This window comes from Nocardioides sp. ChNu-99 (assembly GCF_029493445.1).
Lineage (GTDB): Bacteria > Actinomycetota > Actinomycetes > Propionibacteriales > Nocardioidaceae > Nocardioides.
Genome location: NZ_JAHWBL010000029.1, coordinates 1 through 46,845, shown reverse-complemented (window position 1 = coordinate 46,845; position 46,845 = coordinate 1). Strand labels below are relative to the sequence as shown.

Here is a 46,845-nt window from a genome sequence, read left to right as displayed (position 1 = left end):
AGCCGGCGGGTCGGTACGGCGGCCGTCGCCCGCGCGCGCACCGCCGGGCTGCTCCAGGCCGCGTGCCTCGTCGCCGGCGGGGCCACCGCGGCGCTCGTCGTGGCCGTCGCCCGGGCCGACGACCTCCCCGCCGGGGTGGTCGCGACCGCGCTGACCGTCACGGGGGCGCTCGCCGCGCCGCTTGCCGGCGTCGGGCGGGTGGCGGAGCTGCGGCAGAACTTCCGCGCCGCGCGGCGGGTCGTCGCGCCGCACCTCGGCGAGCCCCCGGGGCCGGGCGGTCCGTCGGCTTCGGTCTCGCGGTCGTCGGCCCCGCGGTCGCCGGTCTCGCACGTGGCGGGCGACGCCGAGCGCGTGTTCGTGCCCGGGCTGCTCGACGCCCGGCCGGGCGACCGCGTGCGCGTCGTCGGCCCCGACGCCGCGACGACCACCGCGACGCTGCTCGGGCTCGTCGCGCCCGAGCCGGGCCACGAGGTCGTCGTGGACGGGTGGGACTGCGGCCGGGTCGCCCCCGCCGTGCGCCGGCGGCTCGTCGGGCTGGCGGCCCACGACGTACCGCTCGAGCGGGGGACGCTCGCGCGGGCCGTGCGCTACCGCCGCCCGGACGCCGACGACGACGCCGTCACCGCGGCCCTCACCGCCGCGGGGCTCGACCCCGTGCTCGCGCGGCTGCCCCGGGGGGCGCGCACCGAGCTGCGCCGCGGCGGCCACCCCCTGACCCCCGCCGAGGTCGCCCGGGTGAAGGTGGCGCGGGCGGCGCTCGGCGCCCCCGTGCTGCTGGTCCTCGACCGCATCGACGCCGCGCTCGACGCCGCGGGCCGCCGCCACCTGCGGGCCCTCGTCGCCGCGCACCCGGGCGTCGTCGTGTTCGTCTCGGACACCCCCGAGGAGGTCGCGCCGGGCTACCGCACCGTCGAGCTCGACGCGGAGGGGGGAAGCGTTCGCGCCGGGACCGCCAGGGTCGCCGGCGCCGCGCCCTGACCCTGCGCCGCCCCGGCGCGGTCGGCCGCGAGCAGCAGCAGGCCCACCGCGGCCAGGACGCCGTGGGCGACGCGCCCCCCGGGCGGCAGGAAGAACTGCGGGAGGTACGTCGCCAGCGCCACCGCCGTCAGCACCAGGCCGGCACCGGCGAGGGGGCCGGGGCTGCGCCGTACCGCGACGACGACCAGCCGCGCCCCCGCCACCGCCAGCGCCACCCAGCCCAGCGCGAAGAGCGTCACCGCGACGGGCTCGTAGCGGAACAGGTCGGCCGCACCGTCACCCGCGCTCAGCACCGCCGCGTCGCCGGTCTCGACGACCCGGCGACCGACCGCGTGCAGCCCGTAGGCCTCGGCGCCGTAGTAGGGCAGGAGCAGCGCCGTGGCGACGACCGTCGCCCGGTGCGCGGCCCGGTCGACGGCCGACAACCCGGCCGCGACGAGCACGAGACCCGCCATGGCGAGCACGTGGGCCCACAGCCAGGCCGGCCGGGCGTAGAGCTCCGCGGCCGCGAGGCCGTCCTCGACCGCAGAACCGCGCAACGCGGGGTACGCCGCGAGCGCGGCAGCGGCGAGGGCGAGGAGTGCTGCGGGGCCGGCGGATCGTGCGGGCAGCCCGGCGTTCGGTCCGGCAGTAGGCGGGTCGGGCTCCATGGGTCCTCCGGATGTGAGCGGTGCTCTCTGAATGCGTCCAGCGTGACGCAGACCCATCTCGATTGCAAGAGCGGCGCTCACATTTGTCACGGGCGCTCACTCCTGCCACGATGCGGCGGATGAGCGAGCGCCGCACCCCCCGCCAGATCGCCCGCGAGGAGACGCTGGTGCGGATCAAGACGATCGCCCTGGCCCAGCTGGCCGCCGAGGGGGCGCCAGGCCTGTCGCTGCGCGCGATCGCGCGGGAGCTCGAGGTCGTCTCGAGCGCGGTGTACCGCTACTTCTCGGGACGTGACGAGCTGTTGACCGCCCTCATCGTCGACGCGTACGGCGACCTCGCCGCCCGGCTGGAGGCGGCTGGCTCCGGGCGGGGGTCCGCCCGCGCGCGGTGGACGGCGACCTGCGACGGGCTGCGCGCGTGGGCCGTGGCGGAGCCCCACCGCTTCGCGCTCGTGTACGGCTCGGCCATCCCGGGCTACCGCGCGCCGGCGACCACGATCGAGCCGGCCGCGCGGGTGGTCCGGGCGTTCGCGGCCGCCGTACCCCCGTCGGCCCGGCGGGCCGCGAACGACGACCACGCGGTGTCGCGCACGCTGGCGCCCCAGCTCGCCGGCACCGCCGAGGTGCTCGACCTCGACCTGGAGCCGCCGGTGGTGCTGTGGCTCGTCGGGGCGTTCGCCCGGGTGCTCGGGGCGCTGACCCTGGAGCTGAACGGCCACCTGGTCGGGGGCTTCGAGCCCGCCGACGATCTCTTCGAGGCCCTCGTTGCGGCGGAGGCGGCCGCCCTCGCCTGGTGAGCCGGCGTCGGCGGCGGGCGTGGCAGGCTCGGGGGGTGAGCGGTACGACGGACGCGCTGCGGGCGGAGCGGGCCGCCGTGCTCGCGCGCATCGAGCGCCTGCGCGTCGACCACGCCGGGTTCGTCGCCGCCAGCCGCGACAGCAACGCCGACGACGAGCACGACCCCGAGGGCGCCACCATCGCCTTCGAGCGCGCCCAGGTCGAGGCGCTGCTGCGCGAGGCCGAGCGCCGCCTGGCCGACGTCGACGCGGCGCTCGAGCGTGCCGGCACCGGCGGCTACGGCACGTGCACCGTCTGCGGGCGCCCCATCGACCCCGCCCGCCTCGAGGTGCGGCCCTCCGCGACGACCTGCGTCGCCTGCGCCCCGGCGCGCCGGCGCTAGGTCCGCTTCCTCCCGCGCGGCGTCTCCACGGCCCAGACGTTGCCCCACGGGTCGATCTCGAGGCGCACCCGCCGCTCGGCGGGGGTCGAGAGCGTCGAGGCCAGCCAGACGATCGCCCACAGGCCGGCGGTGAGGAGCGTCAGGACCGCGTGCCACCCGTGCGAGACGCGGCCGGGATAGCCGAGGACCGCCCACAGGTGGTCCCGCTCGCGCACCACCGCGCCGGCGAGCACCTCCTCCGACACGGCCTGGCGCAGCAGCGCCTCGCGGCGGGACGGCTCGAGGGACGGGCCGGCGTCGGGGCGCTCCGAGCGGCGCAGGGCAGCAGGATCCCGCGCGTACACCGCCGGCACCCACGAGCGGCCCGACCACCGCGTCCACCGGCGTCGTCGTTGCTCCCAGCGGAGGTCGCCCACCGCCCGCGGCGCCGTCGTCGTGCTCATGGCGGCACGGTAGGGCCGGCGCCCGGCTCGCGTCCGGCATTCCGAGGACCCCGCTTGACCTTGACGCAACGTCAACCCCCGAAGGTGGCCCCATGACCACCAGCACCCCGCGGCCCGTCGCGGTGCCGTTGTACGTCGGTGGGGCGGCGCTGTCGCTCTTCGGCAACTCGGCGATCTCCATCGTCCTGCCGTGGCTCGTCATCAGCACGACGGGCGATCTCTCGTCGGCGGGCGTCGTGGCGGCCGCCTCGGGCATCGCGGCGGTCCCCGCCACCTTCCTCGCGGGCCAGCTCGTCGACCGCCTCGGGGCGCGGCGGGTCGCGGTGGTGGCCGACCTCGGCAGCGCGACGGCCGTGGCGTCCCTCGCGGTGGTCGACTGGCTCTGGGGCCTCGACCTGGTCTGGTTCATCGCGCTCGGCGTGGCCGGGGCGGTCTTCGACGTGCCGGGCATGGGCGCGCGGCAGGCCCTGCTCGCCGGCGTCGCGCAGGTCTCCGGGGTCCGCACCGACCGCGTCGCGGCGATCTACCAGGGCGCGTTCTCCCTGGCCTTCCTCGCCGGCCCGGCCCTCGCCGGCGTGCTGCTGGCCTGGTGGGACCCCGTCGACGTCGTCTGGTTCACCGCCGCCTGCTCGGCCGGCGCCGCCCTGCTCACCCGCCTCGTGCCCGTCGCCGCGGCGCCCCCGATCGCGGCGGAGGACGCCGGGCTCAGCGGCCTGGGTGTCCTCCTGCGCAGCCGCGCGCTCGTCGCCGCCGTGGTCATCGGCTTCGCCTCCGCCTTCGTCTTCTCGCCGCTGCTCGCCGTCGTGCTGCCGGGCCACTTCACGCGGCTCGACGCGCCGGGCCTGCTGGGGGCGAGCATGTCGGCGTACGCCGTGGGGTCGCTCGTGGGCGCGGCCGGCTACGCCCTGGTGACGCGGCGCTCCCGACGCCTCGCCTACGTGCTGGGCCTGGTCGTCATGAGCGCGGGCGCCTGGCTGGTCGCGCCGCTGGGCGCGGGCGGGTTCGTCATGGCCGGCATGGCCGCGATGGGCCTGGGCGGTGGGCTCTTCGGGCCCGTCTGGAACGTCTACATCGCCGAGAGCGTGCCGGCCCACGTGCGCGGCCGGGCCCTGTCGTGGCTCAACGCCACCAGCCTCGTCGCCGGGCCGCTCGGGCTCGGCGCGCTCGCCCTGCTCCTCGACGGCACGGGCGACCTCGGCCTCGCGGCCGTGCTCGTCGCAGCCACCTGGACGCTCGCCGCCACGTGGGCCGTGCTCAGCCGCGGTGGGCGGGAGCTCTCGGGCCCGGCGCCCGCCGTACCGGCCGACCAGCCCGGGCTCGAACGCGACTCGTGGTAGCAGCGCCACGGAATCCCTGGCGCTCCTCCCACGAACCGGGGCCGGGGACGGTCCGCTCCCGGCTCACGGCGCCGGCAGGTCGATCTCGAAGTAGTACGACGTGACGTCGGGCCCGCGCCGCTCGTGCCGGTCGAACCCGACCGACTCGTAGAGCGCGACGGCGGCCTCGTCGGCGCTGGTGGTGGTGAGGTCGAGGTACGTCGCGCCCCGCTCGTGCGCGTGGGCCATCGCCGCCCGCAGGAGCACCCGCCCGTGCCCGCGACCGCGCAGCGACGGCACCACGTAGAGCTCCGCCAGGTAGGCCTCGTCGGCGTCCTCCCACAGCGACGGCCGCAGCCGCAGCAGGGCCAGCCCGTGCGGGCCGGGCGGGCCGGGCGGGCCGGGCTCGTGCGCGTCTCCCGCCCCGGCGCCGTCCACCTCGAGCAGCACCACCGCCGTGTCGTCGCCCAGCAGCGCGCGGACGCGGTCGGCGAGCCAGTCCTGGGCGGGCGCGGGATCGTCGTACTCCGCGTTGAAGGCCCGCAGCAGCCGCGCGACGTCGGCGGCGTCGCCGGGGCCGGCCACCCGGGTGCGCGCGGCGCCCGGGCGCATCAGTCGACGGCCGCGGTGCGGCCGGGCGGCTCGGGGCTGTGGCGGTGCACGGGGCACGTCGGCGCGAAGGTGCCGAGGCGGTCGACGCGGAACCCGGCGGGGTAGCTGCGGCCCCGCGCCGTGCCGACCAGCGACCGCGGCCGTCGCCGGGCGGGCAGGAGCGCCACCGTCCGGGCCCGGGTGCGGAGCGCGGCGAGCGTCGCGCGGCGCACCCCCGGACCCGGGTCGGGGTAGCCGAGCGCCTCGCGCAGCGGCGCGTCCATCAGCGCCAGGGCGGCCGCGTGCACGAGGTGGTGGGTGCCGGCCGGGCCGAAGCCGGCGACGAGGTGGAGCAGCGCGTCGGCGACCTCCCGGGCGCCCGGGTCGTGGCCGAAGTGCTCCCGCTCGTGCTGGTCGACGAGGGCGGCGAGGTCGGCGTAGGTCGTCGGCAGGCCGCCCACGTGCATCCGCCGGGCCACGTCGCGGTGGTAGCGGATGCTGGCCTCGAGCTCCGCGCGGGTCAGGGCGCGCCAGCCGTGCCGGGCGATCCACCGGGCGGGCACGACGACCTGGGTGGCCAGCGCGTAGCGCAGGTCGTCGTCGGCGATGTCGTGCATCGCGTGCATCTCGTTGATCCGCCGGAAGGCCGTGCGTCCCCGCACGCTGTCGAGCCCCTCGACGAGCGGCACCTCCATGAGCAGGGCGGTGTCGTCGTACCGCTTCCGGGGCCGCTGCCGGAACTCGCCCGTGCGCGCCAGCAGCCCCCCGATGCGTGGCACGGCGAGCGTGCGCAGCTGGGCCGCGACGGCGGCGACCTCCATGTCCCACGGGAACTCGTGGAGCACCGTGTTGCGGTGGATCTCGGCGTAGTCCGTCGCCGGGTCCAGGCGCGCGACGCGGCGCCGCCGGCTCGACAACGCCACGACGACCACCTCCGGTGTGAGGTGGCTCACGGTACGGCGGACCCGCCGCCCCGGCAACGCCTCGCGCCGGGCCTGTGGACGGGCACGAGGCGGATGGCCGGACCGTCCCCGCCGGATGCGACGATGCGGGGCGTCAACGGGCGGGGAGGGCCGCCGTACCGAGGGGAGGAGGCCGGTCGTGAGCGACATCGTCGACGAGCTGGCACGCACCGGCGAGGCGTTCGAGCAGCCGACCCTGCGCCTGCTCCACCAGCGGCACGCGCCCCTCGTGCTCGCCGTCTTCCGCTCCTCGTTCGGGCGCGACAACGCGCCGATCCCGACCGGGCGCCTGCACGAGCAGGTCGAGACCTACCTCGCCGAGCTGCGCCTGGCGGGCACGGAGAACCTGCCGACCGGCAGCGGCCGCGACCTGTGCCTGCGGTGGATGCGGCGCAAGTGGCTCATCCGCGCGAACGACCCCGCGACCGACGGCGAGGTCTACACGCTGACCTCCTACGCGCAGGCGGCGCTCGAGCAGGCCCGCACGCTGTCGCGGGAGCGCTCCAGCCTGTCGGAGCACCGGGTGGCCAACATCGTCTCGGCCTTCCGGCGCTTCAACTCCGAGGCCAACCCCGACCGCACGACGCGCGTCACGATCCTCAACCAGGAGATCGCGCGGCTGCGGGCCGAGCGCGACCGCCTCGTCGACGGCAGCGAGCTGCCGGTGGCCGGCGAGGACTACATGCTCCAGGGCTTCACCGAGCTGCTGTCGCTGGTCGGCGGCCTGCCGAGCGACTTCGCGCGGGTGGAGGAGGCGTTCGTCCGCATCCGCCACGACATCCACGAGCAGTTCCGCGCCGACGAGCGGCCGGCCGGCGAGGTCGTCGACGACTACCTGGCGCGCATCGACCAGCTGACCACGGCGACGCCGGAGGGCCGCGCGTTCGAGGGCGCCTTCCCGCTGCTGCGCGACGAGGCGCTGCTGCAGCAGCTGCGCGAGGACATCGCGGACCTCCTCGACCACCCCGTCACCGGCACCGTCCTCGGCGACACCGAGCGCCGCGAGATCCGCGACACCGTCAAGCAGGTCCGCGCCGGCCTCGACCGCGTGCTCGCCCAGCGCAACCGCGCCACCGCGACGCTGCGCGGCAACATCGAGGCCCGCGACGTCAACCGCGACCGCGAGCTCGAGCGCGTGCTGCGCAACCTGGAGGGCGAGCTCGGGCGCTGGTACGCCGCGACCGGCCCCCGCACGCACGTCGGGCTCCCGCTCCTGCCCGAGCGTGCCGCGGTCGACCACCTGCGCGAGCGCACCTACGACCCGACCGAGGACAAGGCGCCGCCGCCGCTGCGCCGGGCCGACGCCGACGGCGCCGAGGCCGTGTCGTGGACCGCGCTGCGCGCCGCGGGCGGCCCGTCGATCGCCGAGCTCGACGCGCTGCTCGACGCCGCCCTCGCGGGCGGGGGCGGCGCCGCCACCGTCGGCGAGCTCTTCGCCTCGCTCGAGGACGACCTGCGCCGCCCCGTCGAGGTCTTCGGCCTGCTCCACCTCGCGGAGCGCCGGGCCCTCGCCGACGGCGAGGGCACCGAGGAGGTCGTCACCGTGCGCCCCGACGGCTCCCGCCGGGTGCTGCGCGTGCCGCGGGTGCGCACCGTGCCGCGGCCCCCCGCCGTACCCCCCGCCGTACCCCCCGCCGACCCGGCCACCACTCCCGCAGGAGACGACCGATGAGCACCACGACCGACGAGACCTGGGCCGACGCCCGGGACGGGTACGACGCGCGCGACGCCGACCTGGTCCCCGAGCTGGAGGGCTCGACCTTGCTGTCGCTCTTCGACGGCGACGAGGGCGGCCTGCCGCTGGCTCAGCGCCGGGCGCTGCTGGCGCTCGTGAAGCTGCGGTTCGTCACGGCGCGCACGCACCCGCGCGAGTGGGAGGCCCTGCTGGAGAACCCCCGTGCGGTGGCCTCGCGGCTCAACGACCTCTTCCTCGAGCTCGTGCTCGACCGGGAGCACGAGGTGGCCTACAAGCGGCAGGCGGTGCCCGAGGCCGGCGGCCGGTTCCCGACGCTGCTGCACGACACGGCGTGGAACCGCGAGGAGACGATCGCGCTCGTCTTCCTGCGCAACCGGCACTTCACCGACTCCGCGCGCGGCGACGACCGCGTCTGGGTCGACGTCACCGACGTGGTCGCCCACGTGATGGCCATGCGCCCGCCGCACTCCACCGACGCCGCCGGCGACGAGGGCCGCGCCCGCAACGCCGTCGCGAGCCTCTACAAGGCGGGCCTGCTGCTCGGCCCGGCCACCGGCGACCGCTTCGAGGTCAGCCCCGCGGTCGAGGCGCTGCTGCCGCTCGAGCGTCTCCAGGAGCTGCTGGAGTGGCTGCGCACCCCGCCGCCGGAGGACGACCGCGCCCCCGACGAGCCGGTGCCCGCCGACGAGCTGGGGGACGCGCCGTACGACGGAGCGCCCGCCGACGACGAGGTGGTCCCCGGCGCCGAGGCCGCGGAGCCGGAGGAGGACCTCGAGCCCGACACGGCGTTCGACGACCTCGACCTGGGGCCGGCCGCCACCGAGGACGCCACCGAGACCGCCACCGCACGCACCGACGACGAGGACCGGGCATGAGCGAGGAGACGACGACGGTCGACGACGCGGCCGAGGAGCTGGCAGCCCTGGACGCCGACCTCGAGACCGACCTCGAGACCGACCTCGACGACGAGGGCGCGCCGGACCCCGAGGACCGGCTGCTCGAGGCCGCCGACGAGGCGCTCTTCGGCATGCACGGCGCCACCGAGGGCAGCACGCAGTGGCGCATCGCGTCGATGCAGGTCGTCAACTGGGGCGGCTTCTCAGGCCACCACGAGGTCGCGTTCAGCCGCGACGCGACCCTGCTGACCGGGGCGTCGGGCGTGGGCAAGTCGTCGCTGCTCGACGCGTGGACGACGCTCGTCATGCCCTCCGACACCCGTCTCAACGGCGCGTCGAACGACATGACGACCGGCCGCGCCCGCTCGTCGGGGCAGCGCAACCCGCTCTCCTACCTGCGCGGCGTCGTCGACCAGACCGAGGACCGCGCGACCGCGCAGGCGCGCCAGGTCACGCTGCGCGGGTCGGGCGAGGACACGTGGGGCGCCGTGGCCGCGACCTTCGTCGACGACCGGGAGCGGCGCTTCACGGCGCTGCGCGTCTTCTACGTGCCGCGCCGCGTCACCCGGGCTCCCGACGTCGTGATGCGCCTGGCGACCCACGAGGGCCCGGTCGACCTCGGCCTGCTGCAGAAGGCCGTCGCGACCCGCTTCCAGCCGCGCGACCTACGTGCCCTCGTGCCGGGGCTGGCCGTGCACGAGACGTACGCCGCCTTCGCCGCCCGGCTCTACACGCGCCTCGGGATCGGCGCGAACGGCGACGGCGACAAGGCGCTGCGCCTGCTCGCGCGGATCCAGGCGTCGCAGCCGGTGCGCTCGGTGGACGAGCTCTACAAGGAGATGGTGCTGGAGCGGCCGGCCACGTTCGCCGCCGCCGACCGCGCCGTGGAGCACTTCGACGACCTCGAGGGCTCCTACGAGACGATGATCACCGAGCAGCAGAAGGCCGACCTGCTCGCCCCGATCACCGACCTGCACGACCGCGTCACCGGCGCGCAGGCGCGCATCGACGAGCTCGACGCCCACGGCGCCACCCGGAAGGGCCCGACGCCGCTGCGGCTGTGGGAGCTCACCCGGTACGGCGCGCTGCTCGACGCCGCGGTCGGCGCCAACCAGGCCGCCCGGGAGGCGAACCGCAACCGGCGCGCGACGCTGGGCCGGCGCAGTGCCGACCTCGAGGCCGAGCTGGTGGCGGCGCGCGAGGCGCACCGCGGCGCCGGCGGCGAGACGCTCGAGCTGCTGGCCGCCGAGCTCCGCAAGGAGCAGGCGCACGCCGACGAGCTGCGCGAGCGCCGCGAACGGCTGGCGCCCCGCGTCGCGGTGCTGGAGGTCGACCTGTCGTCCGCCGAGGACGTGGCCCGGGCGCAGGCCGCGGGCCGCAAGCACGCCGCCGAGCACGAGGCCGCCACGGCCCGTCTCGACGAGGCGGGCACGGCGCTGGCCCGGGCCCAGGGACCGCTGCTGGCCCGGAAGGCCGAGCTGACGAAGGACCGCGCGTCGCTCGCGGGCCGCCACGGCCGGGTGCCGCGCGACCTCGACGAGGTCCGCACGCTGCTGGCGCAGGCCGCCGGCCTCGACGAGCTGCCGTTCCTCGCCGAGCTCGTCGACGTGCGCACCGAGGAGGCGCGCTGGCGCCCCGCCGTCGAGACGGTGCTGGGTGGGGCGGCCCGGCAGCTCCTGGTCCCCCGCGAGCGGCTGCGGGAGTTCTCCGCTGCCATCGACCACCTCGACCTGCCGCGGCGCATCACGTTCGTCGGCGCCGACGTCGATGCCGACGCGCCCGACGCGCAGCCGGCGGACCGGCTCGCCGGGAAGCTGGAGTACCGCGCGGGCGCCTTCGAGGGCTGGGTGCGGTGGTACCTGGCCGACCCGTCCCGCAACGCCCTGTGCGTCGAGCGGGCCGAGGACCTCGACGGGCCCGGCCTGCGCGTCACCCTCGCCGGACAGACCCGGTCCGGCTCCCGCGGCTCGCACGGGCGCAGCGGCGGCGGCGACGTCGTCGGGTTCACCAACACCGAGGCGCTCGCCGCGCTCGACGCCGAGCTCGCCGCCGTCGAGTCCGAGCTGGAGCGCATCGACGCCGAGCGGCGCGAGCTGGACGAGCAGCGGCGGCGCGCGGCGGCGGTGCTGGCGGCGTACCAGGCCCTGGCCGACGTGCCCTTCGCCGACGTGGACGTCGAGACGAGCCTCGCGCGGTGCGCCGACCTGGAGGCCCAGCGCGAGCGCGTGCTGGCCGCGGACGACGGGCTGCGCCAGCTCGCCGACGTCGTCGCCGACCTCGAGCGCCAGGCCCGCGAGGCCGGCGTCGAGCTGGCGCGGGCGCGCGACGAGCACGAGGCGCTGCAGGCGGAGCAGGGACGCCTGGTCGAGCTGGAGGACGCGACGACCGACGAGCGGGAGGCGATCCTGGCGGCGGGCGAGGTCGTGCTCGGCCCGGAGCAGGCGGCGGCCCTCGACGCCGAGTTCGCCGAGGCCGTCGGGCCCGGCGACCCGACCGCGCTCGACCGGTTCGAGGAGCACCGCGCGCGGCTGCGCGACCGGCTCGGCGCCGCGTCGCGCGCCGCGTCCGAGCAGGTGGCGGCCGCGAGCGAGGAGCTGCGGCGGATCTTCACGCAGTTCCTCACGCGCTGGCCCGACCCGAACCTCGGCACGACGCTGCTGTCCTACCGCGACTACGCCGACATCCTCGACGACATCCGCCGCACCGGCCTGGCCGAGCGGCGCGAGGAGTGGCAGCGCCGCCTCACCGACTGGTCGGGGCAGGACCTGGTGCCGCTCCAGCAGGCCATGGCCGCCGCGGTCGAGGAGATCGAGGACCGGCTCGACCCGATCAACGACATCCTGCGGCGCCTGCCGTTCGGCGCGGGGAACGACCGGCTGCGCATCCGCATGCGCCGCCTCGCGCCCACCGAGCTGACGCTCTTCCTCTCCGACCTGCGGGCGCTGACCGCGGGCGCCGGTCCGGAGGAGACGAGCGGGGAGCTGGAGGACCGGTTCCGCCGGCTGCAGGGCTTCATGGCGCAGCTGCGCCGCCGCGACGACCCGCGCGCCGGCACCGAGAGCCGGCACCGTGACCTGCTCCTCGACGTACGCCGGCACGTCGAGATCTCCGCGGAGCGCTACGACCCGCGCACGGGGGCGCACCAGGCCTGGTACCGCACGCTCGGCGAGAAGTCGGGCGGCGAGTCGCAGGAGCTGGTGGCGTTCGTCATCGGCGCCGCGCTGCGGTTCCGCCTCGGCGACGAGCTGCGATCCCGGCCCCGCTTCGCGCCGGTCTTCCTCGACGAGGGGTTCGTCAAGGCCGACGCCGAGTTCGCCGGCCGCGCCGTGCAGGCGTGGCGCGGCCTGGGCTTCCAGCTCGTCGTGGGCGCGCCGTTCGACAAGGTCACGGGGCTGGAGCGGCACATGGACGAGTTCCTCGAGGTCGTGAAGAACCCCGTCACGCAGGAGGCCCGCGTGCGCCGCGTGGTCGACGCCGAGGAGCCCGCAGGCGCCTGACCCCGGGCGGCCTCAGGCCCCCAGCGAGACGGGGAGCGTGAGGTACCCCCGCAGGATGCGCGTCGTACGGCGCTGCGCACCGTCGCGCACCCGCAGCTGCGGGTGGCGCTCGTGGAGGCGCTGCAGCGCCACCCGTCCCTCCATCCGGGCGAGCGCAGCGCCGAGGCAGAAGTGCCGGCCTGCCGAGAACGCGACGTGCTCGCGTGCCTCCGGCCGCGTGATGTCGAAGCGGTGCGGGTCGGTGAACACGTCGGGGTCGCGGTTCGCCCCGGCGAGCAGCGTCGTGACGACCGACCCGGCGGGCACGTCGACGCCGGCGATGCGGGTGTCGCGCTCCGTGGTCCGCCCGGTCAGCAGCACGGGCGGGTCGAAGCGCAGCACCTCCTCGACGACGTTGCCCCACAGCGCGTCGTCGGCGACGGCGGCCGCGCGCTGGTCGGGGTGGGCGGCGAGGAGCGCGACGCCGTTGCCGATGAGGTTCACGGTGGTCTCGAACCCGGCGGCGAGCACGAGGCCGGCGGTGTTGCGCAGCTCGGACTCGGTCAGCGGCGTCCCGTCGTCGTCGCGGGCGGCGACGAGCTGGCTCAGCAGGTCCTCGCCGGGCTCGCGCCGTACCCGCTCGACGTGGCGACCGAGCCACGCGTCGAACTGCCGCAGGGAGCGCTCGACCGCGACGAACTCCCCCAGCGGCAGGCCGAGGTCGAGGCTGGGGGCGGCCCGGGTGCCGAAGCCCCGCACGAGCTCCTCCTCCTCGGTGGGCACGCCCAGCACCTCGCAGATGACGAGCACGGGCAGCCGGGCGCAGTAGCGCTCGACGAGGTCCACGGGGTCGCTCGTCTCGGCGGCGAGCTCGTCGAGGAGCGCGTCGGCGATCTCGACGGTGCGCTCCTCGAGGCGCTGCACGGCCTTGGCCGAGAAGACGCGCGTGACGAGCCGGCGCAGGCGGGTGTGGTCGGGCGGCTCGATCGCCAGCAGCGACGGCGGGCGCAGCGGGCCGAGCGGCGCGGAGCCCTGCGACCAGCCGCCGAGGCGACCGAGCGGGCCGTCGCCGCGCAGGTCGATGCCGGCGCGCACGTCGGGGCTGCCGAGCACCTCCTTGACGGTCTCCAGCCGCGCGGTGACGAACGACAGGCGGGAGCGGTAGAGCGGACCGGCCGCCCGGATGGCGTCGAACACCTCGACGGGCATGCCCGGGGTGCGGTTGGCCTCGAGCAGCGCGCGGGCGTGCAGGTCGCCGGAGCGCGCGCTGGCGGTGAGGGCGAGCCGCGGCAGGGCGTGGCCCACCCCCCAGCGGGCGGCGAGCTGGGCCGTGTCGCGGGCCCGGGTCCGGACGGACGGGCGTGCGGTGGTGGTCGTGCTCATGGGTCCTCGCCTCGGCTGGGGGTGGCGCGCGTGCGCCGTCGATACCGTTCGGTATCGGATACGTTCCGGTATCGTGCCGCGGGTGTCAACACCCCCGGCTCCCGAGCGCCCGCGGCGACCGGGCCGCAGCGAGGTGCGCGCCACCCTGCTGGCGGCGGCCACCCGCGTCTTCGCCCGGCGCGGGATCGACGCGGCGAGCGTGGACGACGTCGCAGCCGCAGCCGGCTACACCAAGGGCGCCGTCTACTCGAACTTCACCAGCAAGGACGGGCTGGTCGCCGCCATCGTCGAGGACCACACGGCCGCCTACCTCGAGCTGGGCCTCGCGGCCGCCGCCTCGGCGGAGGGGTCGCTCGCCGAGCGGGCCCGGGCCCTCGGCGACCGCCTCGACGCCGCCTCGGCTGACGAGCGCGACTGGCACCTGCTCTTCGTCGAGCTGTGGCAGCGCGCGGTGCGCGGCGACCCGGCGGTCGAGGGCTTCCGGCACCGCCGCACGGCGATGCGCGACGCCATCGCCGCCGCCGTGCGGGAGCACGCCGAGGCGTCGGGGGCCGAGCTCGTCGTGCCGGCGGAGCACGCGGCGGTGGCGATCATGGCGCTCGCGAACGGGATGGCCCTCGAGCGCCTCGTCGCCCCCGACGACGCGCCCGACGGGCTCACCGGCGAGCTGCTGGCGGGGCTGGCGGCGTCGTTCTCCCGGCCGGTCGCCGACTGACGGGGTCGCGGTAGCAGCGATAGTCCTCGACTACCGCTCCTACCGCGACCCGCCCTGGCTCCGCACGCGGCGGGGTACGTCGGCGCTCACCCGCCCGGCGCGCCCAGCCGCCGGGCCCCCGGCCCGTCGCCGCCGAGCACGTCGCCCGGGTTCGACACGGGGCAGGTGTCGAGCGACAGGCAGCCGCAGCCGATGCAGTCGCTGAAGCGGTCGCGCAGCGCGACGAGCCGCTCGATGCGCTCGTCGAGCTCGTCGCGCCAGGCCGAGGACAACCGGGCCCAGTCCTCGCGGGTGGGCGGCCGACCGTCGGGCAGCGTGGCGAGGGCGGCCCGGATCCGCTCGAGCGAGACGCCGACGCCCTGCGCGGCGCGCACGAACGCGATGACGCGCAGGGTCTCGCGGCGGTACTCCCGCCGGCCGCCCGCCGTACGCCGGCTGGCGATGATCCCCAGGCCCTCGTAGTAGTGCAGCGTCGAGACGGCCACGCCCGCGCGGCGCGCGAGCTGGCCCGGCCGCAGCCACACGGTGTCCGTGGCGGCCATCACGCCTCCTCCCGCCTTGACGTCAAGTGCACTTGACGTAGTCCTCTGGAGGCCCAGTGAACACGACGAGAGGCACCCCCGCATGAGTCGCCGCCCCCTGACCGACGTCGAGCGCCGCTTCCTGGCCCACCCGCAGGGACTCGCGCGGCTGGCGACCGTGGACGTGGCGGGGCTGCCGCACGTCGTACCGACCGTGTGGCGCTGGGACGCCGCCTCCGGGGACCTGCTGCTGACCGGGCGCGACCTCGCCCGCACCGTCCGCGCGCGCAACGTGGCCGCCCACCCGTTCGCCGCGGCGGTCGTCGACGGCGTCGCCGACGGGCCGGGCTGGCAGCCGTGGGCGCTGGCGGTGCGGGGGCCGGCGCGGTACGACGAGGGGGTCGCCGCCATCCGGCTCACCCCGCTCGACGTGACGTCGTGGGGGCTGGAGGCGTGGGAGGCGACCCTGCCCGCCGCCGGCTGAGCGGCCCCCCCGGCGGGCTAGCCCCCGAGCCCGTGGCGGTGCGCCCAGACGACGGTCTGCACGCGGTCGCGGGTGCCGATCTTCGTCATCGCGCGGCCGAGGTGGGATTTCACGGTGGTCGTCTCGACGACGAGCTCCGCGGCGATCTCGGCGTTGGACAGGCCCCGGGCGAGCAGGCGCACGACCTCGGTCTCGCGCTCGGTGAGCGCGTCGGCGAGGGCCGGCTCGAGCGCGGGCGCGCTGCGGCGCCGGGCGAACTCCTCGATGACCCGCCGTGTGATCCCGCCCTGCAGCAGCCCCTCGCCGGCGGCGAGCCGGCGTACCGCGTCGACCAGCTCCTCGGGCTCGCAGTCCTTGAGCACGAACCCGCTGGCCCCGGCCTCGAGCGCGCCGAACACGTAGTCGTCGAGGTCGAACGTCGTCACGACGAGCACCGGGGGCGCGGCGTCGCCGTGCTCGTCGCGGATCGCGCGGGTGGCGGCGAGGCCGTCGCCGCCGGGCATGCGCACGTCCATGCACACGACGTCGGGGCGGGTACGACGGACCGCGGCCACCGCCTCGGGGCCCGACGACGCCTCGCCGACGACCTCGAGGTCGGGGTGCTCGGAGAGGATCACCCGGAACCCGGCGCGCACCACGGCCTGGTCGTCGACGAGCAGCACCCGGATCACGCCGTCTCCCCCTCGGTCTCGTCGCCGTCGGTCCCGACCCCGGCGGGGAGCTCGGCGCGCACCCGCCATCCTCCGGCGGCCGTCGGACCGGTGTCGAGCCGGCCCCCGACGAGCTGCACGCGCTCGCGCATGCCGAGGAGCCCGACGCCGGGGGTGGTGCGGTCCCCCGCGGGGTCGCCGCCGCGCTCGGCGCCCGGCTCGTTCGTCACCGCCACGACCAGGCGGTCCTCCTGGCCGACGAGCTCGACGACGACGGGGGCGCCCGGAGCGTGCTGGCGGGCGTTGGTGAGCGCCTCCTGCACGAGCCGGTAGGCGGTGACGTCCGCGAGCGGGTCGAGCCCGGCGGCGCGGCCCTCCCGGCGCACCTCCACCTGCGTGCCGAGCGACCGGGCGTCGGCCACGAGCTCGTCCAGCACCGCCAGTCCGGGCACGGGGCCGCCGTCCTCGGCGGTCGCCGGGTCGCGCAGCACGCCGACGAGCATCCGCAGGTCCTCCAGCGTGCGGCGGCCCTGGGCGCGGATGGCGAGCAGGCCCTCCTTCACCGCGGCGGGGTCGCGGTCGACGAGGCGGGACGCGGCCGTCGCCTGCACCACCATGCCGGAGAGGTGGTGGGCGGCGATGTCGTGGATCTCGCGGGCCATCCGGGTCCGCACGCCGGCGACGGCGGAGCGCAGCCGCTCCTCCTGCGAGGCCTGGGCCTCCAGCGCGCGGCGCCGCACCACCTCGACGTACCGGCGCCGGGTGCGCACGTTCGAGCCCGCCAGCGCGGACGCCCCGTAGGCCAGCGCCCCGCCGACCACCCCGGCCAGGCCCAGGCCGAGGGCGCCGGCGGGGGCCGTCACCGCCACCGAGCCCACCAGCTCGACGAGCACCGCGAGCCCGACCGCGCCCGCCGCCGCCCGCCCGGGCAGCACCGTCGCCGCGGCGTAGGCCGCCAGCAGGGGGGCCGCGCCCCGCACCCCGGACTCCGCCGGGGTGACCGCGACGACGGCCACCTGCACCGCGGCGACGAGCAGCAGGCAGGTCACCGGGTGGGTACGCCGCAGCGCCAGCGGCAGGCACTGCCCGACGCTGAGGGCGGTCAGCGCGACGACGACGCCGGGCCCGACGCCGGCCCCGTCCCCCGCGGCGCCCAGCAGCAGCACCGGCGGGAGCACGACGGCCGTGGCGACCGCGACGAGCGCCGCGAGCAGCACGTCCCGCTGCGACGCCCGGGTGAGGCCACGCGCGGTCAGCCAGGCGTCGAGCCGTGCGACGCGGGTGGGCGGTGCCGGGACGGCGGGGCTGGTCATGGGTCCTCCGTGCTCGGGGTCGTCACGAACCTAGTGCTCGCGCCGGGTGCTCGTGCTGGGCGCTCGCGCCGGGTGCTCGCGCCGGGTGCTCAGTAGCTGATGTCGGGCGACAGGAGGCGCAGCGTGACCGCGGCCCACCCGGTGCCGGCGAGGGCGAGGGCCACGACCGCTGCGGCGACCACGCGGCGTACCCCCTCCCGGTGCCGCACGGCCAGCGCGACCCGCGCCACGGCCGGCACGACGGCGAGCAGGCCGACGACCTGGAGGGCCTGCAGCGACCGGATGACCAGCGGGGACGGGGTCTGGAAGGTCATGACGCCGGCGACGAGGAGCACCCAGCCGACGAGGGCGGCCACGGTCGCGGTCACGCCGACGCGCACCAGCGTCTGCAGCACGCGCGTCGTGCGGTCGGGGCGGACGGAGCGGTCGGCCCGGTCGGCCTCGGCCGGGTCGCGGCGCCGGCGCACCCACCGCACGGGCGCCAGCACGAGGCCGCCCAGCAGGGTCGCGACGAGGACGGCGGTCGAGGCGCCGACGACGGGCACCACGACGGCGGCCGAGCGGTGCGCCGGCACGGGCAGCAGCGTGAACGCCGAGTCGTAGCCGACGGCCTCGACCTCGCCGCCGACGGCGCGGGCCGCGATGGTGCTGCTGCCGCCGACCTCGCGCCACGTCCAGTCGCCGACCGGCTCGTAGCGCGCGGGCTCCGCCGCGTTGGGTCCCGGCGTGATGAGGACGCGCCCGTCGTCCTCGGCCTCGATCGTCGTCTGGCCGGTCGCGAACGCCGCGGCGAGGAAGTTGCTGCGGATGGTGCGCGAGGTCTCGTAGGTGCCCGCCAGCGCCGCCGCCTGGTCGTCGGCGTCGCCGGTGGCCGCGGCGGCCGGCTCGTCGCCCGGGTGGTAGCGGTCGGCGAACCCCTCCAGCAGCCCGTTGCGCAGGTCGACGGTCGACAGGGCGTCGCTGCCCGAGCCGTTCATCGTCACGAAGATGCCCGACCCCTCGTCGGGCCACAGGGCCAGGTCGGAGTGGAAGACGTTCGTGTCGCCGCCGTGCTCGACGACGCGGTGCCCGCCGCGGCTGCGGTCGAACCAGCCGAGCGTCATGCGGGGTCCGGCCGCGAGTCCGCCGAGGGCGTCCTCGTCGAGGCCGGGGGCGAACATCCGGTCGCGCGTCGCCGGGGCCAGCAGCGCGGGTTCCTCGCCGAGCTGGGCGAGCATGAAGCGCGCCATGTCGTCCGCCGAGCTCGTCAGCGCGCCGGCGGGCGGCGTGCCGACGGTCTCGAACTCCACGGGCGGCGCGGTGGCGTCGGCGTACCCCGCGGCCAGGCGGTCGGCCAGCGGCTCCGGCAGCGGCTGGGCGAAGGACGAGGAGGTCATCCCGGCCGGCGCGAGCACCTCGTCGGCGACGTACTGCTCGAAGGGCCGCCCGTCGACCTCCTCGACGACGAGGCCGGCCAGCGCGTTGCCGTAGTTGGAGTACGCCGGCACGGTGCCGGGCTCGTAGACCTGCTCGGGCGGGTCGGTCGTGAGGGTCTCGCGCAGGTCGACGGTCTCGCCGGGCCCGCGGATGAGGCCGGCGACCTTCTCCTCGAACCCGCCGGTGTGGGTCAGCAGGTGGCGCAGCGTGACGGGGCGCTCGAGGTCGACGTCGACGTACTCGCCGACGTCGGTGTCGAGGTCGACGGCCCCGTCCTCCACCAGCTGCATGACGGCGGTCGCGGTGAAGACCTTCGAGACCGAGCCGACGCGGAAGAGGGTGTCGGCCGGGTCGACGGGCTCCCCCGCCTCGCGGTCGGCCCAGCCGAAGCCGCGGGTGGTGACGACCTCCCCGTCGTGCACGACGGCGACGCTCGCGCCGGGGATGCCCTCGCGCTCGAGGGCCGCGGGCAGGTAGCCGTCGAGCCACGCGTCGACGTCGGCGGTGGTCAGGGGGTGGGGTACGGCGGCGCTCCCCGCCGCCGCGGAGGCGGCGGGTGCGCCGGGGGTGGCGGCGGGGGCGGTCGTGCCCCCGCACGCGGTGAGGGCCAGCAGCGTGCCGGCGGCGAACGTCGCGGCGAGGCCGCGGGGGATGCGGGGGATGCGGGAGGTGTCCATGCCCCCAGGCTCGGCCGCGGGCGGGGTCCGCCACATCGTGCGCGGGTGCGGACCCGCCCTCCTCCGGAGGTTGTAGACGCGGGTGGCCGCAGGTCGCGAGCGGGCCTCGGCCGGGGCGCTGGTTGCCGTGGCCGTGGGCGGGGAAGGAGCATCCGCCATGCGCAGAGCCCTCCCCTCCGCCTCCCTCGCCCTCCTGCTCCTCCTCGCCCCCGCCGGGCTGGCGGCACCCCCGCCCGCGGCGGCCGGGGGTACGGCGACCGCGGCCGCCGCGGAGCCCGACGACCCCGGGAGCCTGGCCCTCGTGCTGGACTCGTCGGGGTCGATGGCGGAGCCGGCGGGCGGTGGCGGCGGGTCGCGGATCGAGGCCGCACGCTCGGCGCTGACGACGGTGGTCGACGGGCTGCCCGACGACCAGGCGGTGTCGTTCCGGGTCTTCGGCGCGAGCGACGTGCCGGAGGGCGACCCGGCGGCGTGCACCGACTCGGAGCGGATCGTCGACCGGGGCACCGACAACCGGGACGACCTGCGGGCGGCGATCGCGGCGTACGAGCCCGTCGGGTGGACCCCGACGGGGTACGCACTGCAGCAGGCGGCCGACGACCTCGGCCCGGAGGGGCCGCGCACCATCCTGCTGGTCTCGGACGGCGAGTCCACCTGCGACCCCGACCCGTGCGTGGTGGCCGCCGAGCTCGCGGCCGACGGCATCGACCTGCGCATCGACGTGGTCGGGCTCGACGTCAGCGGCAGCGCGCGGGACCAGCTGGCCTGCGTCGCCGAGGCCGGCGGGGGCACCTACGTGGACGCCGACGACGCCGACAGCATCACCGAGGGCCTGCGCGACGCCGCGGTGCGCGCCAGCCGGCCGTTCGACCTGACGGGCGAGCCCGTCGAGGGCACGGTCGACGTCGCGGGGGCGCCGACCGTGGGGACGGGGCAGTACCTCGACCGCTTCCGTGGCGCCGGCGAGCAGTTCTACCTGCTGGAGCGCGCCGCACCGGGCACGACGTTCCACGTCGGACTGACGCTCGTCGGCGAGGGCGGGTCCAGCGGCTCGGGCGGCGGTCTGGCCCTGGCGCCGCTGCGGGAGGACGGCACGGCGGGGGTGCCGTGCGACACGGGGTCGGCGTTCGACTCGAGCATCGGGGAGCAGCGACCCGTCTTCTACGCCTCGGCCGACTCGGGCCGCGACCCCGACGCGGAGTGCGCGACGGCCGACCGGCTCGTGCTGACGGTGCGGGAGGCGCAGGCCAACGTCGGGCAGGGGGCGGCGTTCGAGCTGGCGGTCTACGAGGAGCCGCCGCTGGCCGACCCGGCGGAAGCGACCGGCGAGCCGCTGCCCGACCCCGCCTGGTCGCCGCTGGAGCCCGGCGCGGCCGACGACTCCGTCGTGCCGGGCACGAGCCTGTCGAGCGCGCCCGTGGTCGGCGACGGCAGCTACGCGCTGGACATCAACGCGGGCGAGACCCAGGTGCTCGCCGTTCCGCTGGACTGGGGCCAGCACGTGCAGGCGCAGCTCGACGCGACGCTGACGGGGCCGGTCATGGAGGCCGCCGCGATCGGCAGCCAGTTGCGGGTCTCCTTCATCGGGCCGCTGCGCGACGCCGCGTCGGCGGACCTCACCGGCTCCGACGCCCCGGCGGACTGGACGACCGGGGCGCTGGCCAACCTCACCGATCCGGCGTACCGCACCGGCGCCCTCAGCCGCACCGTCGCCTATCCGCAGCGGTTCGCGTTCGGCCCCGAGAAGGGGTCGTCGGTCGCGGGGCTGCGGTACGTCGCGGTGAACCTCGCCGTGCGCGGCGACGAGGCCAACCAGCCGTACACGTTGACCATCCGCACCGGCGGCACGGCGGGCGAGGGGACGCCGGAGTACGAGGAGGTCGACGGCCTCGAGCCGCCCGCCGCCGACTCGGCGCTCGTGTCCTCGGCCGTCGGGGAGTCGCAGCCGGAGGACGGCGAGGCCTCGGACGGGTCGGGCTCGTCGGGGTCGTCGGACGGGTCGTCCGCCGACGCTGGCGTGTCGGTGGTCGGGATCGGCGCGGGCGTGGCGGTGCTCGTGGTGCTCGCCGTGCTGGTCGTGGGCGGGCTGCTGCTGGTACGACGGCGCGCCCGCCGGTGAGCCGACCGGCGTCAGGCGGTCGCGCGGCGGCCGGCGGGCAGGGGGAGCACGCGGACCAGGACCGGTACGGCGACCGCCACCACGACGACGTGCATCACCATGAGGGCGGCCACCGCGCCCCAGCTCACGCCCGGCATGTCGCCGGCGACGCCGAGCAGCACGTCGGGGACCAGCGTGACGGCGAGGACGACCGGGACGAGCACCCGGAGCACGCGGCGCGGGTTGCGCGTCCGCGCCCGAACGAGCGCCCAGCCCACGGCGCTGACGACCACGCCGATAACGGACCAGGTGACGACGGGCCCCGCCTGCAGGGGGACGAAGTCGTCGGACGCGCCGAGCGCGCGGGCCACGGCGGCGACGGCGAGGTTCGCGAGCGCCGCGACGACAGCGGCGGACAGGATCCCGACGGCGACGCGGACGGGCGTGCCCGCGCCGGCAGCGGCGGGTGGGGCGACAGGTGAGGTCATCGAACGCTCCGGTGCTGGTGGGGGCCGTCGGGAGGCGGTCCCTCCCGCCCGGTCCACGCTAGGCCCCGCACGGCCGTTCGCGGCGCGTCGCGTGGCGGCGGGTTGACGCGGCGGTCGCCCGCGCCGTGGACCGCTCGCCTAGCCTCGGCGACGAGCACCTCGTCGACACCTCGACGACGGGCCACCAGCCGAGGAGCACCCCATGACCAGCCTGCCGCCGGACCTCGTCGAGATGCTGCGCGGCCGCGCCCTGTGCTTCGTGACGACCCTGATGCCCGACGGCTCGCCGGTCACCACCGAGACCTGGGTCGACACCGACGGTGAGCACGTCGTCGTCAACACGGTGACCACGCACCAGAAGTCGCGCAACATCGCCCGCGACCCGCGCGTCGCCGTCGCGATCGCCGACCCCGACCAGCCGGCGCGCTACTGGGGCGTCCGTGGCCGGGTGGTCGCCACGACCACCGAGGGCGGCGACGCGCACATCGACCAGCTGTCGCAGCGCTACCTCGGGCGGCCCTACCCCGGCTTCGGCGGCGCCGGCTCGCGGCTGATCGTCACCATCGCCGCCGACCGGGTGCACTCGCCGCAGCGCTGAGCACCACGGAGGCGCCCCCCGCGCTCACTGCGCCATGTCGACGAAGCGCGAGTAGTGGCCCTGGAACGCCACGACGATGTCGCGGGTGGGCCCGTTGCGGTGCTTGGCGATGATGAGGTCGGCCTCGCCGGGGCGGGTCGACTCCTTCTCGTAGACGTCGTCGCGGTGCAGCAGCACGACCATGTCGGCGTCCTGCTCGATCGAGCCCGACTCGCGCAGGTCGCTGACCATGGGGCGCTTGTCGGAGCGCTGCTCGGAACCACGGTTGAGCTGCGACAGCGCGATGACCGGCACCTCGAGCTCCTTGGCCAGCAGCTTGATCTGCCGGGAGAACTCCGAGACCTCGAGCTGGCGGCTCTCGACCTTCTTGCCCGAGCTCATCAGCTGCAGGTAGTCGATGACGACGAGGCGCAGGTCGTGCTTCTGCTTGAGCCGCCGCGCCTTCGCGCGGATCTCCATCATCGTCAGGTTCGGGCTGTCGTCGATGAAGATCGGCGCGCTCGACACCTCGCCCATCTTCTTCGCGAGCTTCGCCCAGTCGTCGTCGGTCATCTGGCCGTTGCGGATGTGGTTCAGCGGCACCCGCGCCTCGGCCGAGAGCAGGCGCATCGTGATCTCGGCCCGGTTCATCTCCAGGCTGAAGAAGACGCTGGTGAGGTTGTTGTGGATGGACGCGGCGCGGCAGAAGTCCAGCGCCAGCGTGGACTTACCCATGGCGGGTCGCGCGGCGATGATGATCATCTGCCCGGCGTGCAGGCCGTTGGTCAGCTCGTCGAAGTCCACGAAGCCGGTGGGCACGCCGTACACCCCGCCGTCGCGGTTGCCGATCGCCTCGATCTCGTCGAGGACGCCCTCCATGATGTCGGCCAACGGCGCGTAGTCCTCGCTCGCCCGCTTCTCCGTGATCTTGAAGATCTCGGCCTGCGCGGTGTCGACGATGTCGTCGACCTGGCCCTCGCCCGAGTACCCCAGCTGCACCACCTTGGTGCCGGCCTCGACGAGGCGCCGCAGGATCGCCTTCTCCCGCACGATCTCCGCGTAGTACCCCGCGTTCGCCGCGATCGGCACGTTCGCCGAGAGCGTGTGCAGGTACGGCGCGCCCCCCACCCGCTGCAGCTCGCCCTTGCGGTGCAGCTCGGCGGCGACGGTCACGGGGTCCGCGGGCTCGCCGCGGCCGTAGAGGTCGATGATCGCGTCGAAGACGATCTCGTGGGCCGGCCGGTAGAAGTCGGTGCCCTTGATGGACTCGACGACGTCGGCGATCGCGTCCTTGCTCAGCAGCATCGACCCGAGCACCGACTGCTCTGCGGCGTTGTCCTGCGGCGGGGTCCGGTCGCCGGGTCGCGAGGGGGCCTCGCCGGGGCTGTACGACGACGGCCCGTCGCCCCACTCCTCGGGCGGCGGGGCGCCGTAGTCCTGGTCTCGCTGCGTGACGCTCACGGCTCCCCTTCCTGGCGCGTTCCCCGTCGACGTCCGACCCCGAGACGAGGCTAGGACCGGCCATCGACAGTCTTGGCTGGCGACCGGGAGAGGCCCGACCGTACGCGCCCGGAGGGGGCTCGCGACACCACCTTCTCCACAGCCCCTGGGGATAACTGGGGAAAGTCCGTGGAGGACGCGGCGTGGCGGTCCTCCCCGCCTGGGGAGAACCCCGTGGAGAAGCGCGCCGCGGCTAGTTGCCAATGCTCTGACCTGGTGAAACGCAGTCTCAGACCTGTGGAGCAAAACTTGTGCCCTGTGGATTCGCGATCGCCGTCCCCCGGGCCCGGACCACCCGCCCACGAGGCCTCCCACACGGGGATATGCACAGGTTGTCCCCAATACAAGCACCGGGGCCGGGATGTCCACCGAACCGGCGAATCTTGTCCCAAGCACTAGAGTGCGGACGGTGCTCGGCCCCCGCGATCGCGAGATCCTCCGCCTCGCCGTCCCGGCCTTCCTGGCCCTCGTCGCCGAGCCCCTCTTCCTGCTCTCCGACGCCGCGATCGTCGGCCACGTCGGCACGGCCGAGCTCGCCGGCGTCGGCATCGCCTCCGTCGTCCTGCAGACCTTCGTCGGCGTGTGCGTCTTCCTCGCCTACGGCACCACCGCGGCCGTCGCGCGCCACCTCGGCGCCGGCGACCTGCGCCGCGCGCTGGCCCAGGGCATCGACGGCATCTGGCTCGCCGTCGCCATCGGCGTCGTCGTCACCGTCGTCGGCATCCCCCTGGCCGGCCCCCTCGTCGGGCTCTTCGGCGCCGGGGCGGAGGTCAGCGGCCACGCCACGACGTACCTCCGGATCTCCCTGCTCGGCGCCGCCCCCCTGCTCGTCATGCTCGCCGCGACCGGCGTGCTCCGCGGGCTGCAGGACGTGCGCACCCCGCTCGTCGTCGCCGTCCTCGGCAACGGGCTCAACATCGTGCTCAACCTGCTCCTCGTGTACGGCGCCGGCCCCGTCCCCGCGCTCGGCGTCGCCGGCTCCGCCACCGGGTCCGTCCTCGCCCAGCTCGCCAGCGCCGCCGTGCTCGCCGCCGTCGTGGCCCGGGGCGCCCGGCGCCACGGGGCGCCGCTGGGCCCCGACCTGCCGGGGATCCGCGCGGCCGGGCGGTCCGGCGTACCCCTCGTCGTGCGCACCCTCACCCTGCGCGCCGCGCTGCTCGTCACGACGTACGCCGCCACCCTCGCCGCGACCCAGGGCTCCGGCAGCGCCGTCACGCTCGCGACCCACCAGCTCGCCTTCACGCTGTGGACGTTCCTGGCCTTCGTGCTCGACGCCATCGCCATCGCCGCCCAGGCGCTCACCGGCCGGTCGCTGGGCGCCGGCGACCTCGAGGACACCCGCGCCACCACCCGGCGGATGGTGCAGTGGGGCATCGGCAGCGGGGTCGTCACCGGTGCGCTGCTCGCCGCCTCGAGCCCGTGGCTCGGCGCGCTGTTCACCCCCGACACCGGCGTGCACGACCTGCTGGTGCCCGTCCTGCTCGTCATCGCCGTCGGTCAGCCACTGGCCGGGGTGGTGTTCGTGCTCGACGGCGTCCTCATCGGCGCCGGCGACGGGCGCTACCTCGCGTGGGGTGGCGTCGTCGTGCTCGCGGTCTACGCCCCGGTCGTCCTCGTGCTCGCGCACGTGGCGAGCCACCTCGTCGTGATCTGGGCGGCCCTCGCGTTCGTGTTCATGGGCGCCCGCGGCGTCGTGCTGGTACGGCGCGCCCGCACCGACGCGTGGATGGTCACCGGCGCCCCCGCGCGCTGACCCCGACCGGCTCGCCCACCGCGCCGCCCCGTAGTCCCTGACGTTCTCGACGCGACATGCCGGTCCAGGGCGTCGGAAAGGGTCCGGGACCAACCGGCCGCGGCGACACCCCGCCGTACCCCGGCGGCGCCGGGCGTCTCCTGCGGTGCTGATGTCTCCTGCGGTGCTGGAGCGTCTGGATGCACCGCAGACCGCGTGTGCAGTAGACCGGACACCGCGTTACACGGGGCGGGCCGCCACATCCCCCGGGCGCGGGCGGCCGGCGACCACGCCCCGGAGAACGCGGAACGGGCCGCCCTCCCGCAGGAGGACGGCCCGTCCGGAGCCGGTGACGAGGGGACTCGTCAGGCGGGCTGCACGTTCAGCGACACGGCGGCGGAGACGTCGTCGTGGAGCTTGACCGACACGGCGTGGGCGCCGAGCGACTTGATCGGGTTGGTGACCACGATCGTGCGCTTGTCGACGGGCTCGCCCGTCGTGCCCTTGATGGCGTCGGCGATCTCGGCGACCGTGACGGCGCCGAAGAGGCGACCGCCCTGGCCCGAGCGGACCTTGACGTCCACCGTGGTGCCCTCGAGCTTGCCCTTGATCTCCTCGGCGTGCGCCTGGTCGCGCACGGCACGGGAGGCACGGGCCGCCTTGATGGACTCGACGGTCTTCTCCGCACCACGCGTCCACGCGATGGCGACACCGCGGGGCACGAGGTAGTTGCGGCCGTAGCCCGGCTTCACGTCGACGACGTCACCGGCAGCGCCGAGACCGTCGACTTCCTGGGTCAGGATGAGCTTCATGTTGTTTCCGACTCTCCTTCTCAGCGACCGGCCGACGAGTACGGCAGCAGGGCGACCTCGCGGGCGTTCTTGATCGCCATGGCGATCTTGCGCTGCTCCTGGACGCTGACGCCCGTGACGCGGCGCGCACGGATCTTGCCGCGGTCGGAGATGAACTTCCGCAGCAGGTTGACGTCCTTGTAGTCGATGTACGTGACGCCCGCAGCCTTGAGGGGGTTCTGCTTCTTCTTGGGCTTGCGGATGACTGGCTTCGCCATTGTGGTGCTCCTCTAGTCAGAGCCCGGCCGAGGCCGGAATGGGATGGTGGAACAGGTTTGTCAGACGGTCCCGAGGACCGCCGTTGGGTGAGCCGAGGCTCGCGAGGAGGGTCAGAACGGGGGCTCGTCGCCACCGACGCCGGGGGCACCCCACGGGTCGGCCGACTGGCCGCCGCGCGAACCGCCACCCTGCGAGGGCGCGGGCGAGGCCCACGGGTCGTCGGAGGCTGGGCCGGACGAGCGCTGCGGCCCGCCCTGGTCGAAGCCCCCGCCGCCACCGGCACCGCCGCCGCTGTTGCCGCCCCCACCGAAGCCGCCGCCACCGCCACCGCCGGAGCGGGTGGCGCGGGCGACCTTGGCAGTCGCGAACTTCAGCGACGGACCGACCTCCTCGACCTCGATCTCGAAGACGGTGCGCTTCTCGCCCTCACGGGTCTCGTAGCTCCGCGCCTTCAGGCGACCCTGGACGACGACACGCATGCCGCGCTGCAGCGACTCGGCGACGTTCTCCGCCGCCTGGCGCCACACCGAGCACGAGAGGAACAGCGCTTCGCCGTCCTCCCAGTCGTTGGTCTGGCGGTTGAACGTGCGCGGCGTCGACGCGATCCGGAAGTTCGCCACGGCCGCACCCGAGGGGGTGAAGCGCAGCTCCGGGTCGTCGACCATGTTGCCGACCACGGTGATGACGGTCTCGCCTGCCATGTCAGGTCTCCTCGTGAAGTCTCAGCCCGTCGGGCCGCCCTGCGGTGTCGCGGGGCCTAGCGCCGGGGTCGTGCCACATCGTCGCCCGTGGCGACCCCGCGGCGCGACCCCTACTTCCCTGCTTGTGGAAGGACGCTCAGCCGCGGATGTCGGGGCGGATGACCTTGGTCCGGAGGATCGACTCGTTCAGACCGAGCTGACGGTCGAGCTCCTTCACCGTCGCCGGCTCAGCCTGGAGGCTGATGACGACGTAGATGCCCTCGGCGTTCTTCTTGATCTCGTAGGCCAGGCGACGCCGGCCCCACACGTCGACGTTCTCGACGGTGCCGCCGTCCTTGCGGACGACGTTCTCGAGGTACTTGTCGAGCGACGGGGCGACCGTCCGCTCCTCGAGGCTGGGGTCGAGGATGACCATCACTTCGTATGCACGCACAGCGGTCTCCACCTCCTCTGGACTAGGCGACCACGGTCTCTCCGTGGCAGGAGGGCTCTGCGTCCACCCCCTCGCCGGCTCGCACGGGTACGACGCCGGCAGCGTGGGTGGGTGTCCTCGCCGTACCCCGTCGGTCGGGGCCGCACGAAAGACCCCTGAAGATAGCAGCGCCGCGCCTCGAACGCCGAAATCCCTCCACCGGTGGTCCCCGCCGGCCGCGGCGGGATTGCGCCGGGCCGCCTCGGGGCAGGACGCGGGCCATGACCGACGAGACCACCGTGCCCGCCCGCCACGTCGACATCCGCCTCGACGGCGTCGAGATCGACGGGCGGCTGTTCGCCTACCCGGTCCTGCTGGAGGACCTGGCGCAGATCTTCACCACCGAGCCGTTCGACATCCCCCCGTCGAAGCGCAACCGCGGCTCGTGGTGGTGGCGGGCCGAGGGCGTCGCCGCCGGGACGAGGGACGAGGTGCACGCCGAGAGCCTCCGGTTCACCGTCGACGAGGTGGACCGGGAGGTGCTGATCGAGGGCGTGCCGTTCGGCGAGGAGTTCGGACCCACGGGCCCGACCTACCCCAGCCGGGACTTCGGCACCGGCTTCGTCATGGTGCACCGCTCGGACCCCGGGCCCGACCAGCACGTGCGCGAGGTGATCGTCGAGCAGAAGGTGCCGCGCCGGCGGGCAGCCCCGAGGAAGAAGGCGCCGGCCCCCGCCGCACCCCCCACACCCCCCGCCGTCGTGGGCTTCGCCGACCTCAACCTGAAGCTCGCGGTCGTGCAGGTCCTCATGTACGAGAAGGGGCTGCTGACCCCCCGGTTCGTCGTGGACGACTTCGTCGACACCTGCGAGCGGGAGATCGACCTCGTCACGGAGGGCCACGAGCCCATCCCCGAGGTGCTCGCGCACTTCGCCGCGCTCGAGATCCCCGAGGAGCTGCTCGCCGAGGTGGACGAGATCTACATGGACGGCGGCAACGACGTCTACCTGCAGGTCGCGCCGCAGTGGGACGGCGAGAGCAGCGCGTTCGACGTGCGGCGGTGGGACGACCTCGACCGGCTCCCCGCTCTTCGCTCCGTCACCGTCATGGGCGGGGACGAGGCGACGCTGGCCCTGCTGCGCGACCGCGGCATCGACGCCCAGCCGCTGTAGCCGCGCGGCCCCGCCGCCTGCCCGCCGCCCGCCCCCCGCCGTCGGCGCCCGTCCCTACGATGACGGGCATGAGTGCGCACCCCACCGACCTCGTCATCGGCGCCCACGTGGACCAGGCGGACCCCATCGCCGAGGCCCAGGCGCGCCGGGCCCCGGTCGTGCAGATGTTCCTCGGCGACCCGCAGAGCTACAAGGGGCCGGTCGTGGCCTACGCGGGTGGCGCGTCGGCCCTGCGCGACGCGGCCGCGGCGGCGGGCGTCGGCATCTACGTGCACGCGCCGTACGTCGTGAACGTGGCGACGACGAACAACCGCATCCGCATCCCGAGCCGCAAGCTCCTGCAGCAGCACGTCGACGCCGCGGCCGAGATCGGCGCGCTCGGCCTCGTCGTCCACGGCGGCCACGTCGGGAAGGACGACGACCCCGCCAAGGGCTTCGACAACTGGCGCAAGGCGGTCGAGGCGACCGACCTCAAGGTGCCGCTGCTCATCGAGAACACGGCCGGCGGGGAGAACGCGATGACGCGCTACCTCGACCGCATCCGCGGGGTGTGGGACGCGATCGGCTCCGCCGAGGGCGCCGACCGCGTCGGCTTCTGCCTCGACACCTGCCACGCCCACGCCGGCGGCAACGCCCTCGAGACCGTCGTCGACGACGTGCTGGCCATCACCGGGCGCATCGACCTGGTGCACGCCAACGACTCCCGCGACGAGTTCGACTCCGGCGCCGACCGCCACGCCAACTTCGGCGCGGGCCGCATCGACCCCGACCTGCTGGCCGCCGTCGTGCGCGACGCCGGGGCCCCGGTCGTCTGCGAGACCCCCGGCGGCGCCGACGCGCACGTCGCCGACTTCGCCTGGCTCCGCGAGCGCCTCCCGGCCCGCGGCTGACCGGGTCCCCGGGTTTGCCCCCGCCGCACCGCGGGCACCACACGTCCGGCCGGGGACCCGAGCGTCACGGGGGACCGCTCGGGCCCCCGGCCCACCACGCCCGGCCCCCCGGCCCCTGCCCCGGGCCCCCCGCCGTACCGCCCCCCGCCCGGTAGCCTCGCCCCCGTGACGACGACTCCCTCCCCCCGCCCGGACCCCCGCCCGGAGCACCTGCCGGAGTCGCCCCGAGGACCGCTGACCGTGCGCACCGTGACGGCGGACGAGCACCGGGCGTTCCTCGCCACCCGGCGCTCCGCCAGCTTCCTGCAGACCCCCGGGTGGGGCGCGGTGAAGGCGGAGTGGCGCCACGAGTCGATCGGCTGGTTCGACGGCGACGCCCTCGTCGGCGCGGCCCTGGTGCTCTACCGCCAGGTCCCGCGGCTGAAGCGCTACCTCGCCTACCTGCCCGAGGGCCCGGTCGTCACCTACGACGACGGCGACCTCGCCGGCTGGCTGGCGCCCATGACCCGCCACCTGCGCGGCCAGGGCGCCTTCGGCATCCGCATCGGCCCGCCGGTCGTCGTCAACCGCTGGGACACCGCGACCGTCAAGGCCGGCATCGCCGACGAGTCCGTGACCCGCCTCGGTGCGCTGCCGCCCACGCAGCGCGAGCCCGGCGGCGCGACGGTGGTCTCCCAGCTGCTGGAGCTGGGGTGGCAGCGCCTCACCGCCGAGGGCGGCTTCTCCGCGGGCCAGCCGGCGTTCAACTTCCAGGTGCCGCTGCGCACCGCCGACGGCACGGCCCGCACCGAGGCCGAGGTGCTGGCCGGCATGAACCAGCTGTGGCGGCGCAACATCAAGAAGGCCGACAAGGCCGGCGTGGAGGTCACGACCGCGACCGACGACGCGGCGCTCGAGGCCTTCCACGCCCTCTACGTCCACACCGCCGAGCGCGACCACTTCACCCCCCGTCCGCTCGCCTACTTCCGCACGATGCGCGACGCGCTGAACGCGGAGGCGCCCGACCGCTTCACGTTCTTCCTCGCCCACCACGAGGGCGACCTCGTCGCCGCGACGATCGCGATCCGGGTGGGCGCGCACTACTGGTACTCGTACGGCGCGTCGTCGACGGAGAAGCGCGACGTGCGCGGCTCCAACGCCGTGCAGTGGGCCATGGTGCGGGCGGCGCTGGCGGCGGACTGCGACGTCTACGACCTGCGGGGCATCACCGAGACCCTCGACACCGACGACGCCCACGTGGGTCTCATCCAGTTCAAGGTGGGCACCGGGGGCGAGGCGGTGGAGTACGCCGGTGAGTGGGACCTCCCGGTCAACCGCCTGCTCTACCGCGCGTTCGACCTCTACATGCGGCGCCGGGGCTGAGGAGGAACCATGAGTCTGGTCCTGACCGTCGACGGCGAGCGCTGGCGCTCCCACCTGCGGGGCTTCGCCGAGCGCCACCCGGGCCTCGTGCCCGTCGCCAAGGGCAACGGCTACGGCTTCGGCCTCGGCCGGCTGGCCCGCAAGGCCGCGTGGCTGGGCGTCGACACGCTGTCCGTGGGCACGTACGACGAGCTCGGCGAGGTCGCGAACCGCTTCGACGGCTCACTGCTCGTCCTCACCCCGTGGCGCCCGTTCGGTGCGGCCCTCGACCTGGCGCCGGGCAGCCCGCTGACCCGCCGCGTCATCCACACCGTCAGCCGCGTCGAGGACCTCGAGGCGCTCCTCGCCCGTGACCCCGACGCCCGCTTCGTGCTGGAGCGCACCACCTCGATGCTGCGCCACGGGCTCTCCGCCCGCGACCTGCGCGCCGCCGGGGCCCTGCTCGCCGCCCGCGGCGGGCTGCGCGAGCAGCTGCGCGGCGTGGCGCTGCACCTGCCGCTCGCGCAGGGCTCCCACCTGGGCGAGGTGCGCCGCCTCATGACCGACGTCGTCGCCGCCGACCTCGCCACCACGACCGTGTGGGTCAGCCACCTCTCGGAGGCCGAGCAAGGCGAGCTCGCCGCGGCGTACCCCGACTACACCTTCCGCCCGCGCACCGGCACCGGCCTGTGGCTCGGCGACCGCAGCGCGCTGCGGGTGACCTCCACCGTGCTCGACGTGCACCCGGTGGAGCGGGGCGAGGTCTTCGGCTACCGCGGCCGCTCCGCGCCGAAGCCCGGCACGATCCTCGTCGTCTCGGGCGGCACCGCGCACGGCATCGGGCTCGAGGCGCCCAGCGGCGACCTGTCGCTGCGCTCGCGGGCGGCGACGCTGGCCCGGGGCGGGCTCGACGCGGTCGGCTTCGTGCGCTCGCCGTTCTCGATCGACGGCAAGCAGCGCCTCTTCGCCGAGCCGCCCCACATGCAGGCCTCGATGCTGTTCCTGCCCGCCGGCGCCACCGTCCCCGCGGTGGGTGACCTGCTCGACGTACGGGTGCGCTACACGACCACGTCGTTCGACGACGTGGTCATCTCCTGACGTTCGCGGCCGCCGGCCGGGCGGGGGCGAGCACGTCGTACGACGGCATGACCACGTCGCGCACGACGAGCCCGGCGAGCGCGACCAGCGCCCCGAACCGCACCAGGCCGAGCACCACGAGCGGGCCCGCCGCCGGCTCCGAGCCCGAGTCGAGGTAGCCCGCCGCGGTCCACCACAGCACCAGGGCGTGGACGATCTCGACGACCTGCCAGGCCAGGAGCGGCAGGAGGCGCGGCAGCGCCAGCACGGCCAGCGGCAGCACCGCGAGGCCCGCGGTCGGCCCCGCGCCGAGGAGCGCGACGGCGACGGCCACGAGCACGAGCGCCAGCTGCTCCGGGCGGGCCGGGCGCGGGGCGCGCCGCTCGACGAGGAGCACCGCCGCGGTCCACAGCGCGAGCACGACGAGGGCGACGGGCACGTACGCCGGCAGCTCGCGGCCGACCGTCTGCTCGACGGCGAAGCGCAGCGAGCCCGGCGTCGCGGGACCCACCAGGGTCTCGACCCAGCCGGCCCGCCAGGCGTCGGGACCGCCCACCACGGCGCTCAGCGTCACGCCCAGCCACACCAGCGCGGCCGCGCCGGCGGTCCGCAGGGCGGCCGGGGTCGCGCCGCGTCGAGCCCGCGCGGCCACGACCGCGAGCAGCACGAGCCCGGCCGACCAGGTCACCGTCAGGCCGAGCCCCAGGAGCGCCCCGGCCACCAGCGCACGCCCGCGCCCGGCGGCGACGAGCCCGCCCACGGCCAGGGCGACGCCCACGAGGTCGACGTCGGCGAGCCCGGTGACGAGCAGCAGGGGCGCCGCGGCGACGAGCACGCCGTCCCACGGGCGCTCGGCCCGGTGGCGGGCCATCGCGACCACGAGCACGAGGGCGGCGAGCGCCACGAGCACGGCCGCGGGCAGCAGCACCCGGCCCGCCTCGGCGCGCACGTCGTCGTCGCGCGGCAGGTCGGCGGTCGGCACCAGGCTCCGTCGGTCCGTCACCGCCGGGTCGGTCGGGGCGACCAGGGCGCCGAGCACCCCGCGGAGGTACGTCGCGCCCACGAGCACGTGACCGGCGCCCGCGGAGTGGCGGGCCCCGTCGTCGACGTCGCCCACCGCGTCGTCGTACGGCGCCGCTCCCTCCGCGGCGCCGCTCGCGACGTACGCGCCGGGGAGCGCCGAGAAGCAGGACGCCTCGGTCCAGGTGGTGCCCGCGCCGGACCACCCCGGGTCGGGGCAGTCGGCGCGTGCCACGAGCCCGAGCACGACGCTCAGCACCGCGAGCACCCCCGCGACCGCGAGCGGCACCCAGCGCGTGGCCCGCGCGTGGACACCGGCGGGCCCGCCCAGCACCTCGCTGAGGGCCGCGGCTGCCGGGTCCTCCTGCGTGGGTACGGCGACGCGCCTCACCGCCGCGTCACCGGCCCGGGCAGGCCGTCACGGACGACCGGTGCCGGCGCCGGCGCCGCCGCCCCTGCCCTGGCCCTGGCCGGCTCCGCCCGTCTGGGGTGCGGTCGGCGTCGGGCTGGGGCTCGGGATGATCGGGGGCTCCTCGACGGGCGGCTCCGGCGTCGGGGTCGGGGTCGGGGTGGGCGTGGGGGTCGGGGTGGGCGTCTGCGTGGGGGCCGGGGCGCTCGTCGACGGCGCGGAGGTCGCGTCGTCGTCATCGTCGTCGCCGCCACCACCACCGGAGCCGGACCCGCCGCCCCCGTTGCCGCTGCCGCTGCCGTTCCCGCTACCGCTGCTGGACTCGCCCGAGTCGGAGTCGACGTCGCCGTCGAGGAACGCCGGCTCCGGGAAGTCGAGCTCCTCAGAGTCGCCGAGCGCGCGGTCCATGACCTCGGTCCACGTGCGGGCCGGGAAGGCGCCGCCGAAGTACTGCGGCAGCCAGTCCTGCAGCTGCTCGCGCCCCGTGCCGCGGGTGTAGGCCACCGCCGTCGCCAGCTGCGGGGTGTAGCCGACGAACCAGGACGACGACACCTCGCCGCGGTCGTTGGTCGCCGTACCGGTCTTGGCGGCGGCCGGGCGGCCGAGCTCGAGCGCCGCGGTGCCCGAGCCGTCCTGCACGACCTGCTGCAGGGCGTAGGAGGTGTCGGCCGCGACGTCGGAGGAGATGGCGCGCTGCGGGTCGGACTCCCACTCGTACTTCACGGCGCCGAAGCGGTCCGTCACCTTCTGCACGACGTGGACGTCCTGCTGGACACCGTCGTTGGCGATCGTGGCGTAGGCCGCGGCCATGTTGATGGGGCTGACGTCGCCCGAGCCCAGCGAGACGCCGAGGTTGGTGTCGAGACCGCGCGAGGTGCTCGGGATGCCGTACTCGCTGCCCCCGTTGCCGGGGATGCCGAGGCGCCCGGCGGCGTCGAGGATGAGGCCGGGGCCCTCCTCCATCTGCTCCGTCATGTCGACGAAGGCGGTGTTGATCGAGTTCTGCGTCGCGGTGCGCAGGCTGACGGCGCTGCCGTAGTCGGTGTCGCCCTGGTTCTCGACCTCGCTGCCGTCCGGGGTCTCGTACGGCGAGTTGCCGTCGAAGGTGTCGCGCAGCGAGAAGCCGTACTCGAGCGCCGCGGCGACCGCGAAGGCCTTGAACGTCGAACCGGGCTGCACCAGCGAGGCGGCCCAGTTGATCTCCGACTGCAGGTAGTCCTGCCCGGCGTAGAACCCGCGCAGCGCGCCCGTGCTCGGCTCGACCATCGCGACGCCGACGTGCAGCTCCTCGTTGGAGAAGCCCTCGGGGAACTCCTCGGCCACACCCTCGCGCGCCGCCTTCATGGCGCTGCCCGAGAACGTGGTCTCGACGCGCAGGCCGCCGCCGTCGATCTCGTCCTCGGTGAAGCCGAGCTGCACCAGCTCGTCGCGCACGAGGCGGAGCATGTGGCCCTTCTCCCCGCCGTACGAGTCCGACTGCTCGCCGTCGGAGAACGCCGGCAGCGCCTCGGCGGCCGCGTCGGCCTCGGCCGCGTCGACCTCGCCCTCCTCGGCCATGCCGTCGAGCACGTAGCGGTAGCGGCCGAGCAGGCGCTCCTCGGCCTCGGGTCCGTTGGCCGGGTCGAAGGCCGTCGGGTTGTTGATCACCGAGGCGAGCACCGCGGCCTGCTGCAGCGTCAGGTTGTTCGCGTTGGCCTCGGGCCCGAAGAACGCCCGGGCCGCCGCCTGCACGCCGTACGCGCCGCGGCCGAAGTAGATGGTGTTGAGGTAGCCCTCGAGCACCTCCTCCTTGCTCAGCTGGCGCTGGATCTTCAGCGACAGGATCGCCTCCTTCGCCTTGCGGCTGAGGGTGCGCTCCTGGGTGAGGTAGAGGATCTTCACGTACTGCTGGGTGATGGTGGAGGCGCCCTGCGTCGAGCCGCCGGAGGCGTTGGAGAACGCGGCGCGCACGATGCCCTTGGGGTCGATGCCCCGGTTCGTCCAGAACGAGCGGTCCTCGGCCGCGACGACCGCGTCGCGCATGTACTCCGACATGTCGTCGAAGGGCACCGACTCGCGGTTCTGCGTCGCGAACGACCCGATCTCCGCACCCCCGCCGGTGTAGTAGATCTTCGTCGTCTGGGTCTGGAAGTCCTCGTTCGGGTCGGGGATGTCCGTGGTCTGGTAGAGCACCACGAACGCGCCCACGCCGATGAGCGCCAGCGCCAGACCGACCGTGGTCGCCCACAGCAGCGCGCGCTTCCACCAGGCGCGCTTCGCCTTCGGGTCACCGGACCGGGTGGCGCGTCCGGCGCCGCGGTCCCGGGTGGCCGCGGTGCCGTCCGCGCGACGCTTTCCAGCCATCTGGGGAGCCTCCTGCAGGTGGGGGGCCGGTGCGGGGGCACCGGGCAAACCTGACCCAGGGTACGCATCCGCCGCCACGGCGCCCCCGGAACCGGTACGGCGCACGCCCCCGCGGGCCCCGCACGGGGGTCCCCGGACACGTGACGGACGTCGCCGGCACACCGGGGGTTCACTTACCCGGATATATCGCTACGATAGATCGCGTGGCACGTCGCGCGGAGACCATCGAGCTAGCAGTCCTCGGACTGCTGCACGAGGCACCCATGCACGGCTACGAGCTGCGCAAGCGCCTCAACCTCATGCTGGGCTGGGGACGCCTGCTGTCGTACGGATCGCTCTACCCCGCCCTCAAGCGCCTCGTGCGTGCGGGCCTCATCACCGAGACGACGGTGTCGACGACCCCGGTCACCCGGCGCCCGCGCATCGTCTACGAGGTCACCGAGGACGGGAAGCTCGAGTTCAAGCGGATGATGTCCGACTCCGGGCCGGCGGCCTGGGAGGACGACACGTTCGACATCCGCTTCGCCTTCTTCAGCCGCACGGACATGGAGATCCGCCTGCGCGTGCTGGAGGGGCGCCGTACGCGGCTGCAGGAGCGGCTGGACCGTGTCCAGTCCGACCTCAGCCGCACGCAGAAGGAGGTCGACCGGTACGCCGTGGAGCTGCAGCGCCACGGGGTCGAGTCGGTCGAGCGCGAGGTCCGCTGGCTGTCGGACCTGATCGACGCCGAGCGGGGCCGTCCCGCCGACGACGCACCTCCGGGCGACCAGCCGAGCACGGCCTGAGCGGCTCGTGCACGTCCCGATGTGATCCCACCACCAGACCTGTCCATTCAGGAAGATCAGTAAGGAGAGCCCCATGGGTTCGGTTCGAGTAGCGATCGTCGGCGTCGGCAACTGCGCCACGTCGCTGGTCCAGGGCGTCGAGTACTACAAGGACGCCGACCCCTCCGGCTCCGTGCCGGGGCTCATGCACGTCGTCTTCGGTGACTACCACGTCGCCGACGTGGAGTTCGTCGCCGCGTTCGACGTCGACGCCAAGAAGGTCGGCTTCGACCTCGCCGAGGCCACGCAGGCCAGCGAGAACAACACGATCAAGATCTGCGACGTGCCGCCCACCGGCATCACCGTGCAGCGCGGCCCGACGTTCGACGGTCTCGGCAAGTACTACCGCGAGACCATCGAGGAGTCGGACGCCGAGCCGGTCGACGTCGTCCAGGTCCTCAAGGACACCGGCGCCGACGTGCTCGTCTCCTACCTCCCCGTGGGCTCGGAGCAGGCCGACAAGTTCTACGCCCAGTGCGCGATCGACGCCGGCGTGGCCTTCGTCAACGCCCTCCCCGTCTTCATCGCCTCCGACCCCGAGTGGGCCGAGAAGTTCAAGGTCGCGGGCGTCCCGATCGTCGGCGACGACATCAAGAGCCAGGTCGGCGCCACCATCACGCACCGCGTGATGGCGAAGCTGTTCGAGGACCGCGGCGTCACGCTGGACCGCACCTACCAGCTCAACGTCGGCGGCAACATGGACTTCAAGAACATGCTCGAGCGCGAGCGCCTGGAGTCGAAGAAGGTCAGCAAGACGCAGGCCGTCACCTCGAACCTCACCGGTTCGCTCTCGGGCAAGGTGCACGACAAGAACGTGCACATCGGCCCGTCGGACTACGTGGCGTGGCTCGACGACCGCAAGTGGGCGTACGTGCGCCTCGAGGGTCGCGCCTTCGGCGACGCCCCCATCAACCTGGAGTACAAGCTCGAGGTGTGGGACTCGCCGAACTCGGCCGGCATCATCATCGACGCCATCCGCGCCGCGAAGATCGCCAAGGACCGCGGCATCGGCGGCCCGATCATCTCCGCGTCGTCGTACCTCATGAAGTCCCCGCCGGTGCAGCTGCCGGACGACGAGGGCCGTCGTCGCGTCGAGGCCTTCATCCGCGGCGAGGAGTGAGCGCGCTGCTCACCCGGCCGGCCTGAGGCCGGTCACCCGTCGTACGACGAGCGCCCCGTGGGTCCTGGACCCGCGGGGCGCTCGTCGCGTCCGCGCGTGCGTCAGGAGGTGGGGACCGGCGACCACTCGAAGGCCTGGACCACGACGAAGCCCGGGCCCTGGAAGACGTACTGCAGGGCCTCGCCCGTGCCGCCGCGCAGCATCGAGCGGGCGTTCATGCTGTTCTTCACGCCGGGCTCGAGGTTGGCCGACCAGCAGACCGCGGCGTCGGAGTCGACGTACACGGGCCCCTGCGAGCAGTCGAGGACGGTGACGAGGCCGACGGCGTTGATCGCGACCGTGCCGGTGCCGCCGATCGTGGTGTTGAAGAGGCCGGCGCCCATCATGCCGGCGCCCTTGGTGCGGTTGATGTCCCACTGCAGGGTCGCGTCGAAGGCGAGCAGGTTGCGGGCGTTGATCGAGATGCCCTCGTTCTCGAGGTGCATGAGGTTGACGTAGCCGGCCTGCTCGGCGAAGTAGACGACGCCCTGACCCGAGACGCGCATGAGCGCGAGGTTCTCGCTGGTCAGCACCTTCTTCGCGAGCTTGCCGATGCTGCCCGAGCCCTCGTGGTCGAAGCTGATGTTGCCCTGGTAGGCGATCATCGAGCCCTTCGCCGCCAGGACGTCCGGGCCGAGGCCCACCCGCAGGGTCTGGGCGTTCTGCAGCAGGAATCGCTCGTTGCTCTGCTTGGGCAGGTTGTCCTGCGCGAAGAGTTCGCTTCTCATGGGGGCAACTGTGCCCGATCACGCGCCTGCCCGGCACGCGATCGGCTCAGGCGCGTGCCGGGCAGGGCGGGTGGAGCGGGCCTCGACGGGGGGCGGGCGGCGCGTCAGGCGCGCTCGGCCTCCTTCTTGATGGCGGCCAGGGTGCGCGCCATGCCGGTGCGCAGCTCCTCGGTGAACTGCGGGACGCCGCCGAGCACGCGGGTGGTGAGGCCGATCGACAGCTTCGAGATGCCGTCGGGCGTCTCGCGCCGGTGCACCAGGCGGGTGCCGCCCTCGTGGGGCACCAGGCGGTAGGACCAGATGGTGCGGTTCTCCGCGACCCGGAACGCGATCTCGCGCTGGGGGTCGAAGCGCACGACCTTGGCGCGCGTGGGCCACACGAGCAGACCGCGGTGGTTGAGGTTGATCATCGTGGCCCCGAGGCGGACACCGCCGGGCACGAACGTGCGCACGACCTGCGGGCTCCACTCCGCCATGCGCGGCAGGTCGGAGACGAGCGCCCAGACCTGCGCGGGGCTGGCGTCGATGTCGGTCGTGGCCTCGAGCTCGGTCGAGGTGGACTGCTGCTGGGTCACGGGGGCTCCGCTCGTCGGCGGCGCACGCCGGCGCGCGGGCGCGCGGGGGTACGCCGGGTGGTCAGGCTCCCGGCGCACGCTACTGAACGCGCGTCAACAAGACAAGGGTGGGGAACCGCCGGCGGACGTCATGCGGACCCGAGGCCCGGCGCCACGATCGGGATGACGTCCCCGGGGGCGCCCGCAGGCCGCGCGCGGACGTCATGCGAACCCGAGGCCCGGCGCCACGATCGGGATGACGTCCCGGAACCGGCGGCGAGCGCCTCAGCCCTGGCGCCCCGCCCACCACGCGCGCAGCGCGGCCTCGGCCACCGCGGCCTCCTGCGGGCCCTCGTCCATCCGCAGCTCGAGGAGGAACCGGTAGGCCTCGCCGACCTCCCGGCCGGGGCCGATGCCGAGCACCTCCATGATCCGGTTGCCGTCGAGGTCGGGCCGGATGGAGTCGAGCTCCTCCTGCTCGGCCAGCACGGCGATGCGGCGCTCGAGGTCGTCGTACGTGCGGCGCAGCCGGTCCGCCTTGCGCTTGTTGCGCGTCGTGCAGTCGGCACGGGTGAGGATGTGGAGCCGCTCGAGCTGGTCGCCGGCGTCGCGGACGTAGCGGCGGACGGCGGAGTCGGTCCACTCCCCGTCGCCGTACCCGTGGAAGCGCAGGTGCAGCTCGACCAGCTTCGCGACGGCGTCGATCTGCTCGCCGGAGAACCGCAGCGCCTTCATGCGCTTGCGGGCCAGCTTGGCGCCGACGACGTCGTGGTGGTGGAACGTCACGGTGCCGCCGTCGACGAACCGGCGCGTGCGGGGCTTGCCGATGTCGTGGATGAGCGCCGCGAACCGCACGACGAAGTCGGGCACGCCCGCGCCGTCCTCGCCGGCGAGGCGCGGCTCGAGGTCCATCGCCTGCTCGAGCACCGTGAGGGAGTGCTCGTAGACGTCCTTGTGCCGGTGGTGCTCGTCGCGCTCGAGGCGCAGCGCCGGCAGCTCGGGCAGCACCCGCGCGGCCAGCCCGGTGTCGACCAGCAGCGCGAGCCCGAGACGGGGGTACGGCGCGCACACCAGCTTCACGAGCTCGTCGCGCACGCGCTCGGCCGAGATGACGTCGATCCGCTCCGCCATCGCGGTCATCGCCGCGACGACCTCGGGCGCGACGTCGAAGCCGAGCTGGGCGGCGAACCGGGCCGCGCGCATCATCCGCAGGGGGTCGTCGGAGAAGGAGTCCTCCGGGCGCCCCGGCGTGCGCAGCACCCGGTGGGCGAGGTCGACGATGCCGCCGAAGGGGTCCTCGAAGCGGCGGTCGGGGATGGAGACGGCCATCGCGTTGACGGTGAAGTCCCGCCGGCCGAGGTCGCCGCCCAGGTCGGTGCCGTAGACGACCTCGGGCTTGCGGGAGTCGGGGCTGTAGGCCTCGGAGCGGTACGTCGTGATCTCGATCGTCCAGCCGCCCTTGCGGCAGCCGATCGTGCCGAAGGCGCGCCCGATGTCCCACACGGCCTCGGCCCAGCCCTTGAGGAGGCGCTCGACCTCCTCGGGCGTCGCCGAGGTCGTGAAGTCCAGGTCGTCCTGCAGCCGGCCGAGCATGGCGTCGCGCACGGGCCCGCCCACGAGGTGGAGCTGGTGGCCGGCGGCGACGAAGCGCTCACCCAGCTCGTCGACCACGGCCCCGATGCGCTCCAGCTCCGCGGCGACGCGCTGCTGCACCTGCACCATCGACAGCTGCTCACCGCCCGCGGACGGGGTGACGGCGGGGCTCGCGGGCTCGGTGGACACGACGGACCACTCTAGTTGCCCGCGCCTGTCCTAGAGTCGTCGCCATGCTCGAGCCGGTCGCGTCTCCCCCGCGCGCCCCGCGACCCCCGGCTCCCGGGCGTCCGACGCCACCCGCGCCCTCTCCCGCGACCGCGCTGCTGCGGGCCGCGGTGACCGGCGTCGTGGCGCTCCTCGCCCTCGTGCTGCTCGGCCCGATGGTGCCCGCGGCGGCGGGTGCCGCCGTACCCGCGCCGGAGGCGTCCGGGTCGGCCCCGAGTACGGCGGCGCTCGCCGCCGACGGCGACGGCGCGGCCCTCGACGTGCGGCTGCTCGACGTCACCCCCGAGGTGCTGACGACGGCGACCGAGGGCGTCGTCACCGCGACCGGCACCGTCACGAACACCTCGGACGACGAGTGGCGCGACGTCCGCATCTACCCGTTGACCTCGACCGAGCCGCTGACGGACGCCGACGAGGTGGCCGACGCCGCGGCGAGCGACGTCGACGACCCCATCGGCAACCGGATCACGGCCGAGGGCGCGTTCGACGACTCCATCACCACCCTGGAGCCCGGTCAGACGCGGCCGTTCACCATCGTCCTGCCGCGGGCGGCGCTCGCGGTCGGGAGCGAGCCGGGGGTCTACTGGCTCGGCGTCCACGCGCTCGGCGCGACCGACGAGGGCCGCAGCGGCAACGCGGAGGGCAAGGACCGGGTGCTCCTCCCGCTGCTGCCCGCGCAGCCCGCGACGCCTCCGGGCGTGCAGGCGTCGGTGGTGGTGCCGCTGCGCGAGGCGGTGCGCCACGCCCCCGACGGCTCCGTCGCCGACCCCGAGCGCTGGGCCGAGCTGCTCGGCGACGACGGTCGCCTGCGCCACGTCGTGGACGCCGTCGCGCAGCCCGGTTCCGGGCCGGTGACCTGGCTGGTGGACCCGGCGGTGCTCGACGTCGCCCAGCGCCTCGCCGCGGGCAACCCCGAGCGCACCCTGGCCGCGCCCGCCGCCCGCGAGCCGGGGGACGGCGCGACCACCGACGGCGGCGCCGAGGGTGACAGCGACCGGGGCGGCGGTGACGACGCCCCCGCCGCGGACGACGACCTCGCCCGCGACGCCGCCGCCTGGCTCGAGGACGTGCTCGCCCTCCTGCGTGCCGGGGAGCTGCTGGTGCTCCCGTACGGCGACACCGACCTCGCCGGCGCCGCCGAGCACCGTCCGCAGGCCTACGCTCGCGCGCGGCTCCTCGCCGACGAGGCGCTGGAGCGGTTCGAGCTGAGCGGCGTGCCGGCCGTCGCCCCCGAGGGCGAGGGCGTCTCGCAGCAGGACCTGGACGTGCTCGAGGACGACGCCGTCCTGCTGGTCGGCGACGACCGCCTCCCCACCGAGGACGAGGAGCTGGCCGTCGGCGACGAGCCCGTGCTCGACCTCGGCGGACGCACCCTCGTCGTCACCGACGGGTCGGCCGGCGGGTCCGACGCCGTGGCGACCGACGGTGACACGGGCGGTGACGCCGGCGACACCGACGACACGGGCGACGCCGGCGACGAGGGGACCTCCGCCGCCGGGGCCGCCGAGACCGCGGCGGCTCGTACGTCGGGGCTCGCCGTCCGCCAGCGCCTGCTGGCCGACGCGGTCGTGGGGGCGCTCGGGCCCGACGCCGCGTCGTACTCCCCGCCCGTCGTCGTGCTGCCCTCCGCGTGGGAGCCGGGCGCGTCGGCCTCCCCCACCGCGGGGCTCGACACCGGGTGGCTGCGGGCGGTGCCGCTCAGCGAGCTCGCGGCCGGCGACCTGCCGACCGCGGAGCCCGGGGACGTCGTGACCGACGCCGGCGCCGAGACGCTGCCGGCCGACGTCTTCGACCGGGGCCAGCAGCTGCTGGTGCGCGGCGCCCGCCTCGACGAGATCCTCCCGGACACCGACGCCGTGCGGAGCCAGGTGGAGCGCGAGGCCGCGGTGCTGCTGTCCTACGCGCACCGCAACGACGTGGCCCGCACCCGCGAGACCACCCAGGCCGCGGTCGCGCAGATCGAGTCGCTCCTGGGCGAGGTCACCGTCGAGGGCCCGCCGTCGGTGACGCTGGCGTCGGAGTCGGGGCGCTTCAGCGTGCGGGTCACCAACGGCCTCGAGCAGCCGGTCGCCGTCGAGCTGCGGGGCGCCGAGGGCGACCCCGTCACCCTCGAGGACTCCGGCCCGGTCGAGCTGCCGCCCGGCGGCAGCGCGACGGTGCTGCTGTCCGCGACCCTCGACTACATCGGCGTCTTCGACGCGCAGGTGCGGGTCACCGACGCCGAGGGCGTGCCGCTCGGCGCCTCGACCACCGTGCCGCTGCGCTCGACGGCGGTGAGCGACGTGATCTGGATCGTCATCGCCGTCGCCTTCGTGCTCCTGGTCGGCACCTCCTCCATGTTCGTGCGCCGCCGGCGTGCAGCAGCGCGGCGCCTCGCCGCCGACGAGACACCCGAGCCCGCCCCCGCGGCGGAGCCGACGGACGAACGGACGGGCAGCACCGCGTGAGCTCACCGCAGGACCCCCTGTCACCGCACGGGTCACCCCACGGGTCGTCCCAGGGGTCGCCCCCCGGCTGGGAGGACGACGGCTTCCCCCTCGACGAGACCCGTGAGCGCCCGGCGCTGTGGCTGCCCGACAGCGGCCACGCCCTGCCCGCGGCGCCCGTCGAGGACCCGGCCGAGCCCCCGTCCGGCGGCAAGCACCGCGCCCCCGGCCCGGCCGCGGTGGGTGCGCCCCTCTCGGGCGACGCCGCCACCGGCGAGCTCGCGCTCGGCGACCTCGGCGCCGTCGGGGACCCGCGGGCCGAGGCCCGCGCCGCGGAGCGCGAGTCCGACCGCGAGGCCGACCGCGAGCCCGGTGCGGGTCGCGGCGGCAAGCGCGCCGCCGAGCACTCCGTCGACGAGGGCGTGCTCGGCTCCAGCGCCGTCATGGCCGCGGGCACGATCGTGTCGCGCCTGTCGGGCTACGTGCGGGGCATCCTGCTGGCCGCTGCGCTCGGCACGCAGATGCACGCCGACGTCTTCAGCATCGCCAACACGGTGCCGAACATGGTCTACATCCTGCTCGCCGGCGGCGTCTTCAACGCCGTGCTGGTGCCGCAGCTGGTGCGGGCGATGAAGCACGACGCAGACGGGGGCGAGGCCTACGTCAACCGCATCGTGACCCTCGCGACCCTGTTCCTGGGCACGGTCACCGTGCTGCTGGTGGTGGCTGCGCCCTGGGTGATGTCGATCTACCTCGACGACGCCTTCGACTCGCCGCAGCTGGCGGCGCAGCGGGAGTCCGCCGTCGACTTCGCGCGCTACTGCCTGCCGCAGGTCTTCTTCTACGGCATGTTCGTGCTCCTCGGGCAGATCCTGAACTCGCGCGGACGCTTCGGCCCCATGATGTGGGCGCCGATCGCCAACAACGTCATCTCCGTGACCGTGCTGGTCGTCTACCTGACCACCTTCGGGCCCGTCGCCGAGGACCGTCAGAACGCCGCGTTCTCGACCGGGCGCGAGCTGCTGCTCGGGATCGGCTCGACGCTCGGCATCGTGGCCCAGCTGGTGATCCTCGTGCCCTTCCTGCGGGCCACCGGACTGCGCTTCCGCCCGCGCTTCGACTTCGTGGGCACCGGCCTGGGCCGCACCTTCCGCCTCGCCGGCTGGACGATCGGCTTCGTCATCGTGAACCAGCTGGCGTACACCGTCGTCGTGCGCCTGGCGTCCGCCGGCACGACGGAGGCCGCGGCCAGCGGCGAGCTCGGCACCGGCTACTTCGTGTACTCCCAGGCCTTCCTCATCATGATGGTGCCGCACTCCGTGGTGACCGTGTCGCTGACGACGGCCATCCTCCCGCGGCTGTCGGCCGCGGCTGCGGAGTCGGACCTGCGCGCCGTCGCCGACACGCTGTCGAGCACGCTGCGCACCACGCTCGCGTTCGTGGTCCCCGCGGTGACGCTCGTGGTGGTCGCCGCGCGGGACCTGGCGAACCTCATCTGGGGGTACGGCGCGGCCCGCGACTCGTTCGAGGTCTTCGTCCCGTCCCTCGTGCTCTTCGCGCCCGTGATGGTGCTGTTCACGGTGCACTACATGATGCTCCGGGGGTTCTACGCCCTGGAGCAGACGCGGCGGGTGTTCCTCGTGCAGTGCGTCATCGCCGTCGTCAACATCGGCGCCGCCGTCCTGCTGGTGCGCCGCGCGAACCTCTACGACACCGCGCCCGCGCTGGTGCTCGCCTACGGCTGCGCGTACGCCGTGGGTGCGGCGCTGTCGTACGCGGTGCTGTCCCGGACCCTCGGCGGGCTGCACACGGGTCGGACGGCGGCGTTCCTCGCCCGCCTCCTGCCCGCCGTCCTCGTCGCGGCCGCCATCGCCTGGGTGGTCCGGCTGCAGGTCGTCGACCTGCTGCCCGACCAGCCCTCGCCGGTGCTGGCCGCGGGGGTGCTGGTGGTCGTCGGCCTCCTCTACCTCGTCCTCGTCCTCCTCCTCGCACGCCTGCTGCGCGTGCGGGAGGTGAACGACGTGGTGAGCACCGTCGTGCGCCGGGTCCGACGCTGAGCCCACGCGCGCTCGGCCGGCGTCCTACGATGGCCCGAGCCGATGACCAGACCGACGGGTGAGGAGGTTGCGGGTGCCGACGATCCGGCCCGGTGACGTGCTCGCCGACCGTTACCTGCTCATCGACCTCCTCGCCGAGACCGGCGACGGGCGCTTCTGGCGGGCGCACGACCGCGTCCTGGCCCGCCACGTCGCGGTGTTCGTCAGCCCCGCCGGCACCCCGCGCGCCGCGACCCTCCTCGAGGCCGCCCGCGGCTGCGCCCGCCTGACCGACCGCCGGTTCCTCCGCGTGCTTGACGCCGAGGTCAAGGCGGGCATGACGTACGTCGTCACGGAGTGGGGGACCGGCACCTCCCTGCTGCTGATGCTGCAACACGCGCCGCTGGCCCCCCGCCGCGCCGCGTGGATGGTCGGCGAGGTCGCCGGCGCCATGGCGGCCGCCCACGCCGTCGGCGTCACCCACGGCCGCCTGGCCCCCGAGAACGTGCTCGTCGACCTCTCCGGCTCGGTGCGCGTCGTCGGCGCCCAGGTCGACGCGGCGCTGAAGGGGCTGCCGCCGGCCACGGAGCGCGACGACGTGCACGAGATCGTCAGCCTGCTCTACGCGGGCCTCACGGGCCGCTGGCCGGGTCGCTCCCCCTCGGAGATGCCCGCCGCCCCCCTCGACGGCCACACCGTCCTGCGCCCGCGGCAGGTGCGCGCCGGCATCCCGCGCGTGCTCGACGAGCTGTGCGACGACGTCCTCAACGCGACGGACCCCCCGCGCGCGCCGTACGACCTGACCACCGCCCGGGGCGTCGCCGACTACCTGCGCGAGTACGTCGGGGACCCCGCCGGCATGGCAGCCGCCGAGGCCGAGCGCGGCACCGAGGCGACCGGCACGATCCCGGCCGTCTCCCCCGCGCTGCTGACCCCGCTCCCCCCGGTGCTGCCCCACGACGCGCGCAACGGCGCCACCGCGGTGCGCCCGGGCGCGGCCGTGCCCGCCACGCCCGCCACCCCTCCGCCCCCCACCCCTCCGCCCGCATCGTCCGACCCGCTGTCCGACCCGCTCCCGGGCCCGCTCGGCGCGCCCGCCCCCGCTGCGGCCGCCGCCCGG

Annotated in this window: 41 protein-coding genes; 21 read left to right on the top strand and 20 right to left on the bottom strand. The window is 75.3% G+C overall.

Annotation, left to right across the window (positions count from 1 at the left end):
- Window positions 1–978, top strand: a 978-nt coding sequence (locus KK617_RS11270) for a hypothetical protein (protein ID WP_277500102.1), incomplete at its 5' end; no start/stop codon positions are given.
- Here the strand turns inward: KK617_RS11270 and KK617_RS11265 are convergent.
- Window positions 900–1,628 (bottom strand): hypothetical protein, encoded by a 729-nt coding sequence (locus KK617_RS11265; protein WP_277500101.1) that lies wholly within the window; start codon window positions 1,626–1,628, stop codon window positions 900–902. The genes KK617_RS11270 and KK617_RS11265 overlap by 79 nt on opposite strands.
- Window positions 1,629–1,747: 119 nt before the next feature.
- Between KK617_RS11265 and KK617_RS11260 the strand changes: the two genes are divergently transcribed.
- Both KK617_RS11260 and KK617_RS11255 read left to right on the top strand, forming a co-directional pair.
- Complete coding sequence (locus tag KK617_RS11260; protein WP_277500100.1) at window positions 1,748–2,425, top strand: TetR/AcrR family transcriptional regulator; 678 nt, start codon at window positions 1,748–1,750, stop codon at window positions 2,423–2,425.
- A gap of 35 nt (window positions 2,426–2,460) precedes the next feature.
- Complete coding sequence (locus tag KK617_RS11255; protein ID WP_277500099.1) at window positions 2,461–2,808, top strand: TraR/DksA C4-type zinc finger protein; 348 nt, start codon at window positions 2,461–2,463, stop codon at window positions 2,806–2,808.
- Here KK617_RS11255 and KK617_RS11250 read toward each other — a convergent pair.
- Window positions 2,805–3,251: a hypothetical protein gene (locus tag KK617_RS11250; protein ID WP_277500098.1), complete on the bottom strand. Its 447-nt coding sequence runs from the start codon at window positions 3,249–3,251 to the stop codon at window positions 2,805–2,807. The genes KK617_RS11255 and KK617_RS11250 overlap by 4 nt on opposite strands.
- Window positions 3,252–3,343: 92 nt before the next feature.
- Between KK617_RS11250 and KK617_RS11245 the strand changes: the two genes are divergently transcribed.
- Window positions 3,344–4,588, top strand: coding sequence for an MFS transporter (locus tag KK617_RS11245; protein WP_277500097.1), 1,245 nt, complete (start codon window positions 3,344–3,346; stop codon window positions 4,586–4,588).
- A 63-nt stretch (window positions 4,589–4,651) separates the two neighbouring features.
- On the opposite strand, the gene KK617_RS11240 is transcribed toward KK617_RS11245, so the two are convergent.
- On the bottom strand, window positions 4,652–5,179 hold the full coding sequence (locus tag KK617_RS11240; RefSeq protein WP_277500096.1) for a GNAT family N-acetyltransferase: 528 nt from the start codon (window positions 5,177–5,179) through the stop codon (window positions 4,652–4,654).
- Window positions 5,179–6,081 carry an oxygenase MpaB family protein gene (locus tag KK617_RS11235; protein WP_277500094.1) on the bottom strand — a complete coding sequence of 301 codons (903 nt, stop codon included), beginning with the start codon at window positions 6,079–6,081 and terminating at the stop codon, window positions 5,179–5,181. Before KK617_RS11235 ends, KK617_RS11240 begins: the two co-directional genes overlap by 1 nt.
- Before the next feature lie 178 nt (window positions 6,082–6,259).
- Between KK617_RS11235 and KK617_RS11230 the strand changes: the two genes are divergently transcribed.
- Genes KK617_RS11230 through KK617_RS11220 form a run of 3 tightly spaced genes read left to right on the top strand, consistent with a single transcriptional unit; the run spans window position 6,260 to window position 12,209 of the window.
- Entirely contained in the window at window positions 6,260–7,792 is a 1,533-nt protein-coding gene (locus KK617_RS11230; RefSeq protein WP_277500093.1) for a DUF3375 domain-containing protein, read from the top strand.
- The gene (locus KK617_RS11225; RefSeq protein WP_277500092.1) at window positions 7,789–8,691 is read left to right on the top strand and encodes a DUF4194 domain-containing protein; all 903 of its coding nucleotides are present in this window, start codon (window positions 7,789–7,791) and stop codon (window positions 8,689–8,691) included. The genes KK617_RS11230 and KK617_RS11225 overlap by 4 nt, the downstream gene beginning before the upstream one ends.
- Window positions 8,688–12,209, top strand: coding sequence for an SbcC/MukB-like Walker B domain-containing protein (locus KK617_RS11220; RefSeq protein ID WP_277500091.1), 3,522 nt, complete (start codon window positions 8,688–8,690; stop codon window positions 12,207–12,209). Before KK617_RS11225 ends, KK617_RS11220 begins: the two co-directional genes overlap by 4 nt.
- Window positions 12,210–12,221: 12 nt before the next feature.
- Here KK617_RS11220 and KK617_RS11215 read toward each other — a convergent pair whose 3' ends face one another.
- Window positions 12,222–13,571 carry a cytochrome P450 gene (locus KK617_RS11215; RefSeq protein ID WP_277500090.1) on the bottom strand — a complete coding sequence of 450 codons (1,350 nt, stop codon included), beginning with the start codon at window positions 13,569–13,571 and terminating at the stop codon, window positions 12,222–12,224.
- An 82-nt stretch (window positions 13,572–13,653) separates the two neighbouring features.
- On the opposite strand from KK617_RS11215, the gene KK617_RS11210 reads away from it, so the two are divergent.
- Window positions 13,654–14,286: a TetR/AcrR family transcriptional regulator gene (locus KK617_RS11210; RefSeq protein ID WP_277500089.1), complete on the top strand. Its 633-nt coding sequence runs from the start codon at window positions 13,654–13,656 to the stop codon at window positions 14,284–14,286.
- A gap of 86 nt (window positions 14,287–14,372) precedes the next feature.
- Here the strand turns inward: KK617_RS11210 and soxR are convergent, their stop codons facing one another.
- A complete protein-coding gene (soxR, locus tag KK617_RS11205) occupies window positions 14,373–14,828 on the bottom strand; it encodes a redox-sensitive transcriptional activator SoxR (protein WP_277500088.1) in 456 nt (151 codons plus the stop codon).
- Between the two features lie 82 nt (window positions 14,829–14,910).
- On the opposite strand from soxR, the gene KK617_RS11200 reads away from it, so the two are divergent.
- Window positions 14,911–15,291 carry a pyridoxamine 5'-phosphate oxidase family protein gene (locus KK617_RS11200; protein WP_277500087.1) on the top strand — a complete coding sequence of 127 codons (381 nt, stop codon included), beginning with the start codon at window positions 14,911–14,913 and terminating at the stop codon, window positions 15,289–15,291.
- Between the two features lie 17 nt (window positions 15,292–15,308).
- Here the strand turns inward: KK617_RS11200 and KK617_RS11195 are convergent, their stop codons facing one another.
- The 3 genes from KK617_RS11195 to KK617_RS11185 all read right to left on the bottom strand — a co-directional run bounded on the left by KK617_RS11195 (window position 15,309) and on the right by KK617_RS11185 (window position 19,347).
- Window positions 15,309–15,962, bottom strand: a complete 654-nt coding sequence (locus KK617_RS11195) for a response regulator transcription factor (protein ID WP_277500086.1) — start codon at window positions 15,960–15,962, stop codon at window positions 15,309–15,311.
- Window positions 15,959–17,254, bottom strand: coding sequence for a histidine kinase (locus KK617_RS11190; RefSeq protein WP_277500085.1), 1,296 nt, complete (start codon window positions 17,252–17,254; stop codon window positions 15,959–15,961). The genes KK617_RS11195 and KK617_RS11190 overlap by 4 nt, the downstream gene beginning before the upstream one ends.
- An 89-nt stretch (window positions 17,255–17,343) precedes the next feature.
- Entirely contained in the window at window positions 17,344–19,347 is a 2,004-nt protein-coding gene (locus KK617_RS11185) for a serine hydrolase domain-containing protein (RefSeq protein WP_277500084.1), read from the bottom strand.
- A 157-nt stretch (window positions 19,348–19,504) separates the two neighbouring features.
- Here KK617_RS11185 and KK617_RS11180 point away from each other — a divergent pair, with 157 nt between their 5' ends.
- Window positions 19,505–21,466, top strand: coding sequence for a VWA domain-containing protein (locus tag KK617_RS11180; protein ID WP_277500083.1), 1,962 nt, complete (start codon window positions 19,505–19,507; stop codon window positions 21,464–21,466).
- A gap of 11 nt (window positions 21,467–21,477) precedes the next feature.
- Here the strand turns inward: KK617_RS11180 and KK617_RS11175 are convergent, their stop codons facing one another.
- Window positions 21,478–21,933 (bottom strand): DUF6069 family protein, encoded by a 456-nt coding sequence (locus tag KK617_RS11175; protein WP_277500082.1) that lies wholly within the window; start codon window positions 21,931–21,933, stop codon window positions 21,478–21,480.
- A 202-nt stretch (window positions 21,934–22,135) separates the two neighbouring features.
- Here KK617_RS11175 and KK617_RS11170 point away from each other — a divergent pair, with 202 nt between their 5' ends.
- Window positions 22,136–22,531 (top strand): PPOX class F420-dependent oxidoreductase, encoded by a 396-nt coding sequence (locus tag KK617_RS11170; protein WP_277500081.1) that lies wholly within the window; start codon window positions 22,136–22,138, stop codon window positions 22,529–22,531.
- A 24-nt stretch (window positions 22,532–22,555) separates the two neighbouring features.
- Here the strand turns inward: KK617_RS11170 and dnaB are convergent, their stop codons facing one another.
- Window positions 22,556–23,971, bottom strand: a complete 1,416-nt coding sequence (dnaB, locus tag KK617_RS11165; RefSeq protein ID WP_277500080.1) for a replicative DNA helicase — start codon at window positions 23,969–23,971, stop codon at window positions 22,556–22,558.
- A gap of 448 nt (window positions 23,972–24,419) precedes the next feature.
- Here dnaB and KK617_RS11160 point away from each other — a divergent pair, with 448 nt between their 5' ends.
- Window positions 24,420–25,763 (top strand): MATE family efflux transporter, encoded by a 1,344-nt coding sequence (locus KK617_RS11160; protein ID WP_277500079.1) that lies wholly within the window; start codon window positions 24,420–24,422, stop codon window positions 25,761–25,763.
- A 344-nt stretch (window positions 25,764–26,107) separates the two neighbouring features.
- Here the strand turns inward: KK617_RS11160 and rplI are convergent, their stop codons facing one another.
- From rplI to rpsF, 4 genes are all read right to left on the bottom strand, one after another.
- Window positions 26,108–26,554 (bottom strand): 50S ribosomal protein L9, encoded by a 447-nt coding sequence (gene rplI / locus KK617_RS11155; RefSeq protein WP_277500078.1) that lies wholly within the window; start codon window positions 26,552–26,554, stop codon window positions 26,108–26,110.
- Between the two features lie 20 nt (window positions 26,555–26,574).
- On the bottom strand, window positions 26,575–26,811 hold the full coding sequence (gene rpsR, locus KK617_RS11150; protein WP_277500077.1) for a 30S ribosomal protein S18: 237 nt from the start codon (window positions 26,809–26,811) through the stop codon (window positions 26,575–26,577).
- A 111-nt stretch (window positions 26,812–26,922) separates the two neighbouring features.
- Window positions 26,923–27,513, bottom strand: coding sequence for a single-stranded DNA-binding protein (locus KK617_RS11145; protein ID WP_277500075.1), 591 nt, complete (start codon window positions 27,511–27,513; stop codon window positions 26,923–26,925).
- A 136-nt stretch (window positions 27,514–27,649) separates the two neighbouring features.
- On the bottom strand, window positions 27,650–27,946 hold the full coding sequence (rpsF, locus tag KK617_RS11140) for a 30S ribosomal protein S6 (RefSeq protein ID WP_277500074.1): 297 nt from the start codon (window positions 27,944–27,946) through the stop codon (window positions 27,650–27,652).
- Window positions 27,947–28,206: 260 nt separating this feature from the next.
- Here rpsF and KK617_RS11135 point away from each other — a divergent pair, with 260 nt between their 5' ends.
- From KK617_RS11135 to KK617_RS11120, 4 genes are all read left to right on the top strand, one after another.
- A complete protein-coding gene (locus KK617_RS11135; protein ID WP_277500073.1) occupies window positions 28,207–29,097 on the top strand; it encodes a hypothetical protein in 891 nt (296 codons plus the stop codon).
- 68 nt (window positions 29,098–29,165) lie between these two features.
- Window positions 29,166–29,987, top strand: a complete 822-nt coding sequence (locus tag KK617_RS11130; RefSeq protein ID WP_277500072.1) for a deoxyribonuclease IV — start codon at window positions 29,166–29,168, stop codon at window positions 29,985–29,987.
- A gap of 234 nt (window positions 29,988–30,221) precedes the next feature.
- The gene (locus tag KK617_RS11125) at window positions 30,222–31,349 is read left to right on the top strand and encodes a peptidoglycan bridge formation glycyltransferase FemA/FemB family protein (protein ID WP_301800026.1); all 1,128 of its coding nucleotides are present in this window, start codon (window positions 30,222–30,224) and stop codon (window positions 31,347–31,349) included.
- A 9-nt stretch (window positions 31,350–31,358) separates the two neighbouring features.
- Complete coding sequence (locus tag KK617_RS11120) at window positions 31,359–32,426, top strand: alanine racemase (RefSeq protein WP_277500071.1); 1,068 nt, start codon at window positions 31,359–31,361, stop codon at window positions 32,424–32,426.
- Here the strand turns inward: KK617_RS11120 and KK617_RS11115 are convergent.
- Both KK617_RS11115 and KK617_RS11110 read right to left on the bottom strand, forming a co-directional pair.
- Window positions 32,416–33,816, bottom strand: coding sequence for a glycosyltransferase 87 family protein (locus KK617_RS11115; protein ID WP_277500070.1), 1,401 nt, complete (start codon window positions 33,814–33,816; stop codon window positions 32,416–32,418). The genes KK617_RS11120 and KK617_RS11115 overlap by 11 nt on opposite strands.
- A gap of 27 nt (window positions 33,817–33,843) precedes the next feature.
- Window positions 33,844–36,177, bottom strand: a complete 2,334-nt coding sequence (locus tag KK617_RS11110) for a transglycosylase domain-containing protein (protein WP_277500069.1) — start codon at window positions 36,175–36,177, stop codon at window positions 33,844–33,846.
- Window positions 36,178–36,380: 203 nt separating this feature from the next.
- Between KK617_RS11110 and KK617_RS11105 the strand changes: the two genes are divergently transcribed.
- Both KK617_RS11105 and KK617_RS11100 read left to right on the top strand, forming a co-directional pair.
- Window positions 36,381–36,962: a PadR family transcriptional regulator gene (locus KK617_RS11105; protein WP_277500068.1), complete on the top strand. Its 582-nt coding sequence runs from the start codon at window positions 36,381–36,383 to the stop codon at window positions 36,960–36,962.
- 73 nt (window positions 36,963–37,035) lie between these two features.
- Window positions 37,036–38,121: an inositol-3-phosphate synthase gene (locus KK617_RS11100; RefSeq protein ID WP_277500067.1), complete on the top strand. Its 1,086-nt coding sequence runs from the start codon at window positions 37,036–37,038 to the stop codon at window positions 38,119–38,121.
- A 101-nt stretch (window positions 38,122–38,222) separates the two neighbouring features.
- Here the strand turns inward: KK617_RS11100 and KK617_RS11095 are convergent, their stop codons facing one another.
- From KK617_RS11095 to KK617_RS11085, 3 genes are all read right to left on the bottom strand, one after another.
- Window positions 38,223–38,888 carry an AIM24 family protein gene (locus KK617_RS11095; RefSeq protein ID WP_277500066.1) on the bottom strand — a complete coding sequence of 222 codons (666 nt, stop codon included), beginning with the start codon at window positions 38,886–38,888 and terminating at the stop codon, window positions 38,223–38,225.
- Window positions 38,889–38,992: 104 nt separating this feature from the next.
- The gene (locus tag KK617_RS11090; protein ID WP_277500065.1) at window positions 38,993–39,463 is read right to left on the bottom strand and encodes an SRPBCC family protein; all 471 of its coding nucleotides are present in this window, start codon (window positions 39,461–39,463) and stop codon (window positions 38,993–38,995) included.
- 264 nt (window positions 39,464–39,727) lie between these two features.
- Window positions 39,728–41,164 carry a CCA tRNA nucleotidyltransferase gene (locus KK617_RS11085; RefSeq protein ID WP_277500104.1) on the bottom strand — a complete coding sequence of 479 codons (1,437 nt, stop codon included), beginning with the start codon at window positions 41,162–41,164 and terminating at the stop codon, window positions 39,728–39,730.
- 104 nt (window positions 41,165–41,268) lie between these two features.
- Between KK617_RS11085 and KK617_RS11080 the strand changes: the two genes are divergently transcribed.
- From KK617_RS11080 to KK617_RS11070, 3 genes are all read left to right on the top strand, one after another.
- The gene (locus tag KK617_RS11080; RefSeq protein ID WP_277500064.1) at window positions 41,269–43,710 is read left to right on the top strand and encodes a DUF6049 family protein; all 2,442 of its coding nucleotides are present in this window, start codon (window positions 41,269–41,271) and stop codon (window positions 43,708–43,710) included.
- Window positions 43,707–45,746: a murein biosynthesis integral membrane protein MurJ gene (murJ, locus tag KK617_RS11075; RefSeq protein ID WP_277500063.1), complete on the top strand. Its 2,040-nt coding sequence runs from the start codon at window positions 43,707–43,709 to the stop codon at window positions 45,744–45,746. The genes KK617_RS11080 and murJ overlap by 4 nt, the downstream gene beginning before the upstream one ends.
- 73 nt (window positions 45,747–45,819) lie before the next feature.
- The coding region (locus KK617_RS11070) for a protein kinase family protein (RefSeq protein ID WP_277500062.1) at window positions 45,820–46,845 on the top strand (1,026 nt) is incomplete at its 3' end.

Excerpts from the sequence above, each read along its gene's own strand:
- KK617_RS11120 (WP_277500071.1), top strand. The coding sequence starts at position 31,359 with ATGAGTCTGGTCCTGACCGTCGACGGCGAGCGCTGGCGCTCCCACCTG.
- KK617_RS11170 (WP_277500081.1), top strand. The coding sequence starts at position 22,136 with ATGACCAGCCTGCCGCCGGACCTCGTCGAGATGCTGCGCGGCCGCGCC.
- KK617_RS11260 (WP_277500100.1), top strand. The coding sequence starts at position 1,748 with ATGAGCGAGCGCCGCACCCCCCGCCAGATCGCCCGCGAGGAGACGCTG.
- KK617_RS11095 (WP_277500066.1), bottom strand. The coding sequence starts at position 38,888 with ATGAGAAGCGAACTCTTCGCGCAGGACAACCTGCCCAAGCAGAGCAAC.
- rpsR (WP_277500077.1), bottom strand. The coding sequence starts at position 26,811 with ATGGCGAAGCCAGTCATCCGCAAGCCCAAGAAGAAGCAGAACCCCCTC.
- KK617_RS11175 (WP_277500082.1), bottom strand. The coding sequence starts at position 21,933 with ATGACCTCACCTGTCGCCCCACCCGCCGCTGCCGGCGCGGGCACGCCC.
- soxR (WP_277500088.1), bottom strand. The coding sequence starts at position 14,828 with ATGGCCGCCACGGACACCGTGTGGCTGCGGCCGGGCCAGCTCGCGCGC.
- KK617_RS11240 (WP_277500096.1), bottom strand. The coding sequence starts at position 5,179 with ATGCGCCCGGGCGCCGCGCGCACCCGGGTGGCCGGCCCCGGCGACGCC.
- KK617_RS11250 (WP_277500098.1), bottom strand. The coding sequence starts at position 3,251 with ATGAGCACGACGACGGCGCCGCGGGCGGTGGGCGACCTCCGCTGGGAG.
- KK617_RS11100 (WP_277500067.1), top strand. The coding sequence starts at position 37,036 with ATGGGTTCGGTTCGAGTAGCGATCGTCGGCGTCGGCAACTGCGCCACG.
- KK617_RS11245 (WP_277500097.1), top strand. The coding sequence starts at position 3,344 with ATGACCACCAGCACCCCGCGGCCCGTCGCGGTGCCGTTGTACGTCGGT.
- KK617_RS11185 (WP_277500084.1), bottom strand. The coding sequence starts at position 19,347 with ATGGACACCTCCCGCATCCCCCGCATCCCCCGCGGCCTCGCCGCGACG.
- KK617_RS11220 (WP_277500091.1), top strand. The coding sequence starts at position 8,688 with ATGAGCGAGGAGACGACGACGGTCGACGACGCGGCCGAGGAGCTGGCA.
- KK617_RS11265 (WP_277500101.1), bottom strand. The coding sequence starts at position 1,628 with ATGGAGCCCGACCCGCCTACTGCCGGACCGAACGCCGGGCTGCCCGCA.
- KK617_RS11135 (WP_277500073.1), top strand. The coding sequence starts at position 28,207 with ATGACCGACGAGACCACCGTGCCCGCCCGCCACGTCGACATCCGCCTC.
- KK617_RS11200 (WP_277500087.1), top strand. The coding sequence starts at position 14,911 with ATGAGTCGCCGCCCCCTGACCGACGTCGAGCGCCGCTTCCTGGCCCAC.
- KK617_RS11145 (WP_277500075.1), bottom strand. The coding sequence starts at position 27,513 with ATGGCAGGCGAGACCGTCATCACCGTGGTCGGCAACATGGTCGACGAC.
- KK617_RS11190 (WP_277500085.1), bottom strand. The coding sequence starts at position 17,254 with ATGACCAGCCCCGCCGTCCCGGCACCGCCCACCCGCGTCGCACGGCTC.
- KK617_RS11130 (WP_277500072.1), top strand. The coding sequence starts at position 29,166 with ATGAGTGCGCACCCCACCGACCTCGTCATCGGCGCCCACGTGGACCAG.
- KK617_RS11110 (WP_277500069.1), bottom strand. The coding sequence starts at position 36,177 with ATGGCTGGAAAGCGTCGCGCGGACGGCACCGCGGCCACCCGGGACCGC.
- KK617_RS11085 (WP_277500104.1), bottom strand. The coding sequence starts at position 41,164 with ATGGTGCAGGTGCAGCAGCGCGTCGCCGCGGAGCTGGAGCGCATCGGG.
- KK617_RS11180 (WP_277500083.1), top strand. The coding sequence starts at position 19,505 with ATGCGCAGAGCCCTCCCCTCCGCCTCCCTCGCCCTCCTGCTCCTCCTC.
- KK617_RS11225 (WP_277500092.1), top strand. The coding sequence starts at position 7,789 with ATGAGCACCACGACCGACGAGACCTGGGCCGACGCCCGGGACGGGTAC.
- KK617_RS11215 (WP_277500090.1), bottom strand. The coding sequence starts at position 13,571 with ATGAGCACGACCACCACCGCACGCCCGTCCGTCCGGACCCGGGCCCGC.
- rplI (WP_277500078.1), bottom strand. The coding sequence starts at position 26,554 with ATGAAGCTCATCCTGACCCAGGAAGTCGACGGTCTCGGCGCTGCCGGT.
- KK617_RS11080 (WP_277500064.1), top strand. The coding sequence starts at position 41,269 with ATGCTCGAGCCGGTCGCGTCTCCCCCGCGCGCCCCGCGACCCCCGGCT.